Raw genomic sequence first — 57160 nt, 5'->3', positions numbered from 1 at the left:
GCAGCCGAGTTTGTTAAAACGATATATCCGGTAAGTTGTTGCTGTTTTGCTAAAGAGTAAGCGCAGGCAATTACTGCTGTTTCTTTGAAATAATCACTGCCAATATAACAAATATAAAGGTCGCATTCAGGAGCTTCATTTACACATGTTTGGAAAAAGGATGCCAGCTTTTCTTGACTTTGAATGGAATTTTTATAACTGATTTCACGGTCAAAAAAACGGAAAAGTTCATTTAATACAATTACTTCTTGAATTTGAAATGTAATGGGGTGCCAAATTGATTCTGCAACAGCTAAATCTTTTGCGATGCGGTCATCAGAAATATCGGCGCCGGGAGTAATACAAATACATATATTGACGTATGGATCCATAAGGAACACCTCAACTGAAAAAAAGTTCTTCCTATAATATATGTGGGGAAAAGATGTCATGTATGGATAAACGCCTTCTTTATTGAATATATAGATGACAAGTCGAAAAAATTTCATAGTTCTATAACGTAGTGTGATCATCTTTTTGATATAGTAAAGAAAAGGGGGAGAATATATGTATACATTAAAAATCGTTTCAGACAGAGAAGCTCTTTATCAATTTGCAAGTTATGTAAGAGTTGTACAAGGGGTGGAAGATGTATATGTAGAGGTGGGAGAACCTTTATATGAACATCCGTTAATGAAGTTTTATGTACATATTAAGCTGAAAGAAACATATGAGCAGCATAAAGCGTTACAGGAAATAGCAAGATTAGTAGAATTGGGGCGTTTTACATATGTCCATTATCGTAATGATGAAATTGAGGAAGCTTTTGAAGCTGTAAAATATGAAAGTTTTAAGAAATAAAGGTGAAAAAAAGGAGGCGAAAGCTTCTTTTTTTCTTTAAAATTACATGAACAAAAAGAGCAAAATTTTGTTATGATAAGGGAGGTTAGGGAAAGGGGAATTTACATATGGGGTATATTGAAGAGTTACGAAAAGTCGTTGGTACAAGGCCGCTTATTCTCGTAGGATCAGCAATTATTATATTAAACGATAATCAAGAAGTATTGCTTCAATATCGTTCAGATACATATGATTGGGGTGTACCTGGTGGGGCGATGGAACTGGGCGAAACGACAGAAGAAACTGCACGTAGAGAGTTATTTGAGGAAACGGGGTTAACTGCAAAAATAATGCAATTTCTTGGTGTTCTATCAGGAAAAGAAGTATATTTCCGTTATCCGAATGGCGATGAAATTTTCAATGTTATTCATCTGTATCAGGCACATCATGTGAGCGGGGAATTAAAGCTCGATCATGAAGGGTTAAAACTTCAATATTTTCCAGTAGATAAGTTGCCAAAATTGAATGAAACGACAGAGAAAATTTTACAAAAGTTTTTATATGCGCTGACAGAATAGAAGGTTAATTCCTTCTATTTTTATTATATTAAATATTTTGATTTTTTAGTATGTTTATAGTATGATAGTTATAGATATACATCTTATGGAATTTCACCTAAAAACTGACTAGGGTACATAAGAGAGGGGCAAGTGCAAAATGCATAATGTTGTTATTACAGCTGCAGTTCGTTCGCCAATTGGAACTTTTGGAGGAGCGCTAAAAAATGTAACGCCAGTAGAATTAGCTGTTCCTGTACTTCAGGAAGCTGTAAAACGAGGCGGGGTAGAACCACATGAAGTTGATGAAGTAATTTTAGGTCATTGTATTCAAAGAACTGATGAAGCAAATACGGCGAGAACAGCTGCATTAGCGGCAGGATTTCCTGACACAGTTACGGGATATACAATCCAACGTCAATGTTCTTCAGGTATGCAAGCAATTATGTCAGCTGCAATGCAAATCCAATTAGGTGTAAGTGATGTTGTTGTTGCAGGTGGGGTAGAAGCGATGAGTTCGAGCCCTTATGCATTGAAACAGCACCGCTGGGGACAACGTCTACAGCACGGAGAAATTCGTGATACGGTGTGGGAAGTGTTAGAAGATCCGATTCACCATATTATGATGGGTGAAACAGCGGAAAATTTAGTTAAACAATATGAAATTACAAGAGAGGAACAAGATGAAGTTGCTCTTCGCAGTCATACATTGGCACTGAAGGCAATCGAGTCTGGATACTTTGACGATCAAATTGTTCCTATTACAATAAAAGAGCGTAGAAAAGAAGTTGTATTTTCGAAGGATGAACATCCACGTGCAGATATTACAGCTGAAAAATTAGCTGGATTGAAGCCGGCGTTCCGTAAAGATGGATCAGTGACTGCTGGAAATGCATCTGGCCTTAATGACGGGAGTGCAGTTCTAGTATTAATGAGCGAAGAAAAAGCGAAAGAAAAAGGTTTACAACCGTTAGCTAGAATTGTTGGATATTCAGTAGCTGGAGTAGATCCAAAAATTATGGGTATTGGACCAGCACCAGCAATTCGTAAAGGTTTAGAAAAAGTAGATTGGTCATTGGAAGATGCAGATTTACTTGAAATTAATGAAGCTTTCGCGGCTCAATATTTAGCTGTAGAGAAAGAGTTAGGCTTAGACCGTGAAAAAGTGAACGTAAACGGTAGTGGCGTAGGACTTGGGCATCCAATTGGTTGTACAGGGGCTCGTATTACAGTAAGTTTAATTCACGAATTAAAAAGACGTGGGTTAGAAAAAGGAATTGCCTCTTTATGCGTCGGTGGCGGTATCGGGGTTGCCTTATTTATAGAAGCACTATAAAAAAGAAGCAGCTATTGCTGCTTCTTTTTTTACGACTCAAATAGATGATGGAATAATCGATCGCGATTTTCAAAGAAAAGTTTCGTCGTTTGGTAATGCTCAGTTTCTTCTAATGTGGATTCGTGAATTCCCTCTTGTGTTAAAGAATATATAGTGGATTCAGGATAAGCCATTAAAATAGGAGAATGCGTCGCGATAACAAATTGTGAACCTTGTTCAGCTAGTTCGTGCATTCGAATGAGCATGGAAAGTTGTCTCATTGGTGATAAAGCTGCCTCAGGCTCATCTAAAATGTATAAACCTTGTCCTGAAAAACGGTTCATAAATAATGAGAAGAATGATTCACCGTGTGATTGTTTGTGTAGTGAGATACCACCATAAGAGTTGATAACCGGATTCCCACGTGCTTCTCTATCAGCATCTATTTCATCAATATAAGAAGCAACGTTATAAAATGATTCAGCGCGAAGAAAGAAACCGTCGTTTGGTGTATTGAAACTTTTTGAAATTCGAAGGTATTCATGTAAAGATGAATGGGAATCGTTTGTGCTAAAGCGGAAGTTCTTCGTTCCACCTTCTGCATTAAAACCTAACGCAATTGCAATTCCTTCAAGTAATGTTGATTTACCTGTTCCGTTTTCTCCAATAATGAATGTTACATTTGGATGGAAATCTAGTGATTGTAATGTTCGAATAGCGGGTAAGCAGTAAGGATATGCGGAAAAACTAGGGATATTTTCTTTTTTTAATGTGACATTTTGTAAAAAGGGTACGTCAATCAATATATAAACCTCAATTCATAACGGATTTTGAATTTAAAAAGGCAGCAAATACAAGTGTTAATGACACCTGAATCCCTTCTTGTTTTCTGAATATTTTATGTGGATTATATCATTTAAACTATCATATTCCAATGTGAAAATAAATATTGCATGAAGATTCATTCTCTCGTTATGATATATGGTATTCTATTGAAAATGTGAGAAGGAGTTAAAGTATGCCGTTTACATTTGCACATCCAGCAGCAGTTCTTCCTTTTGCGAAAAAGCACTCTAAACATATTTCAGTAACGGCTCTTATATTAGGTAGTATGGCGCCTGACTTTGAATATTTTTTGCACTTTAGACCCTATGGTGTTATTGGCCATACATGGCTTGGGTTCTTATATTTAAATTTACCGCTTGTATTTCTAATCGCATACATATATCATTACATTTTAAAAAAGCCGTTTATAACGCATTTGCCTAAACCGTTTGCTGGTTATTATTCATATGCAATAGATGAGAGGTGGGGGCTACATACCTGGAAAGAATTCTTTGTATTTTGCTATTCTGCATTATTCGGTATGCTCACGCATGTCGTTTTGGATGCATTTACTCATAATACAGGCTATTTCGTTATGAAAATAGCATTGTTACAAATTGAATTACACAGTATTCCATTGTATAAATATATGCAACATGGGAGTACATGTGTTGGCTTATTATTGCTATTATACGTACTATGGAAGTATAAAGATGAAACAGGGAAAGATATGATTGTAGCTTTAGAAAAAAGAAAGTATTGGGTTTCGATAATCATTGTGACAGCTTTTATATTTATCGTGCATGCGTTCCTAGACCCCTATTTTCATATTTTCCAAATTGGAGGTATAATAGTATCTGGACTGACAAGTTCATTTTGTGGAATTGTCATTGTTTCTATAGTTTACAAAGCAAGGGACTAATTTTATATTCATGAATGATAGCGTTAGGAGAAATGAAATGATGAAAGCATGGAAAAGTATTTTTGTTTTATGTAGTTTTCTTCTTATGTTAAGTGGTTGCTTCCATCAAGAAGAAAAGAAAGCTGAACCGAAGAAGAAAGAATCTATTCCTGAAACGAAAGAATATGGTGGGCGTGAGCTGAAAAAAGTAGGACAAAAAGTGAAAGAAACAGGATGGGGTACTTTCAAGTTAGAGCAGATGCATTCTGTGAATCAAACATTTGAAGTAGCGCCAATGAAAATTCACGTACAAGATGTGAAAGTAATCTCTTTATCACAAATGAGTGAAAAGGCAAAAAATACATTGAAAGTATACACGGCACTAACTCCTGAAGAAGTAAAACGTAGATTAGGGGATAAAGTAAGCCAAGAAGATGCAGAATTATATGCATCGCTAAGTGGAACAGAGATTAGTAATACAATTCGTTACGTTGAGATTACATATAAAGTGGAGAATAGCGGAAATAAAAATATGCAATTTTTCTCTATGAATGATGTTATGATTAATGGTAAGCAACATTTTAAAGTAGCCACTCAAAACTTTTTATATGACGAAGATACGTTAGTTGGTACAAAAAATGTATCAAGAGAAGACTATAAGCCTGGTGAAATAAGAGATGGTATTATTGGTTTAATACTTGACGATGGAAAAGACAAGGTAAAGGATATTCAGTTTACAACTGATGATTTACTTGCAGGAGATTCAGAAACACAAGATGTTGTAAAAGAGCCACAAACGTTTAACATCTCACTAAAATAATGTAAGACAAAACAGTCAGCATACAAATATTATGCTGACTGTTTTTTTATTTCTTTTATGTATGAATCTACATTTTGAAAAGGCACCTTAATTTTAAACGCATCTTTTTGTTCATTAAATTGCTTTTCATTGTAGGGACCGAAACGTTTATTGTGCTTTACATCAATAATCCAATAATGTTCACTTTTTTTATTCGCAATTGCTGCGTCAGGGTTATTTGGATCTGATTTTTCCTCAGTTTGTTTTGCAATAATGTATTTATCATCCCAAGCAATGTCTGTAATTTTTGCAGGGATGTATTGTGTGGCATATACAGCATCTTGCGAGGGGAAAAGTTCAAATGCATTTCCAGAAGTACGTATGAGTTCGTATTCATCGTTAACCGTATAAGTTAAGTGACTTGTGTTTCCTGCACAACCAGTTAATAGGAAGGCGACGAATAGGATTATCCATTTTTTCAATATGGGAACCTCCTTTATAATGCTATTGTAACAAATTGTACAAGAAAAGTAAGAGAAACGCTAGTTTACAATGTTTTTTAGAAGTGGTACGATGAGACGGGTAAAGAAGGATATGAAGGAGTCGACATAAAATGAAGTTAAAGATGCATCGTCCAGCGCTTGTAATGAATCGCATAGGTGCTTCCCTAATTGACATGTTTTTAATCTCGGTTATGTATGGTGCAGTAGTAGCTATTATGACCGGAAACTATAGTGCTATGTTTAAGCGCTTTAATATAAGCTTAGGTGATTTTAGATATGATTTCGCAGTAGTTTTCATATTAATGGCGATATATTTTATTGTATTACCCTTTATTTGGAACGGTGTTACACTTGGCAAAAAGGTAACGAGAATAAAATTAATTTCATTGAAGAGTGAAAAGCTAACGTTGCAAACATTAATTATAAGATTTTTTGTAGTGTTATTACCGAACGTATTGCTATTAGGAATTCCATTAATATGTAACGTATATATGATGTTGTTCCGCAAAGACAATTGCGGTTTTCAGGACTTAATTACAAAGACGAAAATAATAAGTCTTGTATAATAAAATAAAAAAAGACCCTTTTATATATAAAAGGGTCTTTTTTTATTTTATAAGTATATTGTGAATATTTACAGTAAGGAAAAACTAAAATGTGTCATTTCTATTTATAATAGATTGAAAATTAAGATAATGGTATAATGATTAAAAATAATATCTTTATCTCACCATTTGGGGCTGATTAAAGTTTTACTTTATATAATAAGGGGGAAGTTGAGATGACAGGAGGTAGCATAATTTTTTGGGGCATTCTCATTTTTATCGGTCTAGTTCTTGATCAGCGTAAGAGTAAGAAAAAAGAAGGATAAAAAGTAAACGTTTACAAATCGAATGGCAATTTTTCTTGCTTGCAGAATAATCTCATAAAGGAGTATACTGAATGACGGTAAGACTTATAGAAGGGGTAATGAAAATGAAGCTTGCAGGAAAAGTTGCTATCGTAACTGGCGGTGGCATCGGTATTGGACGTAATACAGCTCTTTTGTTGGCTAAACAAGGCGCAAAAGTTATTGTGACGGACATTGATCAAGAGAGTGGACAAGCAACAGTGGAGGAAATTACGAATCTAGGCGGAGAAGCCCTTTTTGTATTCTATGATATGGAAAAGCAAGGAGATTGGCAACGCGTTATTAGCATTACTTTGAATGCATTCAGTCGCATTGACATGCTTTTTCAAAATGCTGGTTTATATAAAATAGATTCTATTTTTTCTCGCCAACAAGAGAACGATTCCAATGTACTTTGTATTAATGACGTTTGGATAGAGATAAAACAATTAACGTCATCTTTTATGAAACAGCAAGAAGAAGTGGTGCTTAGTGATTTACCGATTTTCGGTATTATTGGCACGAAAGGACAATCATTTCATACAGGAGAAGCCCTAGTATAATAATGAAAACCGCCCTCAATATATGTGGACGGTTTTTTATATGTGTATAGTAAAGATAAATTTTTTAGCGAATACGTTGTTCAGTTTGGTTATCAAAGAAATGCGCTTTATTCATATCAAATGCTAATTTAATTTGGTCACCAGGTGAAAACGTATGTCTTGCATCTACACGTGCCGCAAAATCTTGATTCCCAAGTTTCATATATAAAATGGATTCAGCACCTAATAACTCAGCGACTTCAATTTTTGTTGTGAAGGCAGTAGATTGTGAAGCTTCTAAAAATAGTAGTTCATCATGAATGTCCTCTGGACGAATACCTAAAACAATTTCCTTATTTACATAGCCTTGTTCACGTAGCATCTTCATTTTTCCTTCAGATACTTTAATTTTTATAGTATTGTCTATAACGAAATCGGTTTCAGTCAATTTACCACGGAAGAAGTTCATAGCTGGTGAGCCGATAAATCCACCCACGAAGATGTTTTCTGGTGTTTCATATACTTCTTTTGGAGTTCCAATTTGTTGGATTTTTCCATCCTTCATAACGACAAGACGCGAAGCCATAGTCATTGCTTCTGTTTGATCATGTGTTACATAAATTGTTGTTGTTCCAAGACGATGATGTAGCTTAGAAATTTCTGAGCGCATTGCAACACGGAGTTTAGCATCTAAGTTTGATAATGGTTCATCCATTAAGAAAACTTTTGCATCTCGAACGATTGCTCTACCTAACGCAACACGTTGGCGCTGTCCACCTGATAATGCTTTCGGTTTTCTATCTAAATATTGTTCAAGTCCTAAAATTTTTGCTGCATCTTTCACGCGACGATCGATTTCATCTTTTGGTATTTTTCGAAGTTTTAATCCAAATGCCATATTATCATATACACTCATATGTGGATAAAGAGCGTAGTTTTGGAATACCATAGCGATATCTCGATCTTTTGGAGGAACATCATTCATTAGTTTACCATCAATTGAAAACTCGCCTTTTGAAATATCTTCAAGTCCAGCTACCATTCGTAATGTTGTAGATTTTCCGCATCCAGAAGGACCGACAAATACAATAAATTCTTTATCTTGAATGTGTAAATTAAAATCAGTTACAGCTGTTACGTTATTATCATATATTTTATAAATGTTTTCTAATTTAAGTTCTGCCATGGTATTTCCCCCTAGAAATAATTATGCAAACGTTTTCTTTGAGTTCATTATAAACGAATAGATTCAAAAAATAAATAAAAAAATAAAACGTTTTCATTTATTGGAGATTTATTAGTGGTTTTCATATGTTTTCTTAGAAAAAGACAATAAAAATTGTAAGCGCTATTTTAAATTGAGATAGAATCTGTTATCATTCATTAATGAAAACGTTTGCGCCTTAAAAAAGAGAAAAATGAATGATGAATGAAATGGGGTAGCATAATGGAAAAACAATGGTGGAAAGAAAGTGTAGTATATCAAATTTATCCTCGTAGCTTTATGGATAGTAATGATGATGGTATAGGAGATCTTCAAGGGATTATTTCAAAGCTAGATTACTTAAAAGAGTTAGGGATTGATGTGATTTGGTTATCACCAGTCTATGAATCTCCAAATGATGATAATGGTTATGATATAAGCGATTATTGTAAAATTATGAACGAGTTCGGAACAATGGAAGATTGGGATGAGCTATTACATGAAATGCATGAACGTAATATGAAATTGATGATGGATTTAGTTGTTAATCATACATCTGATGAACATAATTGGTTTATTGAATCACGTAAATCAAAAGATAATAAATATAGAGATTACTATATATGGCGCCCTGGAAAAGAAGGAAAAGAACCGAACAACTGGGGAGCAGCGTTTAGTGGATCAGCATGGCAGTATGATGAAATGACAGATGAATATTATTTACATCTGTTTTCTAAAAAACAGCCAGATTTAAATTGGGATAATGAAAAGGTAAGACAAGATGTTTATGAAATGATGAAGTTTTGGTTAGAAAAAGGAATTGATGGTTTCCGTATGGATGTTATTAATTTTATTTCTAAAGAAGAGGGATTACCAGCTGTTGAAACAGAAGAAGAGGGGTATGTTTCAGGTCATAAGCATTTTATGAACGGTCCAAACATTCATAAATATTTACATGAAATGAATGAGGAAGTATTATCGCATTATGATATTATGACGGTTGGTGAAATGCCTGGTGTAACGACAGAAGAAGCGAAATTGTATACTGGAGAAGAACGAAAAGAATTGCAAATGGTATTCCAATTTGAACATATGGATTTAGATTCAGGAGAAGGTGGAAAGTGGGATGTAAAACCATGCTCACTTCTTACTTTAAAAGAGAATTTAACAAAGTGGCAAAAAGCATTAGAGCATACCGGATGGAATAGCCTTTATTGGAATAATCATGATCAGCCTCGCGTTGTATCTCGTTTTGGTAATGATGGAATGTATCGCATTGAATCAGCAAAAATGTTAGCGACAGTTCTTCATATGATGAAAGGAACGCCATATATTTATCAAGGAGAGGAAATCGGAATGACGAACGTCCGATTTGAGTCAATTGATGAATATCGAGATATTGAAACGTTAAATATGTATAAAGAAAAAGTGATAGACCATGGTGAAGATATAGAAAAAGTAATGGAATCTATTTATATAAAGGGTCGTGATAATGCTAGAACTCCGATGCAGTGGAATGATCAGGATCACGCTGGATTTACAAAAGGTGAACCTTGGATTACTGTAAATCCTAACTATAAAGAGATTAATGTGAAACAAGCAATCCAAGATGAAGGTTCAATTTTTTATTACTATAAGAAATTAATTGAACTACGCAAAAATAATGAAATAGTTGTGTATGGATCATATGATTTAATATTAAATAATGACCCTTCTATTTTTGCTTATGTAAGAACATATGGAGATGAAAAACTACTTGTCATTGCAAACTTTACTGCGGATGAAAGTGTATTTGAAATGCCTAAGGATATTAGTTATAGTGAATCAGAGTTATTTATACACAATTACGATGTAGAAATTGGATCGATAGATAACATTACATTACGTCCGTATGAAGCGATGGTATTCAAATTGAAATAAGAAAAATCCTTATGCCACCTTGGCATAAGGATTTTTTGGGTTACCATTTTAATATGGAGAATCCATATGGAGGAAGTGTAACTTGTAATACACTTGCTTCTGCTGAAAATTCTTCGTTTGTATAAATGTTAATTATTTTCTTACCAGTAACATGAAGAGGGAGTGAAACTGTAACTTCACTATTAGTAGGGTTTAAAACGAAAAAGATAGTTTCATCCTCATATGTTTTCGTATAAGAAATATAATTATGTTCATCATTTGCTTCGATGAATTGAAAAGTACCATGTCCTCCAAATGCTTTATGTTGTTTCCGTAATAAAATCAATGTTTGTATATGGGTAAATAATGCATGATCTTGTTCTTTAGTATCCCAAATCATACATTTACGGCAATCAGGGTCCATGCCGCCATCCATACCAATTTCATCTCCGTAATAAATACAAGGAGAGCCGATGAAAGAAAGATGGAATACATAGAGCAATTTCAACTTATTTTTATCTCCGTTGCATGTTGTTAAAATTCTTGGAGTATCATGGCTATCTAATAAATGAAATGCTGCTTCATTTACATTCATAGAGTAGGAATGTAGAGATTCTGTAATTTGCTTCATGAATTCACTTGCTTTAATGGAATCGTTAGCAAAGTAAGAAAGTAGAGCGTTTGTAACAGGATAGCTCATGACAGCATCAAATTGATCGCCTTGTAGCCACGGAAGGGCATCGTGCCAAATTTCTCCCAAAATATATACTTCAGGATTTAGTGTCTTTATTTCAGTTCGGAATTCTCTCCAAAAGTTGTGATCGACTTCATTGGCGACATCAAGGCGCCAGCCATCTATATTGAATTCTCGTACCCAATAACGTCCTACTTCAAGTAAGTATTCTTTTACATCTGGATGAGCTGTATTTAATTTAGGCATATACGGTGTAAAGGCGAAAGTATCATAATTTGGAAGTGGTTCGGTTATAATCGGAAATTCATGAATGTGGAACCACTCTTTATATGCGGACTTCTCACCATTCTCTAGTACGTCTTGAAATTTCTCGAAAAAGTATCCACTATGATTAAACACAGCATCGAGCATTACTTTTATACCGTGCTTATGACATTCTTCAACGAGCTCTTTAAAAGTTTCTTTCGTCCCAAATTGTGGGTCAATTTCCATATAGTCAATTGTGTCATATTTATGGTTTGAATGAGCTTTGAAAATAGGTGTGAAATATATTCCGGAAATGCCAAGCTTAACAAGGTAATCAAGGTTTTGAATAACACCAGAAAAATCTCCGCCGAAAAAATTAGTTGGAGTTGGATTCGCACTTCCCCAAGGAAGGGTGTTTTCTGGATTCAGCGTACTATCGCCATTAGCGAATCGCTCAGGGAAAATCTGATACCAAATGGTGTCTTTAATCCAAGATGGTGCTTTGAATACATCATCTGCATGAATAAATGGAAAACAGAAAAAGTTACCAACATCATCATTTGGAATGCTAGAAAAGAATCCTCGCTCTGCATAAATAAGAGTGTCTGTTTCAGATTTTAATTCAAACCCATAACGTAAGCGCTTAAATTTTGGTTCGATTGAAATGGACCAATAATCAAATAATGCAGTAGAACCTGTTTTTTTCATGGGTGTACTTGCTGATATCCATTTCCCGTCTTTCCATTCGTAAGGATCACCGTAAATAAGATTGGCGCTTTGAATATCATCTCTCTTAGTACGTACTCGGATGTGAATTGTTTGTTCATCATAAGCGTATGCATAATTATCTTTCGGCCTATGATAAATAGCTTCTTTAAACATATAGAAAATCCCCCTTCAATATCTCTATACATAGTATTCCCTTAAGTGTAATAATAAAGCCTATATTGCAAACGATTGCCTTTCTCGTAGCTTTAATATTGCTTATAAGAGTAGTATTCATTTCATATAAAGTCAATGTATAAAGAGTATAATGACATAATTTTTAAATTAATATTTGCAAAATGAATAAAAGAATGTATAATGATAGACAAATAGCGCAAACGTTTTCATAGATTGAGATATTGTTTGCGCTTCAATTAAACTATTAAATGCAAACGTTTTCAGTTACTGAGGTACATAGACAATTTAGGGAGGTTTTTGGGATGAAGAAAGCATTATCATTATTAACGGTTTCAGCATTATCTATTGGTATGTTATCTGCATGTGGACCGAAAGATTCAGGGAAAAAAGAGGAAAGTAAAGCGAAAAAAGACTATGATCTTCTTGTTTGGGAAGATGATAAAAAAGGTGTTGGTTTAGAACCAGCAGTGAAAAGCTTTGAGGAAAAATATAAAGTAAAAGTAAAAGTTGTTGAAATGCAAATGACAGATCAAGTGAAGAAGTTACGCCTTGATGGACCAGCGGGGACTGGACCAGATGTTGTAACATTGCCACACGATCAAATCGGAAATGCAGTAACAGAAGGTTTACTTTCTGAAGTGAAAGCAGATGATGCTGTAAAGAGTAAATTTACTAATTCATCAATAGAAGCACAGACATATAATGGAAAATTATATGGTTTACCAAAAGCAATTGAGACACCAGTCTTTATTTACAATAAAAAACTAATGCCAAAAGCGCCAGAAACGATGGACGAGCTGTTTAACTTCTCAAAAGAATTTACGAAAGATGGCAAGTACGGATTTTTAGCATTAGGAGATAACTTCTACTTTGCTAATGCATTCATGGCAGGTATGGGCGGTTATGTATTTGGTGAAAAAGATGGAAAGCCAAATGCAAGTGATGTTGGATTAAATAATAGCGGAGCAGTACAAGGTGCTGAATATCTTCAAAAATGGTACAAGGAAAAATTATTCCCAAAAGGTATTATCGGTGAATCAGGTGGGCCTGCTGCTGATGGACTATTCAATGAAGGAAAAGCAGCTTCTATCATGAATGGCCCATGGGCGTTCCAAGCAATGGAAAAGAACGGGATTGATTATGGCGTTGCTCCAATGCCGAAATTACCAAATGGTCAACCAATGAAAACGTTTGTTGGGGTTAAAGGATGGCATGTAACAAGTTTCTCTAAACAAAATGATTTAGCTACAAAATTCACTGAGTGGGTAACAAATGAAGAAAACGCAAAAATTCGATTTGAGAAAACAAAAGAAATTCCTCCAGTAAAATCAGTAATGGAAGATCCAATTATTAAAGATAACGAAGCTGCAAAAGCAGTTGCAACGCAATCTGAAAATGGAATTCCAATGCCAAACATTCCAGAAATGCAAGAAGTTTGGAAACCAGCTGGAGATGCGCTTCAATTAGTTGTTACAGATAAAGAGGCACCAAAAGCGGCGCTTGATAGTGCAGTGAAACAAATTAAAGGTAATATTGAGGCAAATCATAACAAGAAAAAATAAGGTGAAATTCGTGCCTCGAATATGAGAGGCACGAATTCTCTCCCTTCCATGTAGGAAGAAAAAAGGGGGAAGGAACATGCAAACATCTATGGAACCAGCAAATGGGTTAAACCATTCAAAGCATAGAAAAATGGCAACCATGTTATCAATCATTCCAGGCGTGGGCCAAATGTATAATAAACAATTTGTAAAAGGTCTTATTTTTCTAGTATTAACAGGTTCATTTATTGTAGCCTTTGCTGATTTATTAAATATGGGATTATGGGGTATTGTAACGCTTGGTACAGAAGTTCCACGTGACCATTCTGTCTTTCTATTAGTAGAAGGAATCTTGGCCCTTATCGTTATCGCTTTTGGGCTCGGCATATATGCATTTAACTTATACGATGCATACCAAAATGGAAAGAAACGTGATATCGGAACACCGTTAAATTCTGTAAAAGAGCAATACCGTAATTTGTTAGATCAAGGTTTTCCTTATTTAATGGTTTCACCAGGTTTTCTACTACTTATCTTTGTTGTCGTATTTCCAATCATCTTCGTAATTTTAATTGGATTTACAAACTATGATTTATATCATTCTCCTCCAGCAAAATTAGTAGATTGGGTGGGCTTTAAAAACTTTATTGATATTTTCACTTTACCGATGTGGAGAGAGACATTTGTAAGTGTATTCTCTTGGACTGTCATTTGGACATTCGTTGCAACAACATTACAAGTTGCGCTTGGTATTTTCTTAGCGATTATCGTAAATCAGCCCGGTATTAAAGGAAAGGCAATTATTCGAACAATCTTCATTTTACCGTGGGCGGTTCCAGCATTCGTATCTATTCTTGTTTTCTCTGGTATGTTTAATGAAACATTCGGAGCGATTAACAATCAAGTATTAGCTTTATTCGGAATTGAAAAGATTGCTTGGATGACAGATCCATTTTGGGCGAAGATTGCTTTAATTATGATTCAAACGTGGCTTGGGTTCCCGTTTATCTTTGCGATGACAACGGGTATACTGCAATCGATTCCGGGAGAATTATATGAAGCGGCTACAGTAGATGGAGCGACAGCTTGGCAACAGTTTCGTAAAATTACATTGCCACTTGTGTTATATGCAACAGCACCAATATTAATTACGCAATATACGTTTAACTTTAATAACTTTAGTATCATCTATCTATTTAACGGTGGAGGTCCTGCTGTAGCTGGACAAGACGCAGGTGGAACGGATATTTTAATTTCATGGATTTATAAGTTAACGATGACTTCAGCGCAGTACGGAAAAGCAGCAGCTCTTACAATGATATTATCGTTAATCGTTATTACAGTTGCGTTATGGCAATTTAAGAGAACAAAATCATTCCAAGAAGAGGATATGATGTAAATGAATATTAAAAGACAGAAGATGTTACGTCTCTCATTAAGTTATTTAGTTATTTTCGTAATGTGTGCCATCATTTTCTATCCGTTATTATGGATTATTGGCTCATCGTTTAATCCGGGTGATAGTTTATCTGGATCAAGTATTATTCCACAAAATGCAACGTTAGATCATTATCGTAAGTTATTAGATCTAGAGAATAGTAATTACTTACTATGGTATAAAAACACATTAAAAGTAAGTGTTTTAACGATGATTTTCTCAGTGTTAGCAATTAGCTTTACTGCTTATGCATTTTCGAGATATCGTTTTGTTGGAAGAAAAAATGGTTTATTAACATTTTTAATTCTGCAAATGATTCCAAACTTTGCAGCGTTAATTGCTTTATACGTATTAGCTCAATTAACAGGATTAATTGATACACACCTTGCATTAATTTTAATTTATGTAGGCGGGGCTATTCCGATGAATACATGGCTTATGAAAGGGTATTTTGATACGATTCCGAAAGAACTAGATGAATCAGCTCGAATGGATGGAGCAGGGCATTTTCGTATTTTTTGGCAAATCATTATGCCACTTGCAAAGCCAATCGTAGCGGTTGTAGCGTTATTTACTTTCATTGGTCCATTTACAGATTTCATTTTAGCGAGTATTATTTTGCGAACACCAGAAAATTATACTTTAGCAGTTGGATTATATGAAATGGTTGCGAAGAAATTCGGTAATGAATTTACAACGTTTGCAGCGGGTTCTGTGTTAATTGCGATCCCAATTTCAATTTTATTCCTATCACTACAAAAATACTTTATTTCTGGTTTAACAGCTGGAGGTACAAAAGGATGAAAAATGGGACATTACGTCCCATTTTTCTTTTCATCTCCCTATAAATAAGTTTATAGGGAGATGAAAAGAGATTTGACATCACATGTGAAAAGAAGTGAAATAAATAGTATATTATAGTATAGGAAAAAATAGCTATATCCCTTACAATACATGAAGAGGGAGAATAGGATTAGTTTTGCAAGATATAAGAAATGAAAGTTTATGACTTGCAATGAGTGCGAGATAAAATATATGAAAAATGGCAGAGAAATGAGAGGAGGGGGATTTTTATGACAGTTACAATTAAAGATGTGGCGAAGCAAGCGAATGTTGCACCATCAACAGTTTCTCGTGTAATTGCTGATAATCCAAGTATAAGTGAAAAGACAAAGCGCCGTGTTAGGAAAGTGATGAGTGAATTAGGGTATCATCCCAATTTAAATGCGAGAAATCTTGCGAACCAAACGACGAAAACACTTGGTCTTGTTATGCCAAGTTCTGCAAGTAAAGCTTTTCAAAATCCATTTTTCCCAGAAGTTATAAGAGGGATTAGTTCATTTGCACACGTAGAAGGTTATGCGCTTTACATGTCGACAGGTGAAACGGAAGAAGAAATTTTTAATGGTGTCGTAAAGATGGTACAAGGACGCCAAATTGGTGGCATTATTCTTTTATATTCAAGGGAGAATGATCGGATTATTCAATATTTACATGAACAAAATTTCCCGTTTGTTTTAATAGGAAAACCATATGATCGAAAAGATGAAATTACATATGTAGATAATGACAATTATACAGCTGCAAGAGAAGTGGCAGAATATTTAATTTCATTAGGGCATAAACAAATCGCGTTCATTGGTGGTGGATCAGATTTACTTGTAACGAGAGATCGTTTAGCTGGTATGAGTGATGCCTTGAAATTAGCAGACATTGTATTACCAAAAGAATATATTTTACATTTTGATTTTTCGAGGGAAAGTGGTCAACAAGCTGTTGAGGAATTAATGGGACTGCAGCAACCGCCAACGGCAATTATGGCAACGGATGACTTAATTGGACTTGGTGTGTTAAGTGCTCTTTCTAAAAAAGGATTTGTTGTACCGAAAGATGTTTCTATTGTAAGCTTTAATAATGCTTTATTATCGGAAATTGCGAGCCCTCCACTTTCGACAGTTGATGTGAATATTTATCAGCTAGGATATGAGGCGGCAAAAGCTTTAGTTGATAAAGTAGAGAATGCAGAATCCACTGCAAAGTGTATCATTATTCCTCATAAATTACTAAAACGTCAAACTTGTGATCATTATGCATAAAAAAGCTAAGAGTTTAACTCTTAGCTTTTTTCATTAGAAAGGCTTCTAATCGGTCGCAGCCTTCTTTTAAAGTTTCGATACTATACGCATAGGACAAGCGAAGGTAGCCTTCACCGTATTCAGAGAATGCTGTTCCAGGAACTACAGCTAGTCCCGCTTCTTTGACAAGATCAAGTGCAAAATCAAATGATGAAGATGTCAAATGACCAACATATGGGAATAAGTAAAATGCACCTGTTGGCTTTTCAACTGTTAATCCCATTTGAGTGAGTCTATTATATACGTAATCACGGCGTTTTTTATATTGGTGGCGCATCATTTTTGGTGCGTCTTTAGCTGCTGTTAATGCTTCAATTGCAGCGTATTGAGCGATTGAAGTAGCACACGTTACATTGTATTGATGAACTTTTAATATGTGTCCTGCTAAATAGCTTGGTGCAAATAAAAGTCCAACACGCCAGCCAGTCATAGAATGTGATTTAGATAAACCGTTAATGACAATTGTCTTTTCACGCATTTCTGGGAAATGTGCGATAGATGTATGCTTTTGTTCATATACAAGCTCACTATAAATTTCATCTGAAAGGACGAAAATATTTTTATCTTTTAAAACATCTACAATATCTTTTAGCTCTTCTGTGGATAAAGTTACACCAGTTGGATTAGAAGGATACGGTAGTACGATACATCTTGTTTTTTCTGTAATAGCATTTTTAAGCGCTTCAGCTGTTAAACGAAATCCAGTTTCACGAACATCTACAAAAATAGGCGTTGCACCGCATAATCGAATAATGGGTTCGTAACCTGGATAAATAGGAGCAGGTAAAATTACTTCTGTTCCTGGCTCTAAAATCGTTCGGAATGCAACATCAATTGCTTCGCTAGCACCGATTGTAACGATGGTTTCGTTTTCAGGTGAGTAATGTAAATCGTAGTTATCTTTTACGAAGTTACAAGCTGCCTTACGTAATTCTAGTAAACCAGCGTTATGTGTATAGCTTGTATAGTTTTCTGTAATAGCCCGTTTTGCCGCTTCTTTCACGAGAGAAGGTGTAGGGAAATCGGGTTGTCCAATTGTTAAAGAAATCAAATTATCATAGTTTTGAATCATGTTAGAGAATTGACGGATTCCAGAAATTTGGATATCCTTCACTCTAGGGTTAATGAATTGTTCCATTGTATCTCCCTTTCTTCCGTTTGAAAATTAAGTTCATTTTATCATATTTTCTATGATTACGCTTTGTATATGTTATTTAGAAAGAGAGAGAAAAGAGAAAAAAAGCCGCTATAAGCGACTTTTTAATATCCGTATTCCCAATCTATTTCATCTTCATTCCAGAGTACAGAGGATACCTTGCCAAGGTGAACAACTGATTCGTTCACAGCACATGTGCAGTTTTCTTCTCCCGCTTTATGCTGTAACTCTTCATATACTGATTTTTCAACATTTTCTAGAACAACCAAATTTTCTTCTTTTAAAACAAGCGTAGTACCCGCCATATTTATCTTCCTCCTACTAAAGTAATGATCACTTATTTGTAAACATAGATAGTATGGATTATATGCTGTATTTTGCTATAGTTGTCCGTCTAAAAAAGTATTTTTATATTTTCTTTGTAATCCGTATTCATTGTATACTGCACGAAGGAAATTTGGTACAGGGTTTACAATCATTTCGAAAATCTGTAACAATTATTATGAGTTGTTAACAAAGAATTAACAAATATGTTAAGAAAAATCAAAATTTTAAAACAAATACACCTATAAAATGATATAATCATATCAAAATACATATAGGGGATGAGAGGTTATGGAGCTTATCCGTGATTTATTGATTCAAATTGCCATCATAATTTTGCCACTATTTTTATATGAAGCGATTCGTTTAAATCGCTATCAAGAAATGCCTCCGAAGCCAAATCGTTACTTTATTATGTTTTTATCTAGCGTTACGCTCGTTCTCTCCATGACATACTCTATTTGTTTTGGCAATGTGTGTGGGTATAACTTTCACCCCATTCCAATTGTCAGTGGTTTTTTATATGGTGGGATTGTTGGTTTAATCCCAGCAGTTATTTTTGTTGCATACGAATGGTTACTAAAGGGAATGAGCTTTCTTCCAGTTTTAGAAGTAATATTTTTATTGATAGTTCCGCTATTTTTATCAAAGAAATGGTCTCTTTTTTCAAGGGATAAGAAATTAATTTTAGCATTTATGATTTCATCATTTTATGTGCTTGTTTCTTTAGTATTAGGCATGATTAATGTTCTTTTGGAAACAGGATTTACACCGTATATTTCGCAAATATATAGCGGATTTATATTTGCCTCGCTTATCATGGTCATGACAATGGTATTTCAGGTGTATTTAACTGAATATTTAAATGAAAATGCATTGCTACGTACAGAGATGCAAAAATCAGAAAAGCTTAATATTGTAAGTGAGTTAGCAGCAAGTGTGGCACATGAAGTTCGAAATCCACTAACTGTTGTTCGTGGATTTATCCAATTGCTAGAAAGTACGGAAGATGTGAAGAATAAGGATTATATGCGTCTCGTATTAGCTGAATTGGATCGGGCGGAACAAATTATTTCAGATTACTTAAATTTAGCAAGGCCGCAAATTGAGAAAAAAGAACACATTTGTTTATCAGCCCAATTAATAGAAATGACCACTCTCATGTCGTCATTTGCAGCGATGCAAGGTGTATATTTACAAGTTGAAATTTCAGAAAGTCTTTATACGATTGGTGATAAGACAAAATTGAAGCAAGCTATTATGAATGTTGTTAAAAATGGTATTGAAGCAATTCAAGGAAATAAAGGATATTTAAAAGTAACAGCTATTCAAAAAGACGAAACAATCATAATAAGAGTTAAAGATAGTGGTGTTGGTATGACGAATGAACAGTTAGCAAGGCTTGGGCAACCATATTATTCTTTAAAAGAAAAAGGGACAGGATTAGGACTTATGGTAACATTTAGTATTTTACAAGCGCATAATGGTACATTGGAATATAAGAGTGAAAGTGGAAAAGGCACTGAAGCAATTATTATATTACCAGCTGTACAAAATAAGGAATAAAAGTTACCGATGAAAGGTAACTTTTTATTTTATATTGTTTATTCATTTGTTTTTTCTTGTTTTGCTCGGCTAAATAAACTTTTAAATGATTGAAAGAAGCTTTGCTCTTTTGAGGCAGCAACCATTCTTTTTGTTTCTTGAATTTCTCGAATAACTTGCATAAGCTGTGCATCACGGTTACTGTCTTTATTATAAATTTGACTAACAAGTTTATTCATTTTTTCTTCCTGTTTGGATTCTCGTTTATACATATGATTCATTAATAAGTCCATCTTTTCTTTTTGCAGTGCATCTGTTTGAGCGGCGTGATCGACTAACTCTTGAAGCATTTTTTCTTGAGAGCCTTCTTTTACATAAACTTGTTGCATCAATTCGTCTAGTTTCTCATCCTTTAAACGATTTTGTGTAATTAAAGTAGAATTTTGATGAATAATTGCCTCATTTAATTGAGCTAGCATTTCAAGTTTTAACATGAACTCCTCAAAGTTACGCCCATCTTCTTTTTCTTTCGTTTGTATCTCTTGCTTATCTTGTATAACTGGTACAGGTGGGGCCTCTTTTTCTTTTAAAATAATCGGTATCGTTTCTGAAATATCTTCTTGTAATGTAGCAGCTCTTTCGTGTATAGATTTCAATAATTTTAAATCATCAAGTTTATAAATACGAGCATCAGCTGTTTTGGAAATCATATAACCATGTTCTTCCAACAGTTGACTATATTTGCGAACTATATGTTTTGGGATGCCTGTTTTATTCGTGACATCTTTCGTTTTATAGGTAGCTTCCATCATATTTCCTCCCCAAAAAGTATCGTATATATCATTTCAATCTTTTATGAGGACTTCCTTTGAAAAAGAATGTCGGAAGGCTATTAGTTTTCTACAGCATTAGTGAAAAAATGAAAATTTTTGGCGGAATGGCAAGGAATAACTAAAATAATGTCTGAAAACATATACAGGAGAAGTTTGTTATAATAACGGAGGAAAAGAAACTGGTAGAAACATGGAGGTATACATGAAGCAATTAAAAGGTATTATCATTTCAATTATCGCAATTCTGTCTATTTTAGTAGCAGTTTATGAAGTACTTGTGCCAGAGGAAACAAGTGTAAAGAAAACGAATACGTATGATCAAGTGTTAGAATTTCCGAAAGAACGTTATCCAGAGACAGGAAAACATATTACGGATGCTATAAAAGAAGGGCATTCAGAAGTTTGTACAATCGATCGTGGTGGTGCTGCAGATAGAAGGAAATTGTCGTTAGCACCATATCCATCAAAAAAAGGGTATGATCGTGATGAATGGCCAATGGCGATGTGCAAGGAAGGCGGAAAAGGAGCACATATTGAATATATAAGTCCAGCGGATAACCGCGGAGCAGGTTCTTGGGTAGGGAATAAGTTAGATAAATACCCAGATGGTACGCGAGTAAAATTTGAAGTGAAGTAGTAGTTGTATATTTCATAATGAAGGAGAAGGGGAACTATGGAGTTAACGATTTCTTATTCGCAATTAATGTTGATGAACTATGACGGTGAGCAGCCTTATGTAGATTGGACTGATGAAGATTTTGAAAGAGGTTATGCTAAGGCAGATGGAACTGTTATTTTTGAAGCACTTTCTGATTATACTTGTGAAGTGAAAGTGACCCCAGGGAAACATATTGAAAAAGAAGAAGTAGTTAGAACGATTACGGTTCCTTTTACAGTTGAAAATGAAAGTATCGTTATAACGAGTATTCTTTCTAATAAATTTCAAATACCTATTCCAAATGGTGAGTATACAGTTGTATTACAAGCAATTCCTCTTGAAGAGCCAACGGATGATGAATTATATAAAATACAATATGAATTCTTTTTTGAAAGTAAAGAATAAAAAATGGGTTATCCTGAGAAAAGGATAACCCATTTTTGTTATGCGTTTGTTTTTAAAAGGGAACGAGCATCTTTCGCTGCTTGCACCATATGTTCTAAAGCTGGAATAACTTCTTCTGTTCTTCTCGTTTTTAAACCACAATCAGGATTAATCCAGAAATATTTAGGATCACATACTTCTAAAGATTGTTCTACGATTTTATACATTTCATCTTTACTCGGTACACGTGGGCTATGAATATCATATACACCTAGGCCGATGCCTTTTTCATATGTTGTATGTTTTAATGTATCAATAAATTCTCCGTGACTTCTTGATGTTTCGATAGAAATTACATCTGCATCTAATGCGCGAATCGCGTCAACAATATCTTCGAAGTTACTGTAACACATATGAGTATGAATTTGTGTTTCATTTGCTACAGAAGAAGTTGCTAAAAGGAAGGATTGTACTGCCCATGTAATATAAGCATCCCAATCTTTTTCTTTTAGTGGCATTCCTTCACGAAGTGCGGGCTCATCGACTTGGATTACTCTAATTCCGGAAGATTCAAGTAGTTCAATTTCGTGACGAAGAGCTAGTGCAATTTGATACGAAACTTCTTTTCTTGGAATATCATTTCGAACGAAGGACCAATTTAAAATTGTAACAGGTCCGGTTAACATTCCTTTTACAACTTTCTCTGTTAAGCTTTGCGCATAAACTGTTTCCTTAATAGTCATGCCGTTAATAAAGGCTACATCACCATAAATAACAGGTGGTTTTACGCAGCGGGAACCGTATGATTGTACCCAACCGTTTTTAGTGAATGAGAAACCAGCAAGGCGCTCACCAAAATATTCGACCATGTCAGTTCTTTCAAATTCACCATGTACAAGGACATCAAGCCCAATTTCTTCTTGGTAACGAATCCATTTTTCTGTCTCTTTTTCAATAAATTGTTCATATTGTTCATTTGAAATAACACCGTTACGCCATTCTTTTCGCGTTTGACGAACTTCAGTTGTTTGCGGGAAGCTACCAATAGTCGTTGTTGGTAATAGCGGTAACTCTAGAGCAACTTGTTGTAATTCGTATCGTTTTTCAAATGGAAGAGGACGTGAAAAATCTTCTTCTTTTAGTGCTGTTCGTGCTGCTTTGACATCTTCTCGGTTACGTGCAGCAGATGAACGAATTGTATGATGTACGTTTCGATATGTTTCCAGCTCATTACTAATGCTTTCTGTACCTTGAGTGAGAGCGGAATGAATAAGAACTAATTCTTCTAATTTTTGATTTGCAAATGCTAACGCATCAAACAGCTCAGTCGATAAGTGAGTTTCTTCTGTTTTATCGATTGGTGTATGCAATAAGCTACAAGAAGGCTGAACGATGATATCTTTCGTTTGGACTTGTTTTTGTAACGTTGTAAATAACTCAAGAACTTCATCAAGGTCAGCTCTCCAAATGTTACGGCCATCTATACAACCGACAGCTAAAGTTTTATCAGCTGGGAATCCATATTTTGAAATAGCATTTAGATTACCTTCTTTACCATGAATGAAATCTAATCCAATACCGGATACCGGGAATGTAATAATTTCTTCATAGTTTTCTTCTACGCTATCAAAATATGTTTGTAAAAGAAGAGTCGCATTTGGAACTTCTTTACGAATAGCTTCATAAATTTCTTTTGCTTGTTGAACTTCTTTTTTAGTTAAAGAAGCGAAAATCGGTTCATCAACTTGAATGGCTGGTGCACCAGCTGCATGTAGTTCTGAAAGCAGTTGTACGTAAGGTGCAACTAACTGTTTTAAAATGGTAGGAAATTGTTCTTGTGTATAACCTTTAGCTAATTTTAAGAAAGTATATGGTCCTAAAATAACAGGCTTTCCATCTACTCCTAATTCTTGTTTTGCCTCTTCGTATAAGCGAAGTGGACGATTATCTTTTAAAGAAATTTGTAATCCCTCTTCATATTCAGGAACGATATAGTGATAGTTTGTGTTAAACCATTTTGTCATTTCGGAAGCTACGTGATCTTTAGAGCCACGCGCCATTGCGAAATATACATCAAGGTAAGATGTAAACTCAGAAAAACGTGATGGAATAAATCCTAGCATATAGGCAGTATCCAAAACGTGATCATAATATGTAAAGTCGCCAATTGGAATGAGTTCAATCCCTTTTTCTTGCTGTACTTTTACGTGTTGAAGGCGAATTTCTTTCATTGTTGTTAAAAATTGTTCTTCATCGATTTTATTGGACCAAAAAGCTTCCAATGTTTTTTTCCACTCTCGTTGTAGTCCGATACGTGGATAACCTAAGTTACTTGTTTGAATTGCCATTTTAAATTCCTCCCTAATTGAAAGTAAGCATTTCCGTTTACTAGGAAATACCTATAACAAAAAGTACAAAGACATAGAAAATAAGCCTTCCTTTTTGTTTTAACACCTCATCATCATCCGTGAATCTATCAGTGTTGTTAAAACAGGCAGGTCTCCTGACTTATGCTTCATATAATTTCTTTCACCTTCCCGTTTTCACAGTGGCACCAAAAAGAAATCTCAGCATTTACAGTGGCGGGACCGTGTTGGAGTTTCACCAAGCTTCCCTTTTAAACACGAAACGAAACTTTCGTGTACCTATTTTCCTTTTGAAAGGAATTTAACAAGCGATATGATATTGAAACAAATTTTAACATAATTTTTGGAATTTTGTCTACTGTTTTAAAATAAGAAAATTCTAAAGTTTTTATTTCTTAGTATTCTGACTTTTTATATTCTGGAGTAACTAATAATATTACAGTATGAAAAGAGAAATTGAGCTATGAAAGAAGTAGGGATGTCTTCTTTCATAGTTCAATCTTCATCTATAGCAACTTCTGAAAGTTGGCCTGCTATAGCATCTTTAAGGAGGGTGTTTAGCCATTGTAATTCAACTGTAATATGCTCAATTACACTTTGCAAAATATATAGTTGTGCACGTGGAACCTTTCCTTTATTACAATCATATATCGTTTGCATAGTATGTAAATATTGAAGAGTATCGTTTTTCTTTTTTTCTAAAATAGGAACTAATTCGTGATCATTGCTAAAGTGAGCGAAAGATAAGGCTGAATAAATAGGTTTATATATTTGGTTTTTGGCTTCGAATTGTTTTAATAGTAAAGTGTGGAATAGTTTTTTGCCTTCTTCTGTTATATGAAAAATCGTTTTGTCAGGTCGATTTGTGTCTCTAATTACATTTGTAATATGAATTGCCCCTTGCTTTTCTAATTGCTCGAAGGCGTAATAAAGTGATCCTTTAGCATATTTAATGTAACAATCCATTTGTCGTTCTTTCATAATATGCTGCACTTCATATGGATGTTTATCTCCTTCGAGTAGTAAGCCGAGAATGACTAATTTCATGCTCATGCTGTCTCAACTCCTGTATATAAAAACTTTATACATATTATAAACGGCATATCTTTTTTCATAAAGGGATATGCCGCTTCTTTTTTATATTAACTAACTTGCTTTTGTTTTTCTTTCTTTTTAGGGCCTGTAAAGAGGCGTTCATTTCCCATAAGTAAAATACAAATAATACTTAGTACAGCCGGGATGAGTGCCCAGAAGAATGTGTTCGCAATAGATGTAGCGAGAGCTTCCTTAATACCCGCTAATATTTCAGCAGGAATTTTTGCGGTAGCGCCTGGTGATAATAAGAAACTTGTGTCTCCGCCTTTTGGAGCTAATTTTGCTAGTTCAGGGGGGAATACAGAGTTTAGTTTATCTGTAAAAATATGATTTTGAATTGTACCAAAAATCGTTACACCAAGAGTCATACCGAGTGATCGGAAGAATGAGTTTGTTGATGTCGCCGAACCACGGTCCCGCATTTCCAACTTGTGAATAGAAGACATACTTAATACTGAGAATGAGAAACCAACACCAAGCCCAGCGAGAATCATAAATAGTGTTACGAGTAAACGAGGTGTGTCCATTGTTAAAGTACTTAATAAATAAATACCAAGAACGAAGAAGACACCAGATACCATCATAATGTTACGATAGCTTGTTCGAGAAGCTAATTGTCCTCCCGTTTGACTTCCAATTACAGAACCAACCATCATTGGTGTTAAAATTAATCCAGCATTAGAGGCGGAACCTCCAAGGACGCCTTGAATGAAGATTGGAATATAAACTGTACAGATAATGAAAGCGGCACCATAGAAAAAGGCAACTCCTTGACTAGCTGCGAATAAAGGTTTTTTAAATAGATGGAATGAAATAATAGGCTCGGTTGCTTTTCGTTCTACAAAGAAGAAAATAATAAGCGTAATAACTACTGTTGTAAATAAGCCAATAATTACAGTAGAATTCCAGGCATATTCCTTACCACCAAGTTCTAATGCGAACATTAAGCAAACGATACTTATGACAAGTGTAATAGCACCAGCCCAATCGATTTTTTGTTTTCTAAATTCTAGAGACTCACTGTAGTATTTAGTAATGAAGAAAAAGGAGATAAGTCCTAATGGAATATTGATATAGAAGACCCAATGCCAACTTATATAGTCTGTAATATAAGCACCTAATAAAGGACCGAATACACTAGATGTCCCGAAAACAGCACCGAATAGTCCTGTCATCTTCCCGCGTTTTTCTGGTGGGAAGATATCGTACATAATTGTGAAGGCGATAGGCATAAGGGCACCACCACCGATCCCTTGAATAGCTCTATAAATACTTAATTGCTCAATGCTTGAAGCTGTTCCGCAGAGCGCAGAACCGAATAAGAAAAGAATGAGGCCACCAATATAAAAACGTTTCCGCCCGTACATATCAGAAAGTTTCCCGAAGATAGGCATCCCTGCCATTGTTGCTACCATATAAGCTGATGTGACCCAAACAAACTTATCAAATCCTCCCAGGTCTCCAACGATTGTTGCCATTGCGGTTGCAACGATTGTATTATCCATTGCGGCCATTAATATACCAAGCAGTAAACCAGCAACAACAAATTTTGTCTTGTTGGCTTCTTTTTTTAATGGTTGAGTTTCCAAATATAACCCTCCTTTAGAAATAAGTAAACTATATTAAATTTTGAGTGCAGTGGATAAAAAATTTAAATGTATAGTTGATGTTAATTTCTTTTCCATAAGTGCACTTATATGCCATAAAGAATATTATAGTCAAATTTGACTATAAGGCAAATTTTTTCTTCCGTCAAAATATTCTTTCGTATGAGTAGAGAACGAGTGAGCCATACGAATATTGCTATGAAGGGAATGAAGTAAATTGTAAAAAAATTTCATAAAGAACACCTTCTGTTAATAGATGAAAAATGGTTTTTTCTTCATATTGTCGAATAGGATAAAAGGAAGAGAAATATTAAACATTGCTTGTAGCAAGCTTTAGGAATTTGGGGAATTCATTGTGTGTATGTTACATCTGAAATGAGGTGAATATATATTATGAAAATATGGGGACGAATTTCGGATACAGGAAAGTATTCAATACCGCTACAACCAGTATTGTGGATTGACGGATCGAAAAAGGAAAACGAATTTCCTCAAGTAGCCGTTACATTACAAATTGGTAGTATGTATACAGAACAATTTTCGTATGAATTGACCTACGATGTAAACGACATACTTATTATGAGAATTGAAGTGGAAAATAAAGGGGTAGAAATGATTTCGAGAGTTGTTGTAAGTCATATGATTCGAGATTACTTTGCTTATATTCCTAATTCTTTAAAAGTTGATAAGGGGATAAGTGAGTTTTTATTCCAGCTTGTTAGATGGCGAATTGATGATTTGTTACCGAATGAGAAGGTGGAACTACGTTGTAAAATAAAAGCTAATAAAGATAAAGCTCTTAAACAAACATTCTTTCAGGCTACATATACATTTCAAGATAAAGAGATATCATATGGCCCACTGCAAACAAATGAAGTTGTTGTGCGTCAATGATAAAAAGGAACCTGTACAAAAGGTTCCTTTTTTAGTGAAGGTTGTGTTTTTTGAGTATTTTCTTTTGCTCCATTCCTTTTTTTCCTACATAGTTATTTTTGTAGCCAAAGTATAGAATAAATAAAAATGAAACAACATTAACAATAGCGTCGATTTGATCGTTTGTAATAAAGTGTATCCCGAAAGAGGTAAATAATAATTTTAATGATAATAGAAAACCAGCTAGCAAACGCATAGCATCTGATAGATTCTCTTTTTGTAGCATATAGATTACTCCTTTCTATAAAAGTTATATATTATATATATGAAATAGAGTAGAAAAGGTATACAAGCTTAAGCAGAAATGTACATTGCATATGTACATTTTTTATTTTGTAGAAAAACATTATTGATATAGAAACATATATTGGTATAAAAGGGGGAACAGTATGAAACATAAAGGAAAAATTAGTGGATTATTGCTTGGCAATACTGTGGCAGTTACAGAATGGATTGCACTTCAGGATGTAATTGCAAAACTGGATTCACGATCATTTTATACCGTCTTTATTATTTATATATTGCAAATGATACTAAGTTATTATTTTGGACATTGGTACGATAAAAGAACAAACGAGCGTATGGGTATGGAAGTAGGAGGAATGGTAAGCAATGATTTTGTTGTTGATTTTTTTGGGAAAGTAGCTGCTTTATCTGAAAGAGATTCTCGTAATATTACAGTGTACATTCTTTCTGTAAAAGAATGGGAAGGGTTAAAAGACACGTTGCAAGAAAAAAAGTTGGGAGTGTTAGTACAAAAATTAGAGAGTACCATTGTAAAGACAATTCGGAAGGGCGATGTTGTTACAAAGTGGGATGAAAATAAGTACGTTATTGTAGCAATTGATAATGGTCATGAAACATCAACAATAACAAAACGATTAATGAAAAATATTGAAAGTGAAATAGAAGGTGATTTACTCAGTGTCACTCTTTTATTTGGAGCAGCTAGCTATCCAGTAGAAGGAAAAACGTTTGAAGAACTGTTGAGAAAGTCGCAAAATCAATTGTACCAGTATAGAAATTTGCAAGAAAATGAGTGAAGCTTTGATTTGAAGATATATGATAGGAAGATGTTTTATTTGTAACATTTTTTTGACTTTTATTACAAAAAACGCCACGTTTGTAATAAAAGTCTTTAAAAATATATGAAATAAGCATATAATTATGATGGTAGTGCCAATGCAATTTGCACAGTGTGTTTTATTTTAAAAGTGTAGAGGAAAGCAAGCTCTACACTTTTCCTTTTTAGGAAATGAAAAGAATATTTGTAAGTTGTTGCGAGATATCGATTGTACTGTGTAAAATGAACAAAGAGATTAATTGATAGAAAGCTGGAAAGGGAATGATAGACGTGAGAGCGGAGCGATCACCTTTTATCAGGTGAACTATTATAGTCTTATTAAGACTGAGGTGAAATTCCGTGGATATTAAAGTAATACATAGTGTGAACAGGCCTTAAAAAACACGAAGTAGTATACTTAAAAATGGATATGGAATTGCTAAATAATTCAAAAAGAATAATGTAATATCAAGTAATAATTTGTACAAACAATATTAATGATCTTCGTAAAAAAGATGCGAGTGTATAGAACAATTACATATTTTATAACTTTTTTATATTACACGATGGTCGTTTATAAGTAGGAGGAAGAGATGTTGAAATATAGTAAATTAGCAATTGTAACTACATTATCAATGATTTTATTAGCCGGTTGTTTCGGTCCGAAACCAGAAGAAGAATTATATGTAGCGTTTGAAAACGCTGCTAAACAAGAAAAAACAATGTTTGAAGATGCAAAAAAACTTGAGACTTTAGAGAAAGAAGGACAAGAATTATATAACCAGATTGTTCAAGAAGGAAAAGATAATAATCAAACTGTTAAAGAAAAACTGAATCAAGCAGTGAAAAATACAACTGAACGAGAAAAAGTGCTTACAAAAGAAAAAGAAGTTTTAAATAAAGCGCAAGAAGAAGTGAAGTCAGCTGATAAGTATGTGAAGAAAATTGAAGATAAGAAATTGAAAGATCAAGCTGATAAAGTGAAAAGTACGTATGAGAAACGCCACGATTCATTTAATAAAATGTATGACAGCTATAACAAATCTTTAAAACAAGAAAAAGAGTTATATACAATGTTACAAGATAAAGGTACTAAATTAAAAGATATTAGTGAAAAAGTAAAAGTAGTAAATCAATCTTATAAGGATATTGAGTCAGAAAAAGATAAATTTAATGAATTTACAAAGTCTTATAATACAGAAAAAGTAGCTTTTTATAAACAAGCAAATATTAAAATTAAAGAAGAGAAAAAATAAAACAGTTTGGCCTACACTTGGCCAAACTGTTTTATTTTTTTGTATAAGTACGACTATACCATGGAACAGGCTCACTTAATTTTTTTTCTTGTTTTAATGCTTCAGGACCAATATAATCTTGAAGTGTTTTTTTTGCTACTGTTAAAGATAAGGTTGTTTTCGGATTTCGATAGGAGGATTCAAGATGACCAAGATGCGGTAGAATTCGAAAATCTTCTTTCGTAGGAGGGATGTGGAAAAAATAATCGCCTAAACGTATAAGGACATCAGATTGTTGTTGGCTAAAACGTGGGTTTCTAGAAAAATGCAATCCTTCTTTAATTGCTTTTTTTTCAGCAATCAAACGTTCTAAAGCTGTCTTTTTTAACCAGTATAAATATTTAGGATTAGTAGCTGCTTTAGCATGACGATTCACAACGAAAATAGATTGAGCTAGTCGATTAATAGAATGTTGGTTTTGTAATTGAGATTGTGGTTGTGAAGGTTTCATATTGAATCTCCTTTCAATTTTTCATTATTATACCATAAATAAAATAGGTATTTATTATACGCAAAAAGTGATTGTATATATTTTCAATATTAAAGCAATATTGTTACAAAAAACAACTATTTTGTATAATAGTAATAGAATATGTTTTTGAAATTTGATAATGAAAGAGTGAGAAGTTTGAAAGAAATATTAAAACAACAGTATGCCATTATAGATATTGGATCTAATACAATGCGTTTAGTTATTTATGAAAAGCAAAATGGAGGTTTTTATAAAGAGATTGAAAATACGAAAGTTGTTGCTAGGTTAAGGAATTACTTAATTGATGGTGTATTGAATGCAGAGGGAATAGAAGTATTATTACAGACATTATTTCAATTTCAAGAAAGTACAAGATTCCATCAGTTGCATCATGTACTTTGTGTTGCAACAGCAACAATTAGACAGTCGGAGAATCAAGAGGAAATTAAAAAGCTTGTTGAAGGACAAACGGACTTTACTCTTAGAGTATTATCAGAGTATGAGGAAGCGCGTTACGGATACCTGGCGGTTATGAATTCTACATCGTTTTCAGAAGGAATAACGGTAGATATTGGTGGGGGAAGTACGGAAGTTACATACTTTAGAAATAGAGAGATTTTAGAGTACCATAGTTTTCCTTTTGGGGCACTTTCTTTAAAGCAACAATTTATTAAAGGTGATATTCCTACTAAAGATGAGTTAGAGGGAATGCAACAGTATTTAGAGTTTCAATTTCGAACGTTACCATGGTTAATCAATAAGAAATTGCCTCTTATTGCAATTGGTGGTAGTGCTAGGAACTTAGTAAAAATCCATCAAAATTTAATATGTTATCCTATAGCAGGATTACATTTATACAAGATGAAAGAAGAAGATGTTGAAAGTGTAAAAGAGGAATTGGAAAAATTGTCGTTCATAGAACTTCAGAAATTGGAAGGATTAGCAAAAGATCGAGCAGATACGATTATTCCAGCGGTTGAAGTATTTCATACACTTGTTCATGTTATAGAGGCACCGGCATTTGTATTGAGTAGAAAAGGGTTAAGAGAAGGTGTTTTCTATGAAGAGTTGACAAAAGATTTGGGGATTTCATATTATCCGAACGTAGTTGAAGAAAGTTTGCATTTACTATCACATGAATACGAAATGGACATGGAATTTGTTATTCAACTTATTAAACATGGAAGACTAATTTGCAAACAACTTGAGGAAATAGGGCTTATTTCTATGTCAGTAAAAGACTGGGAAGTGTTCCATCAAGCTGCGAAAGTATTTAATATAGGCAAATATATAGACGAAGAAGCAAGCCGTTTACATACGTTTTATTTATTAGCGAATAAGACAATTGATGGCATGATGCATAAAGATCGAGTAAGGCTAGCGCTTATTGCATCGTATAAATCAAAAATGTTATTTAAACAACATTTATCTCCATTTGAAGGTTGGTTTGATAAAAGCGAACAAAAAAAAATCCGCCTGTTAGGAGCTGTTTTACAATTTTCAGCTACTTTAAATGTAAGGCAACGATCGCTTATTGATACCATATCTATAACAGAAAGCGAAGAGGGATTAACGTTTAAAGTTTTATGTGAACAATCGGCATTAGCAGAAAAAGTACAAGCTGAAAAACAAAAAAAACAGTTAGAAAGAGTATTAAAAACGAATATTAATTTATTATTTGAACTAAAACATTAGGGTTGTACGGATGTCTTTACGAAAAATTTACACTTTGTAATATTGTAATTTGATAAAATGAAATTAACTAAATTATAGTAAAAAAGTTTCAAGGGGAAGTGTGAAGAGAATGGAATTATTGAAGGGGAATGCAGTAAATTTAAATGATACAGCTTATTACAATAATCGAGAGTTAAGTTGGTTAGCATTTAATGAACGTGTCTTACAAGAAGCGCAAGATGCAAATAATCCACTTTTGGAAAGATTGAAATTTATTAGTATTTTTAGTTCGAATTTAGATGAATTTTTTATGGTACGTGTAGCGGGATTAAAGGATCAAGTGAGTGCTGGATTTAATCAACCAGAAAATAAAGCTGGCTTAACACCGAAAAAGCAATTAAATAAAATTGCGATAAAAGCCCATGCACTAATGACAGTACAATATGATACATTTAAAAATTATGTATTACCAGCGCTTGAGTTAGAGGGAATTGAACGTTTAACATTCAATGATTTGACGAAAGAGCAGCGAGAATTTATAGAAGAGTATTTTGACGAGCAAATTTTTCCGGTGTTAACTCCTGTAGCTATTGATGCATATCGCCCATTTCCAATGTTATTAAACAAAAGTTTGAATTTGGCTACTCTTTTATATGATGAGAAGCAAGCAGAAGAAGAAAACAGGACGAAGTTAGGGATTGTGCAAGTTCCTTCATTACTTGAGCGCTTCATAATTTTACCGAGTGAAGGGCAAAAGCATAAATTTATTTTATTAGAAGACGTAATTAGTAGCTTTACTCATAAATTATTTACGGGATATACAGTATCATCTGTTACTCGTTTCCGTATTACACGCAATGCAGATTTAACGATTCATGAAGAAGGTGCGAGAGATTTATTAAAGGTAATTGAAAAAGAATTAAAAAAGCGTAAGTGGGGGGCTGCTGTACGTTTAGAAGTTGGGAAAGAACACATTGATGAAAGAGTATTAGCGTTATTATATGAGGTTCTGGAAGTAAAAGATGAAGATGTATATATAATGGATGGCCCATTAGATTTAACATGTTTGTTTTCTTTATATAAAAAACTAGCTCCTTTATATGAACATCTTGTATATCCAGCTCTTATTCCGCAACCGCCTCAAGATTTAGGTGATGAAGAAGATGTATTTGAAAAAGCAATTGAGCATGATATTTTATTACATCATCCTTTTGAATCATTTCAGCCGGTAGTTGATTTTGTCCGTGATGCGGCAGACGATCCGAATGTACTTGCGATTAAACAAACGTTATATCGTGTAAGTGGTGATTCACCGATTATTCAGGCGTTAAAGATAGCGGCTGAAAAGGGAAAACAAGTGACGGTATTAGTTGAATTAAAGGCAAGGTTTGATGAAGAAAACAATGTTCACTGGGCTAAAGAATTGGAACAGGCAGGCTGTCATGTTATTTACGGTGTCAGTCACTTGAAAACACATAGTAAAATTACGCTAGTTGTAAGGAGAAAAAACGGAAAAATCGAAAGGTTCGTACATCTCGGAACTGGGAACTATAATGATGCAACAGCGAAGTTATATACTGATTTTGGATATATTACATCAAGAAAAGATTTTGGGGTCGATGCAACCAATTTCTTTAATTATTTAAGTGGTTATACAACAAAGCCACATTTTCATCATTTATCGGTTGCTCCATTTGATATAAGAGAGCAATTTATGGATTTAATAGATGAAGAAATCCGTTATCATAGGCAATATGGAAATGGATATATTATCGCTAAGATGAATTCATTAACAGATAAACCGTTAATAAAAAAAATGTACGAAGCATCACAAGCTGGAGTAAAGGTAGAGCTCATTGTTCGAGGAACATGTTGCCTACGACCTGGTATTCCAAATGTAAGTGAAAATATTCGTGTAGTTAGTGTTGTTGGAAGATATTTAGAACATAGCCGTATTTATTATTTCCATCATAATGGGGAGGAGAAAATATATTTATCTTCAGCTGATTTGATGACGCGAAATATGGAGAAGCGAGTGGAAATATCTTTCCCGATATTAGATATTGAAATGAAGGCACGAATTAAGGCGATTTTACAGCTTACATTAGCTGATAATGTGAAAACACGTGAACAAAATAAAGATGGTGATTACTATTATGTTATTAATGGTAGTACAGAAGAAATTGATAGCCAAGTGAAGTTGTTTAAGATGGCGTATCAAAATACAGACGCTGAATAATGAAAAAAAGTAAAAACCTCTTATGTCCATAAGAGATTTTTACTTTTTTCTACTCATATGCTCCAACAATAGAAGGATGAGTAGAAACAATAGTTTTATTATAAGCGTGTAATGAGATGGCTCGTTGAGAGAATAATATTTGAAAGAATCGTTACTTTAACCTAGTAATAGTAGGGTTGCTGACATGGTCCACCGTAACAAGGATAAGGTGCTGGCGGCGGGAAAGGTGGTGGATAAGGTGGATAAAATGGTCGAGGGCCGAAAGCTAATGCTCCGCCGAGCAATCCACCAGCAATTCCAGCTAGAAAGGGAACGCCAAAAAACGGGAAGAAGCGTGAGTCGCCTACTGGACCAATAGGTGCTGAACGGACTGGAATTGGTTGATAATATGGATACATGAACATACCTCCTTTATTGGACTCACTTTTATCATATGGTAAACGAAACATGGATGAGCGCGTACAAGAAAGGATATGTAAGAAAATAGGCGAATTATTACGAATGTTGGAGTGTGAAAATTGTGATTTCAGGTTTTGACATGAAACGAAATGGGACACGTGTTCTTCCGAGGCCTCGATTGACATAGAGAGTTAAATCCTGCATCGTATAGAAGCCTTCAATATAGTCTTTGGCGAGTGATGGTGTAATAATAGCCCCTAAAAAAGGAATTTGTACTTGTCCGCCATGGCTATGACCAGAAAGTTGCAAGTTGATTGGATATTTGGAAATTTGCGGCGCGATATCTGGCTCGTGAACAAGAACGATGTTATAAGTATTTTGCCGTGCATGTTGTAATGTTTTCTCTATTTTTGGTTTGCCTAGTAGTATATCATCGAGACCGAAAATAGAAATTTCACTATTATCCATTAGACGAATTCTTTTTTTACTATTTAGCAATAGTTCAAATCCTGATTCACGCATGATGTGCTCATAGTATTCAGTTCCATATCCACCGTGATCATGGTTACCATAAATAGCGAATTTACCGAAGGGGGCTTGTATATTTTTTAAAATGGACGCGACAAAAGGAGTGTCAGTATACGTTTGATAATTATCAATGAGATCTCCGGTAAAAAGGACAATATCTGGATTTACAGCATTAATTTTAGAAACAACTTGAGATAAATGTTGAAGCGAGAAATAGTATCCGAGATGTAAATCGCTGAATTGAAGAATTTTCATACCATGAAAACTTTTTGGGATGAGTTGTGATTTTAATGTGTGCTGTGTAAAAGAAATGAAATGGGGTTCTATATATTTAGCATAGTAGTATCCGATGCCACTGGTTATAAATGAATAGAGACAAGTACGCATACCAATTTTTAAAAAATTTCTTCTTGTAATGTGCGTCATAAAAATATGAGTATACCTCAATGTTTTTATTCCATTTACAGGCTACTCAAATCTCCTTTCAGTTTATTTAAAAATATACTTTACATAATAAAAAATTAGTATAGATTACGAAAAAAATGAATAAAAAGAAAATTCTTTACATTAAAATATCAGAAAAGTTTAAAAATATAAAGATTTCTATTAAATAAAGTGATAAAATGAATGTGTATTCATTTTTTTGGAGGGGATGTATGTGAAAGAAAAGGTAGTTATTATAACAGGTGGATCGAGTGGAATGGGAAAAGGAATGGCGACTCGCTTTGCAAAAGAAGGGGCACGAGTTGTTATTACAGGACGTACAAAAGAAAAACTAGAGGAAACAAAGTTGGAAATTGAACAATTTCCAGGGCAAGTATTACCTGTACAAATGGATGTAAGAAATACGGATGACATTCAGAAAATGATTGAACAGATTGATGAGAAGTTTGGTCGAATTGATGTTTTAATAAATAATGCAGCTGGAAACTTTATTTGTCCAGCAGAAGATTTATCCGTGAATGGCTGGAATTCGGTCATTAATATTGTATTAAACGGTACATTTTACTGTAGCCATGCTGTCGGAAAATATTGGATTGAAAAAGGTATAAAAGGGAATATCATTAACATGGTAGCAACATATGCATGGGATGCAGGTCCAGGAGTTATTCATTCGGCTGCAGCAAAGGCAGGAGTATTAGCGATGACGAAGACGCTCGCTGTTGAGTGGGGACGTAAATATGGAATACGAGTTAACGCTATCGCTCCAGGACCAATTGAACGTACGGGCGGTGCTGATAAATTATGGATTTCAGAAGAAATGGCTAAGCGTACGATACAAAGTGTTCCGCTTGGAAGGCTGGGTACGCCAGAAGAAATCGCTGGTCTAGCTTATTATTTATGCTCAGATGAAGCTGCGTACATAAATGGAACTTGCATGACAATGGATGGAGGACAACATTTACATCAATATCCATTTTAAAAGGGATAAAAAAATGAATGTTTGATTCATTTTTTTACGGTTAAATGTGACGGAATTGTGACATATGAAAGAAAAGTGTTTACAAGAGGTCATATATACGTTATATTTAAGACCTCTTTTTTCTTCATAGTAGAATTGCTAATTCCCCTTAGCATTTTACCCCTCTAATCCCTTCAGGAAAACTGAAGGGATTTTTTATTATTTTTCCGTAAATATCATGTTATAATTTTTGAAAAGTAAAGGGAGGGAAGCACGTTGATAGATGCATTAGATGTAATGAGTAACTTGGATAAAGTCCTTCCTTATTATCAAGCTATTTTTAGTGCTGATGAGCATACTGTAATTGGATATGAAGTAGTAGGACGTATTCAAACAGAAGAGGGCATACAAAGTTTAGCTTCTTTCTTTCACGATGATTCGATTCCAAGTGAATTTCAACTGGAAGCGGATAATATTATAGTAGAAAAAGCTTTAAATCGTTATTTAGAAAGCGATCAAAAATTATTATTATTTATACATCGGAATGCTAATGTATTAATGAATGATGATGATGAAAGCTTGCTTCAACTTTTATTGAGGTACGAAGAACAAGGTTTAAATTTAAAACAAATTGTTTTAGAGATTACAGAGCATGAATGTAAAGAAGATATAGAGCAATTTAATCATTTGCTTATGTATTATCGTACATATGGTATTCAAATTTCGATTAATAAAGTCGGAACGGGTACAAGTAATTTAGAGCGTATTAGCGTGTTAGCACCTGATATTTTAAAAGTAGATTTAACGAACTTAAGGCAAACAGCACTTTTACAATCTTATCAAGATATTTTATATTCTTTATCATTACTTGCTAGAAGAATTGGTGCAACTTTATTATATGAAGAAATAGATGCTTTTTATCAACTGCAATATGCTTGGAAGAACGGCGGAAGATATTATCAAGGTAATTATTTAAAAGAATGTTTACCTGATTTTATTGAAACGAATGTTTTGAAAGAGCGACTAGGTAATGAATGTCATCAGTTTATTCAGCATGAAAAGAAGAAGTTACAAAAAATTTATAATTTAACAGAGATGTTACGCGATCGCATTGGCGATGTTTTATCAAAACAAAAAAAGAATGAAGATATAAATGATTGGTTATTACAATTTAGTCAAAGTGTATCACAGTGTAGTTTTCGTATATTTATTTGTAATGAAGATGGTTTCCAACAATCAGGAAATGTTATGAAAAAAGATGGAGAATGGATTGTGATGCCGGATTATTATATGAAGAACTGGAGCTGGCGCCCGTATTTTCTCGAGAATATAATGAAAATGCGTTTTGAGAATAAGGCGAGGCTTTCAGATTTATATGCAGATATTGAAACGGGAGAAATGGTACGAACATTTTCTTTCCCGATTGATGATGACAACTTTTTATTTATAGATTTATCTTATGAATATTTATATGAAGAAGATGTTTTATTTTAATGCACGAAGAGATTCGTGCATTTTTTGTTTGTTTTTATCATAAATTGGTAATAGTGAAAATGGTGATGAAAATGCTGTCTATCGTTGTAAAGATTTTACGAACGAAATCTGTCCTTTCTTTGCATAATCATTGTTACAATGAATACTACAAAGACAAGTTCTTTTAAAAGGAAGGTGAAAAAATGAGGAAATATGGAATATGGCTTGTTCTATTTGTATGTGTTGCCTTTCTAGTTGGTTATAGTGTTACGACTGTTTTAGGAAAAGAGGAAGTGGAAGTCGATCGGAAAGAAGTATTTACAACGATACAAAAAGGCTATGAAACCCAGTTTTCAATTCGTGGGAAGCATTTGCCGATGAATAAGATGATAGAGACGTTATCACCGTATTTTACAGATAATTTCCTTCAAGTATTTACAGATGAAAATAGCAGAAGTGATAAACAAAGTGGTGAATATTTACTTCCGGCAAAAGAAGCACCGTTTTCTTTTAATTCAGAAACGAAAATGTCGTATGATGAAGAACATAAAAATTTATATGTATATGAGCGGACAAAAAGTGGACAATATCAAATTGTAACATTGAAAAGGGATCAAGATAAATGGAAGTTAGCAGGATATCATGAAAGTCAGGAACTTTTAACTGAAATAAAAAGGTTGCAACAATTATAAAGTGAAACTTTTAATCAGTGGGTGGGAGTTTTACTACCTACAAATAGCGGGATAAGAATAGGAATAGGTATTTACCTATTCCTATTCTATATTGAGTAGTTGTTGTAACTTTTCAATTTGAAAACCTGCAACTACTTCGCCATCAATTACGACTGTTGGAGTTGAATAAGAATCATAGTCGTATAAAAGACGATTGCGAGCAGCAGCGTCTTTTTTTACGTCAAATTCTTCATATGCAACGTTATTATGCTTCAAAAATTCTTTTACAATAACACATGGCGGACAATCGGGTTGTGTATAAACCTCAATTTTTTTCATTGTAATTCCTCCTTTTTTCTGTTTTTTATTATATTCTTCCAGTATAAAAACCGCAATAATGAAGGAGAAATATGTTCTTTCTGTTTTTTCCTTCGCATTTCGACAAATTTTTAGTTGAGTTTCTGGCCAATAACCTTTATCCTAGAGTGTGGAACATTTTTTCTGTTATGACGGATAGAATGAGTATAGCTGTAAAACCTATTGGTAGGAAGATCAGAGAAAGGAGAGATTTCATGTCTCTACTCCAAGGAATTTTAACTCGACTTGTTAGTCTACAAGAACAAGCTGAAAGCGGTGAAGTAGCACAACGCTATTTTGAAGTGAACGGTGAGCGCAAATGTAGCGTGAAATTTTTCGATAAAAGTGAAATGTATGAGTTAGAAGTGTATCAACAAGGTGAAAAACCTCAAGTATATCAATTCGATAATATCGACATGGTTGCAATTGAGATTTACGATATCATTTCTTGATACATATAAAAAAGGTACTGCCACATGGCAGTACCTTTTTTAGTTCTATTACTTTCCAGCGTAATGTATAGAAGTTTTTTATTTTTCCTACAATGGTATTAAAATGAAAATTTAATCCGTGCAAGTTTGCTTATCCATGTGGATAATTAGTCTCGTCAACCGGGTGAATATGTGAAGCTAAACTTCTCACTATCGCTGGGTTTTGCAAATAGCGGGAGAAATATAACTAGGAGGTTATCGTATGGAACGTTTACCAGTTGTGATTTGTCCTAATTGTCAAAGTTCTGCTGAGATTATTCATGTATTAACGGCTCAATCTAATCAAAATGTAATTTATACGTGCCAAGTTTGTCACTTTGTAATTCGAAATATTGAAACGAATAAAGGATAGGAAGTTATAATTTTAGTTTTTGTCCCATACAATGAGAATACGAAAAGTCTGTCTAATTGAAAGGACGTGACTCTGTGGACGGTGCACATAAATTTTACAATGTTTCAGAGAGACATTTAAATTTTGATATGGTCTTTAACCGTATTTGTAGTTTCATTGAAAAGGATCCGCGAAATTTGTATCGATTATCCATTGGGACAGACTCGCAAGCGCATCAAAAGGATACGAGGTTTATTACAGCAATCCATATTCATCGTGTTGGAAAAGGTGCCTGGGGTTGTTTACACCATAAATCAGTAAAAGATAAGCCAGCGACCTTACGTGAGAAAATATATTTAGAAACGCAGTTTAGTCAAGAAATCGCATGTCTATTTACGCCTACTCATATACAAACAATATGGGAGTTATTGCATCCTTATGCTCAAGATGGGGCTGGATTCATAATGGAAATTCATTTAGACATTGGGAATGATGGCTTAACAAAAGAATTTATTTTAGATATGACAGAAAAAATTCGAGCGATGGGATTAACTGCAAAAATTAAGCCGGATGCTTATGCGGCGTTTAGCTATGCAAATCGATATACGAAATGATTTTTTTGTATGTGTACGATTGTTACATATCTTTAAATGAAAACTGAATATTACATCTATTAAATAGGTTGAATTTTTTATATAATAAGAGTAACGATGCGAGTGTAAGGAGAGGGGTATATGCAAAGGGAAGTTGTTTTAACGAAGGAAGAAGAAAGTTTACTACTAGATATTTTATTTCAGCAAAATTACGCAAGTGAAATTTTAGCTGTGGAACTTACAGATATTGAGAATGGTTTGAAACAGACAGATGTGATGCAATATAAAAAAATCACAAGGTTATTTTACAGATTAAAAAATAAAGGGTATTAAGCGCTACCGGAATGGTAGTCTTTTTTTTGTGCGGTATGCTAAAATAGCTGTGTGATTGTATTTTTATTGAAATAAATTTAGGACAAAATAATAATATGAAAACGCTGTCATAAAATGTGAATAGAGTTGTGAACATAAGCAGGAAAAAGGGAAAATGGGGGATGTAATATGATTAGTATTCCGAAAGACGAATTTCAACAAATTCTTGTGAAGGATTTAATGATTTCATCGGAAAAAGTAGCTCATGTCCAAATTGGAAATAGTTTAGAACATGCTTTACTCGTTCTTGTAAAATCTGGATATTCGGCGATACCTGTCTTAGATCCAATGTATAAACTACATGGTTTGATTAGTACTGCCATGATATTAGATGGTATGTTAGGATTAGAACGTATTGAGTTTGAAAGGCTCGATGATATGAAAGTAGAGCAGGTGATGAAAGAAGATATACCTGTTCTTAAATTAGACGATTCATTTGCAAAAGCTTTAGAAATGACAATTGATCATCCTTTTATTTGCGCTGTTAATGAAGAAGGCTATTTTGAGGGGATTTTAACACGTCGGGCTATTTTAAAATTGTTGAATAAGAAAGTAAGGCAACATAATCGATAAAGTGAAAAAAGTGACTTCATAGAAACGAAGAAGTCACTTTTTTTTCGTGCATATCACTTGTGTATGTATTATATTTAAAAAGACATAAAACATAAGGAAAGTTTGTGCTGGACAATTGTATTTTCTGAATGAAAGCATTCGGGTAAATTAAGGATGAAAAGCTTATTGAAATAAGGTGTATGGAAGCTAAGGAAAGAGGGAGAAAGTTGCAAATTGATGATTTTCAAATGATGGTTGTGTTAGCTCAGGAATCAAATATGAGAAAAGCGGCGGAACGTTTATTTGTTTCCCAACCTGCGCTGAGTCAACGATTACAATCTATGGAGAAACAATGGGGAATGAAGTTTTTTATTCGCTCACAAAAAGGATTGACAATTACACCTGAAGGGGAAAAAGTTGCAAATTATGCCAAAGAAATGTTGCAAAGGGAAGAAGATATAAAAAGTGAGCTGGCTGTTTTCAGAACGGAAACTCATGGAACGTTAAAAATAGCTGTTGCATCAGTTATTGGTCAATATTGGCTCCCTCCTGTTTTGAAAAAGTTTGTGCATAAATATCCTTCTGTAAAGATATCGCTGTTTACTGGATGGAGTAGTGAAGTGCAAAAGCAGTTTTATGAAGGAGACGTGCATGTTGCTATACTGAGGGGAACACAAGAATATAAAGGTCAGAAGCAACAATTATTTGAAGATGAACTGTATTTAGTTGATAAAGAAATAAAAGATATTTCGATGTTAAAAGAAACAAATAGGCCGTTCATTCAATTTAAAAGTGACTCGACTTATTATGGACAAATACAAAATTGGTGGTATGGTTTATTTTCTAATCCGCCTAAGCGAACGATTGTAGTTGACCAAATTGAAACATGTAAACAACTTGTTTTAAATGGTATAGGTTATGCCCTTTTACCTTCTACTGTTTTAAAGGAAGTACAGGAAAATATGTATAAAACACCTGTTCAACTGACGAGAGAAACATGGTTGTTAACAAGTGACTCGGCAAGGCAGTTGAAGCAAGTACAAGCATTTTTAGAAATTATAGAAGAAATTCAAAGGGGAAAATAAGATTATTATCTTGCTACTCGCTCTTTCGTTTGGTAGAGTAACATTATAAATGGATTTAGGAGGCAACAAGAATGAAAATGATGGACGCTAACGAAATTATTTCGTTTATTCAAAAAAGTGAAAAGAAAACTCCTGTAAAGGTATACATAAAAGGGGATTTAAAAGAAGTAACATTCCCTGAAACAGTACAAGCATTTGTGAATAAAAAATCAGGTGTATTATTCGGAGAATGGTCTGAAATTAAGACAATTCTTGATGAGAATAATAAGCACATCGTTGACTACGTTGTAGAAAACGATCGTCGTAATTCTGCAATCCCAATGCTTGATTTAAAAGGTATTAAAGCTCGCATCGAGCCAGGTGCTATTATTCGTGACCATGTTGAAATTGGTGACAACGCTGTAATTATGATGAATGCAACAATTAACATTGGTGCTGTAATTGGTGAAGGTTCTATGATCGACATGAACGCAGTACTTGGTGGACGTGCAACAGTCGGTAAAAACTGTCACGTAGGTGCAGGTGCTGTACTTGCAGGTGTTATTGAGCCACCTTCTGCAAAACCAGTTATCGTTGAAGATGATGTAGTAATCGGTGCAAATGTAGTTGTTTTAGAGGGTGTTACAGTAGGTAAAGGTGCAGTTGTAGCAGCGGGAGCTGTTGTAACAGAAGATGTGCCTCCATACACAGTTGTTGCAGGTACTCCAGCACGTGTAATTAAAGAAATTGATGAGAAGACAAAAGCAAAAACAGAAATTAAACAAGAGCTTCGTCAATTAAACCCAGAGAAATAAAAAGTAAAAAAAGCGTAAGAGCGTAAATGGGCTCTTACGCTTTTTATAGATAGAGGTGCAAAAATGACAGTAAGCAAATTTGTCCAAATTCGTAGAGATCTACATAGAATTCCAGAAATCGGATTTAAGGAATGGAAAACACAACAGTATATTTTAGATTATATAGGAACACTTTCTCATGAATTTGTGGAAGTGAAGACATGGAAAACGGGTGTAATCGTTAAAGTAAATGGAAAAAATCCCGAAAAAATAATAGGTTATCGTGCAGATATAGACGGTTTACCAATTACAGAGGAAACTGGATACGAGTTTGCTTCTATTCATGAAGGAATGATGCATGCATGTGGCCATGATGTACATACAACAATCGGTTTAGGCCTTCTAACGAAAGCTGTGAGCGAAAGAATAGATGATGACCTTGTATTTCTATTCCAGCCAGCAGAAGAAGGACCAGGCGGTGCTCTTCCTATGTTAGAAAGTGAAGAGTTAAAAGAATGGAAACCAAATATAATTCTTGGTCTTCATATTGCACCAGAATACGCTGTGGGGACAATTGCAACGAAAGAAGGACTGTTATTTGCCAACACTTCAGAATTATATATTGATTTAAAAGGGAAAGGTGGCCATGCTGCCTATCCACATACTGCAAATGACATGATTGTTGCAGCGAGTCATCTTGTTACACAGCTTCAATCCGTTATTAGTCGCAATGTAAATCCTCTTGATAGTGCAGTAATTACAATCGGGAAAATTACTGGTGGTACGGTTCAAAATATTATTGCAGAAAAATCTCGTTTAGAAGGAACGATTCGAACATTATCAGTGGAATCAATGAAGCGTGTGAAAAGCAGAATTGAGTCAATTGTTGCAGGTATCGAAGCTTCTTTCCAGTGTGAGGCGATTATAGATTACGGAGCAATGTATCATCAAGTATATAACCATGAAGAGTTAACGAGAGAGTTTATGGAATTTGTACATAAACAAACTGATATGAATGTTATTACATGTACTGAGGCAATGACGGGTGAAGATTTTGGTTATATGCTTCGAGAAATCCCTGGATTTATGTTTTGGCTTGGAGTAAATTCAGAATATGGTTTACATCATGCAAAATTAAAACCAGACGAAGAAGTGATTGAAAAGGCAATTACATTTTTAAGCCAATATGTAAAGTGGAAAGGGAATAGAAAATAAAACTTCCACTTTCTTGAAGGTTCCAAAAAACTTTTTGTTCTGAGGTGTAAGTAACGCTCGTATAGATTGATTTTAGACATTGACATACAAATGGAAGAATTAAAGTTAATTGTACTGTTTTAATAATGAGCAGGGGGGTTAGCCACTGCTCATTATTAATTATTTGACTAACTTATATATGTTTACTTTTAGTATGAAAAGTGTGTAAAATCAATGTGAAACATAGAAAAAAGGGTGGGGAATTACGTGCAAATTAGCAGTGCGATTTTATGTTTCGTCTTATATGCGTACGTTATTATTGCGGCGGTTTATTTTGGGATAAGTTTTTATGCCTATCGTCTAGTAGATAATAATGAATATGACGAAACATACAAATGGGTGAAGAGATATTTATCACCTGTACTAGAAATTATGAATGGGTTTGTGCTCTTTTTATTTATTGGATTAATTGCTTTTTCAACGAGTTTAGTAGGGAATAAAACTACGTTATTTGTATTGGGTATCATTATTTTTATGTTGTTAGGAATAAGGATTGGTAATACGGTCTTTTGGAATGAAAGAAAAGTAGATGGTTGGACGGGAATGTTAATTCCGTGCATGTTAGCTGCAATCGTGACAAATATAGAGCATGAATATTATCAATTACATTTTTGGCTTATTATCGTTTTAACAATTCTTTCTGTTTTGTATATAAGCACAGTAGTACTAACATATATTGCACATGAAAAAGGAGATGTTAAAGGCACTCGTTTCTTTAGAGGACGGGCATTATTTTGGAGTGTGCCGACGATGGTAGTTATCGCGCTTATTGCGATATTAGTAAATGGATATCAATTTTCTAATTGGCAACTATTTTTAGAAAATTGGTGGATCTTTATCTTTTCGTTTATTGCTTTTTTAGGTGCAACGCATTATTTATTCCATCAACATCATTACATATGGGCGTTGTTATTTGCATTCACACAGCTTCTATTTGCCTTTTTTGGTCAAGAAACATTATTATTCGTTTTTGAAACATTTAGTTCTTTTGGAAATATATTTGTATTTGCTATGCTACTTGTTGGTATCGCTTTTTACTTGCAACAATATTTTTATATACAAAAACAAAAATAAGAGCTAATTACAGTTTTTGTGACGCATATAAAGTGTGTTACACTGAAAATAAATAGTACTTGAAGTTATTGGAGGAATTCCCGTGGGTGAGAAAGAAAAAGAATTTGCTGTCATTGGACTTGGTCGCTTTGGTGGAAGTATTTGCCGAGAACTAGCTCAATTAGGAATGGAAGTAATGGCAATCGATTCAGATGAGGATAAAATTAATGAATTTGCAAATATAGCTTCGCATGCTGTAATTGCAGATTCAACAGATGAGATGGTATTAAAAAGCCTTGGTATTCGAAATTTTGATCACGTAGTCGTTGCTATTGGAGATAATTTAAATTCAAGTATTTTAACGACTTTGATTTTGAAAGAGTTGGGTGTAAAAAATATTACTGTAAAAGCTCAAAATGATTATCATGAAAAAGTGTTAAGTAAAATAGGTGCAGATCATATTGTGCATCCAGAACGTGATATGGGGAAAAGGATTGCTAATAATATTGCATCAAGCAATGTGCTAGACTACCTTGAGCTTTCAGATGAGCATAGTATTGTAGAGATTATTGCGAATAAAAAAATTGATGGGCACTCTTTAATTGAATTAGATATTCGTGCGAAGTTTGGATTGAATATTGTAGCAATTAAACGAGGCAAAGAAGTTATCGTATCCCCTCGAGCTACGGAGAATATTCAAGCAGGAGATATATTAATTGTCATTGGTCATGACGATGAAGTGGATCGATTTAAACACTTTTTAAGATAAGAGAAAAGAAAAGGACAATGCCTTCATGGCATTGTCCTTTTCTTATATTTCCATAATGATTGGTAAAATCATTGGACGGCGTTTCGTTTTCTCATATAGGAATGGAGCTAATGTGTCTGTAATTTCATTTTTAATTTCAGACCATTGTGTTGTTTTACGCTCCATTACTTTTTCTAAATGAGTTGTAATTAATGTTTGTGCATCATTGATTAAATCGCTACTTTCACGCATGTAAACGAAACCGCGTGAGATGATATCAGGTCCTGCTGCAACTTTAAATTCTTTCATATCAATGCTTACAACTACAATTACAAGTCCTTCTTCAGAAAGGATACGACGATCGCGTAATACGATATTGCCAATATCTCCAATACCGTTTCCATCAATGTAGACCGAACCAGATGGGATTTTTCCAGCTACGCTAGCTTCATCCGAACGTAAAGCAAGAACATCGCCATTATCCATAATGAAGCAATTTTCTTCAGGGATGCCACAATCATTTGCTATGTTCATGTGCATACGCTGCATACGATATTCACCATGAATTGGCATGAAGTACTTCGGTTTAATTAGACGTAACATTAACTTTTGTTCTTCTTGTCCACCGTGTCCACTTGTATGGATATTTGAAAGTTTCCCATGAATTACATCAGCGCCAGCGCGGTACAACATGTTAATTGTACGACTTACGCTAATTGTATTTCCTGGAATTGGTGAAGAAGAGAAAACAACTGTATCTCCAGGAATAATTTGAATTTGGCGGTGTGTACCGTTTGCAATACGTGAAAGTGCTGCCATCGGTTCACCTTGACTACCTGTACATAAAATAACAACTTTATTAGCTGGTAAGCGGTTTAGTTGAGATGCATCTATGAATGTATCTTTCGGGCAACGAATATAACCAAGGTTTTGTCCAATTTCAATCGCTGCTTCCATACTTCGACCAAACACAGCTACTTTACGGTTGTTTTCAACAGCAGCTTCAACAACTTGTTGTAAGCGGTGAATATTTGATGCAAAGGTTGCGAATATAATCCGTCCTTCTACTTTACGGAAAATGTCTTGAATGCTATCACCAACGCGACGCTCAGACATAGTAAAGTTTGGAACTTCACTGTTCGTACTATCAGATAATAGACATAGTACGCCATCTTTACCGATTTCAGCCATTTTTGTTAAATCAGCTGGTTCACCAACTGGTGTGAAGTCAAATTTGAAGTCACCTGTATGAACGACTTGACCTTGAGGTGTTTTCACAACAACGCCGTACGAATCTGGAATACTGTGAGTTGTACGGAAGAAGGATACAGACGTTTTTTTGAATTTAATAACGTCATCTTCTTGAATCTCGTAAAGTTTTGCTTTACGAAGTAAGCCGTGTTCTTCTAGTTTGTTTTTGATGAGTGCAATTGCTAATTTTCCGCCGTAAATTGGAATGTTCACTTGACGTAATAGGTAAGGGATTCCGCCGATATGATCTTCGTGACCATGTGTAATGAATAACCCTTTAATTTTATCTTCGTTTCGCACAAAATAAGTGTAGTCTGGTATTACATAATCGATTCCGAGAAGTTCGTCCTCTGGAAATTTAATTCCAGCATCAATTATAATAATTTCATCTTGAAATTGAACAGCGTATGTATTTTTACCGATTTCACCAAGCCCACCGAGAGCAAATACAGCAACTTGGTCGTTTTTTAGAAATTTCATATCGCTATACGATTTCCGCTAATGTTAAATCAGCGTTTTCTTTTTCATATTCAAGATGAGCGCCAGTAACAGACTGAACAAACTCGATATTATATGCGAACTTATTTAATTTTGTACGAACATCCTTTTCAGACGTAGCCTCTAAATATAAAACTTTTGTATTTTCACGTACTGGAACCTCAGTTAATTTTTCTTGATAAAATACTTTAAAAATCATTTGGAAAACCTCTCCTTGTCTATGTTTTGCATTATCTGTTACTTATTATAAAGCAAACAGTCACGATTTTCATGTTTTTTCGAATGAGAATGAAGAAAAAGCCCGAAATGGGCACAATTTAAGCGACTGTCTTTTTACGGACTAGACCATTTAAATAACGCTTGAGCTTTTTCTTCAGCTTCTTCAGCATGATTACTCCTTCCTTTCCTTATTTTAAACATGCCTATTACTAGTGAAAACTCTATCTCTGATATAAGAGATAGGACAAAAGTGAATGGTGAATCTTGTCCTTTCCCATATAGTGAAAGTTATTCTATAGTAACGATTAGTAGCCGTTAGTTATAGGTATAGTATGAGGAAGAATGGAAAAGAAAATTCATACGAACAAGTATCCACATGTTTTACTAATATATATATGCAAAGTTTACAAATAAGGTCAGAAAGGGAACGCTTTCTTCACAGATGTTTAATATGTTATACTTTTTTTTAGAATTTGAAAAGTGATATTCAAAATAGGAATATAGAGTGCCAGAAAGGATTTTGACAAATGAATGATAAAATTGTCTTTTTTGATATTGATGGAACATTATTAGATCATGATAAAAAAATTCCGCAATCTACACGAGATGCAGTAAAACAGTTACAAGAAAAAGGTGTACATGTAGCAATTGCGACAGGGCGCGCGCCATTTATGTTCGAAGATATTCGTAAGGAACTTGATATACATAATTATGTTAGTTTTAATGGACAATATGTTGTCTTTGAAGATGAGGTAATATTTAATAATCCGTTACATCCAGATGCTTTACATAAGTTTACTCAGTTTGCAAAACAAGAAGGATATCCACTTGTATATCTTGACCATCAAGATATGAGAGCATCAGTGGAATATCATGATTATGTGAAAGAAGGCTTTGGAAGCTTAAACTTTGAGCATCCAGCATATGAGCCTAATTTTTATGAGGAACGTAATATTTATCAAACACTACTTTTTTGTGAAGTAAATGAAGAGGAAAAGTTTATTAATCATTATCCAGATTTTCATTTTATTCGTTGGCATGCATATTCAATGGATATCATTCCGAATGGTGGTTCTAAGGCAAAAGGAATTGAGAAATACATTGAAAAGTTAGGTTTTAATCGTGATCAAGTGTATGCATTTGGAGATGGCTTAAATGATTTAGAAATGATCGAAGCCGTTGGCACAGGTATTGTGATGGGAAATGGCCATGAAGACTTGAAAAAACTTGCAAATCATGTGACAAAGGATGTTAATGAAGACGGTATATATCATGGACTAAAGTGGGCTGGATTGCTATAAGTGAATATGGAACCCATTTCATAATAAAAAGGCGGAAGATTAACTTCCGCCTTTTTATTATTATCGCTCTAGAGGTTTGGAATCATCAGGAGCGGCAAAAGGATTTTCTTTATTGATATGGTCATAGAACATAACGCCATTTAAATGGTCAATCTCGTGCTGAAATACGATTGCTGGTAAACCTTTTAAACGTAATTTTACTTCTTCTCCGTTAATAGAAGTTGCTTTTACTGTAATTCTTGTATAACGAGGAACATAACCAGGTACTTCGCGGTCTACAGATAGACAGCCTTCACCACCCTGTAAATATGTACGTTCAACAGAATGGCTAATGATTTTTGGATTGAATAATGCATGGCTATATAATGTACCATCCGCATCGGTTACATGAACTGCAATCATTTTTTTTGAAACACCGATTTGCGGAGCCGCTAATCCGATTCCAGGGCGTAAACTATATTTTTCAGCCATTTCAGGATCTTGGCTATTTATTACGAATTCAATCATTTCTTTTAAGGTAGTTGTATCTTCTTCGCTTGCCGGTAAGGACACCTCTTCTGCAACGTTGCGCAAAATAGGATCTCCTTCGCGAATAACATCTTTCATTGTAAGCATATGTAATCTCTCCTTTCCTCTTTAGTCTACCAAAGGAGATGGAAAAAGTCATCGGCAAGAAAGGGAAGGCATTTTGGAAATCGTTCTATTATAGAGTAGTTATGTATGTGGTAAACAGAAAAAGACGGCAAAGCCGTCTTTTTCTTTCCATAGTTGTTTCGTTTTACAATTAGCGAATGCAAGCAGCACCAACGATAATTAAAAGAATAAACAACACAACGATTAAGGCGAAGCCGCGTCCAGACCCGCCACAAGAACCGCCATAACCGTAGGAAGGATATGAACAAGTTGGATAGCAATATGAGTATCCGTACATGAGATGACCTCCTTTATCATTTCCCGCTAATACTGCGGTTACTATAATGTATGGAAGAGAGGGTAGAAATGTATAGGTATTTACCTAAAAAAGGAAGAGTAGTTTGTATATTTTTGTTACGAAGAGAGAAAAACTAAAGAGAATTAAATCGTTTACATATTATTCTAAGAGAAAAAATAAGTGAAAAAGGGAATAATATAACAGTAGGTCAATGCTTACTAATACAGATGTAAAAAATAAAAACACGTTTGTGTAGTAGAAACCTGCATATTATTTATAAAAAAACGTATTCAAAGTAATTGACATCGTAATTAGAATAGTTGTAAACTAAAAAACGTGATCAAGATTGTATTAATATGTTTCTGAAAAAACATTAGTACAGATTGTTAGGTACACAAAATTATTCTCAACCGACATACAAACATGTTGGTTTACATCGTTGCGCTTTTTAAACTGGAAAATAGCCAGTGAAAGCGTTTCAGAATATGGTTCAAGAGAGGAAGAGGTGAACGGAATGGGTACTAAAACAAAAAAGACCCTATTTAATGTTGATGAGCAAATGAAAGCTATCGCAGCTCAATTTGAAACATTACAAATTTTAAATGAAAACGGTGAAGTTGTGAATGAAGCAGCTATGCCTGAATTATCTGATGATCAATTAAAAGAATTAATGCGTCGTATGGTGTATACTCGCGTATTAGATCAACGTTCTATTTCTTTAAACCGTCAAGGACGTTTAGGTTTCTACGCACCTACAGCTGGACAAGAAGCTTCTCAATTAGCAAGTCATTTCGCACTTGAAGCAGAAGACTTCATCTTACCAGGATACCGTGATGTACCACAATTAGTATGGCACGGATTACCATTATACCAAGCATTCTTATTCTCTCGTGGACACTTCATGGGTAACCAAATGCCTGAGAATGTAAATGCATTAGCTCCACAGATCATTATCGGTGCGCAAATCATCCAAACTGCTGGTGTTGCGTTAGGTATGAAACTACGTGGTAAAAAATCTGTTGCAATTACTTACACTGGTGACGGTGGTGCTTCACAAGGTGACTTCTACGAAGGTATGAACTTTGCAGGTGCATTCAAAGCTCCAGCAATCTTCGTTGTTCAAAACAACCGTTATGCAATCTCTACTCCAGTAGAAAAGCAATCTGCAGCTAAAACTGTAGCACAAAAAGCAGTAGCAGCAGGTATTTACGGAATTCAAGTAGACGGTATGGATCCATTAGCTGTATACGCAGCAACTGCTTTCGCTCGTGAGCGCGCAGTAAATGGCGAAGGCCCTACTTTAATCGAGACTTTAACATTCCGTTACGGTCCACATACAATGGCTGGTGATGACCCAACTCGTTACCGTACAAAAGATATCGAAAACGAATGGGAACAAAAAGACCCAATCGTACGCTTCCGTAAGTTCTTAGAAGCTAAAGGCCTATGGTCTCAAGAAGTTGAAGAGACAGTAATCGAAGAAGCAAAAGAAGATATCAAACAAGCAATTGCTAAGGCTGACCAAGCTCCAAAACAAAAAGTAACTGATTTAATGGAAATCATGTACGAAAAAATGCCTTACAACTTAGCTGAACAATATGAAATCTACAAAGAAAAGGAGTCGAAGTAAGCCATGGCTCAAATGACAATGATTCAAGCAATCACTGATGCTTTACGCGTTGAAATGAAAAATGACCCTAACGTACTTGTATTTGGTGAAGACGTTGGTGTAAACGGCGGTGTATTCCGTGCTACTGAAGGTTTACAAGCTGAATTTGGTGAAGATCGTGTAATGGATACTCCACTTGCAGAGTCTGGTATTGGTGGACTTGCAGTTGGTCTTGCACTTGAAGGATTCCGTCCAGTTCCAGAAATCCAATTCTTCGGTTTCGTTTATGAAGTAATGGATTCAATTTCTGGTCAATTAGCTCGTATGCGTTACCGTTCTGGTGGACGTTGGACTGCTCCAGTAACAGTTCGTTCTCCATTCGGTGGTGGTGTTCATACTCCTGAACTTCATGCTGATAGCTTAGAAGGATTAGTGGCTCAACAACCTGGTCTAAAAGTTGTTATTCCATCTACTCCATACGATGCTAAAGGTCTTTTAATCTCTGCGATTCGTGACAACGATCCAGTTATCTACTTAGAGCATATGAAATTGTACCGTTCATTCCGTCAAGAGGTACCAGAAGGTGATTACACAATTGATTTAGGTAAAGCTGATATCAAACGTGAAGGTACAGATGTATCTGTTATCGCTTACGGTGCTATGGTTCACGCTGCATTAAAAGCTGCTGAAGAACTTGAAAAAGAAGGTATCTCTTTAGAGGTTGTTGACTTACGTACAGTTCAACCATTAGATATCGAAACAATCATCGCTTCTGTTGAAAAAACAGGTCGCGTAGTTGTAGTTCAAGAAGCTCAAAAACAAGCTGGTATTGCAGCTAACGTTGTAGCGGAAATTAACGACCGTGCAATCTTAAACTTAGAAGCTCCAGTTGTACGTGTTGCAGCTGCTGATACAGTATTCCCATTCTCTCAAGCAGAGAGCGTATGGTTACCAAACCACAAAGATATTGTTGAAGCTGTAAACAAAGTAATGAACTTCTAATTTTTAGCTTTTCATGTGCAAAAGAAATCAGCACATGCTGGTTTCTTTTGTACATATTCCATAATAATGAAATGAATCAGGGGGCTGAATTCCGTGGCATTTGAATTTAAACTACCAGATATCGGTGAAGGTATCCACGAAGGTGAAATCGTAAAATGGTTTATTAAACCAGGCGATGAAGTAAACGAAGACGATGTACTTCTTGAAGTACAAAATGATAAAGCAGTAGTAGAAATCCCTTCTCCTGTTAAAGGTAAAGTACTTGAAGTACTTGTAGAAGAAGGAACAGTTGCAATCGTAGGAGATACATTAATTAAATTTGATGCTCCTGGATACGAAAACCTTAAATTTAAAGGTGACGATCATGATGAAGCTCCAAAAGCTGAAGAAGCAGCAGTAGAAGCTCCAGCAGCGGAAGCTACTCCAGCAGCAACTGCAGAAGTAGTAAATGAGCGCGTAATCGCTATGCCATCTGTTCGTAAATACGCTCGTGAAAAAGGTGTAGACATTCATAAAGTAGCTGGTACTGGTAAGAATGGCCGTATCGTAAAAGCTGACATCGATGCATTTGCAAATGGTGGACAAACTGTAGCAGCAACTGAGGCTCCAGCAGCAGTAGAAGCTACTCCAGCAGCAGCGAAAGAAGAAGCACCAAAAGCACAACCAATCCCAGCTGGTGAATATCCAGAAACTCGTGAGAAAATGAGTGGTATCCGTAAAGCGATTGCGAAAGCAATGGTTAACTCTAAACACACAGCTCCTCACGTAACATTAATGGACGAAGTAGATGTAACAGAACTTGTTGCTCACCGTAAGAAGTTCAAAGCAGTAGCAGCTGACAAAGGTATTAAATTAACTTACCTTCCGTACGTTGTTAAAGCTTTAACATCTGCATTACGTGAATACCCAATGTTAAACACTTCTTTAGACGATGCATCTCAAGAAGTAGTTCATAAACATTACTTCAATATCGGTATCGCAGCTGATACAGACAAAGGTCTATTAGTACCAGTTGTTAAAGATACAGATCGTAAGTCTATCTTCACAATCTCTAACGAGATCAATGATCTTGCTGGTAAAGCACGTGAAGGTCGTCTAGCTCCAGCTGAAATGAAAGGTGCTTCTTGCACAATTACAAACATTGGTTCTGCAGGTGGACAATGGTTCACTCCAGTTATCAACCACCCAGAAGTAGCAATCCTTGGTATCGGCCGTATCGCTGAAAAACCAGTTGTGAAAAACGGTGAGATCGTTGCAGCTCCAGTATTAGCATTATCTCTAAGCTTTGACCATCGTTTAATTGACGGTGCAACTGCTCAAAAAGCGTTAAACCAAATTAAACGTCTATTGAATGACCCACAATTATTAGTAATGGAGGCGTAATAACAATGGTAGTAGGAGATTTCCCAATTGAATTAGATACAGTCGTTGTTGGTGCAGGTCCTGGTGGATACGTTGCGGCAATTCGTGCAGCACAATTAGGTCAAAAGGTAGCAATCATTGAAAAAGCTAACCTTGGTGGCGTATGCTTAAACGTTGGATGTATTCCTTCAAAAGCGTTAATCAATGCAGGTCATCGTTATGAGAATGCAATGCATTCTGATGACATGGGTATTACTGCAGAAAACGTAAAAGTTGACTTTACAAAAGTTCAAGAATGGAAAAACGGCGTAGTTAAGAAATTAACTGGCGGTGTTGAAGGCCTTCTTAAAGGTAACAAAGTTGAAATCATTCGCGGTGAAGCTTACTTCGTAGATGCTAATACATTACGCGTTATGACTGAAGATGCAGCTCAAACTTATACGTTTAAAAATGCTGTTCTTGCAACTGGTTCTACACCAATCGAAATTCCAGGATTCAAATACTCTAAACGTGTTATCAACTCTACAGGTGCTTTAAGCTTACCTGAAATTCCTAAAAAACTTGTTGTAATCGGCGGCGGTTACATCGGTATGGAATTAGGTACTGCATATGCTAACTTCGGTACAGAAGTTACTGTAGTAGAAGCTGGCGACGAAATCTTAGCTGGTTTCGAAAAAGCTATGAGCTCTGTTGTTAAACGTGCTCTACAGAAAAAAGGTAACGTAAATATCCATACAAAAGCTATGGCTAAAGGCGTTGAAGAAACAGAAACTGGCGTAAAAGTTAGCTTTGAAGTTAAAGGTGAAATCCAAACTGTAGAAGCAGATTACGTATTAGTAACTGTAGGTCGTCGTCCAAACACTCAAGAAATCGGTCTTGAGCAGGTTGGAGTTAAAATGACTGACCGCGGCATCATCGAAATCGATGAGCAATGTCGTACAAATGTACCAAACATCTATGCAATCGGTGATATCGTTCCTGGACCACCATTAGCTCACAAAGCTTCTTACGAAGGTAAAGTAGCTGTAGAAGCAATTAGTGGCCATGCATCAGCTATCGATTACATCGGAATTCCTGCAGTATGCTTCACTGATCCAGAATTAGCATCTGTTGGTTACACTAAAAAACAAGCTGAAGAAGCTGGAATGACTGTAACTGTATCTAAGTTCCCATTCGCTGCTAACGGTCGTGCATTATCATTAAACAGCACTGACGGTTTCTTACAACTTGTAACACGTAAAGAAGATGGTCTTCTTGTAGGTGCTCAAGTTGCAGGTGCAGGTGCTTCTGATATTATCTCTGAGATTGGTTTAGCTATCGAAGCTGGAATGACAGCTGAAGATATCGCTCAAACAATCCATGCTCACCCAACATTAGGTGAAATCACAATGGAAGCAGCTGAAGTTGCTCTTGGAATGCCAATTCACATTGTAAAATAATTTAAGTAATGTAAATAGCCCTTCTCTTATTATAAGAGAGGGGCTATTTTTATTTTCATCAAATGACTTGCAAGGTCTTTAAACGTACTTGTCGAATGAATATATAATACTTTAACAAATGATTCCGGCTTAACTTACTTCAAAGGTAATATATATCATCCTATAATATGTAATTGATTCAAACGTACCCCCATATATTAATAAAATAGAGCATGTCAAAGGAGAAGGTTCCATGAAAATATTACATGTTATATTTTATCATTTACTACTATGGAGTGGCTTTTCCACTGTATTAACATTATCGAATGGTGATAAGTTTCATTATAAAGTTATTCTTTTTTTCGTATTTCTATATTTAGCCTATGTAATAGCATATTTTGTATTGCACGTAAGAAAGCAAGCTTTATTTCTTACATGTTCGAATTGTATATTATTTTTAATCATATTATCTATTTTTTAAATTAGCGTTTATAAAAATACATTGTTCTTCCATTAAATAATTGTAACTCTCCTTCTAATTTCTTCGCTAAAAAACGGCAAAATTCATTTGCTTTCCCTTTGTCACCAAATGTTGCATTAGGTGGTAAAGAAACTTGGATGAAAGATTGTTCA

Annotated in this window: 61 protein-coding genes and 1 riboswitch (2 of these 62 cut by a window edge); of the genes, 40 read left to right on the top strand and 21 right to left on the bottom strand. The window is 34.7% G+C overall.

Annotation, left to right across the window (positions count from 1 at the left end):
- On the bottom strand, positions 1-371 hold the 5' portion of the coding sequence (locus tag ACTL4X_RS20395) for an ImmA/IrrE family metallo-endopeptidase (RefSeq protein ID WP_000371608.1). 247 nt of this gene lie to the left of the window's left edge; only the first 371 of its 618 coding nucleotides appear in the window; it begins with the start codon at positions 369-371; its stop codon lies off the left edge, out of view.
- 175 nt (positions 372-546) lie between these two features.
- Here ACTL4X_RS20395 and ACTL4X_RS20390 point away from each other — a divergent pair, with 175 nt between their 5' ends.
- The 3 genes from ACTL4X_RS20390 (at position 547) to ACTL4X_RS20380 (ending at position 2712) form a co-directional block, all read left to right on the top strand.
- Positions 547-840, top strand: coding sequence for a DUF3928 family protein (locus ACTL4X_RS20390; protein WP_000288330.1), 294 nt, complete (start codon positions 547-549; stop codon positions 838-840).
- 107 nt (positions 841-947) lie between these two features.
- Entirely contained in the window at positions 948-1397 is a 450-nt protein-coding gene (locus ACTL4X_RS20385; protein ID WP_000540529.1) for an NUDIX hydrolase, read from the top strand.
- 139 nt (positions 1398-1536) lie between these two features.
- Positions 1537-2712 (top strand): acetyl-CoA C-acetyltransferase, encoded by a 1176-nt coding sequence (locus ACTL4X_RS20380; protein ID WP_000552081.1) that lies wholly within the window; start codon positions 1537-1539, stop codon positions 2710-2712.
- A 29-nt stretch (positions 2713-2741) separates the two neighbouring features.
- Here ACTL4X_RS20380 and ACTL4X_RS20375 read toward each other — a convergent pair whose 3' ends face one another.
- Positions 2742-3494 (bottom strand): AAA family ATPase, encoded by a 753-nt coding sequence (locus tag ACTL4X_RS20375; protein ID WP_000568006.1) that lies wholly within the window; start codon positions 3492-3494, stop codon positions 2742-2744.
- Between the two features lie 215 nt (positions 3495-3709).
- On the opposite strand from ACTL4X_RS20375, the gene ACTL4X_RS20370 reads away from it, so the two are divergent.
- Together ACTL4X_RS20370 and ACTL4X_RS20365 are read left to right on the top strand one after the other, a co-directional pair.
- A complete protein-coding gene (locus tag ACTL4X_RS20370) occupies positions 3710-4438 on the top strand; it encodes a DUF4184 family protein (protein WP_001116851.1) in 729 nt (242 codons plus the stop codon).
- 37 nt (positions 4439-4475) lie between these two features.
- Positions 4476-5237, top strand: coding sequence for a hypothetical protein (locus tag ACTL4X_RS20365; protein WP_000973899.1), 762 nt, complete (start codon positions 4476-4478; stop codon positions 5235-5237).
- 29 nt (positions 5238-5266) lie between these two features.
- Here ACTL4X_RS20365 and ACTL4X_RS20360 read toward each other — a convergent pair whose 3' ends face one another.
- The gene (locus ACTL4X_RS20360; RefSeq protein WP_000758789.1) at positions 5267-5698 is read right to left on the bottom strand and encodes a DUF3997 domain-containing protein; all 432 of its coding nucleotides are present in this window, start codon (positions 5696-5698) and stop codon (positions 5267-5269) included.
- A gap of 131 nt (positions 5699-5829) precedes the next feature.
- Here ACTL4X_RS20360 and ACTL4X_RS20355 point away from each other — a divergent pair, with 131 nt between their 5' ends.
- The 3 genes from ACTL4X_RS20355 to ACTL4X_RS20345 all read left to right on the top strand — a co-directional run bounded on the left by ACTL4X_RS20355 (position 5830) and on the right by ACTL4X_RS20345 (position 7171).
- Positions 5830-6285, top strand: a complete 456-nt coding sequence (locus ACTL4X_RS20355) for an RDD family protein (RefSeq protein ID WP_000769080.1) — start codon at positions 5830-5832, stop codon at positions 6283-6285.
- Positions 6286-6500: 215 nt separating this feature from the next.
- A complete protein-coding gene (locus ACTL4X_RS20350; RefSeq protein ID WP_000145638.1) occupies positions 6501-6590 on the top strand; it encodes a hypothetical protein in 90 nt (29 codons plus the stop codon).
- A gap of 71 nt (positions 6591-6661) precedes the next feature.
- Positions 6662-7171, top strand: a complete 510-nt coding sequence (locus tag ACTL4X_RS20345) for an SDR family NAD(P)-dependent oxidoreductase (protein WP_000218412.1) — start codon at positions 6662-6664, stop codon at positions 7169-7171.
- Between the two features lie 64 nt (positions 7172-7235).
- On the opposite strand, the gene ACTL4X_RS20340 is transcribed toward ACTL4X_RS20345, so the two are convergent.
- A complete protein-coding gene (locus ACTL4X_RS20340; RefSeq protein WP_000818931.1) occupies positions 7236-8336 on the bottom strand; it encodes an ABC transporter ATP-binding protein in 1101 nt (366 codons plus the stop codon).
- 261 nt (positions 8337-8597) lie between these two features.
- On the opposite strand from ACTL4X_RS20340, the gene malL reads away from it, so the two are divergent.
- Positions 8598-10274 carry an oligo-1,6-glucosidase gene (gene malL, locus ACTL4X_RS20335; protein WP_078386112.1) on the top strand — a complete coding sequence of 559 codons (1677 nt, stop codon included), beginning with the start codon at positions 8598-8600 and terminating at the stop codon, positions 10272-10274.
- 40 nt (positions 10275-10314) lie between these two features.
- On the opposite strand, the gene ACTL4X_RS20330 is transcribed toward malL, so the two are convergent.
- Positions 10315-12075, bottom strand: a complete 1761-nt coding sequence (locus tag ACTL4X_RS20330; RefSeq protein ID WP_078386113.1) for an alpha-glycosidase — start codon at positions 12073-12075, stop codon at positions 10315-10317.
- A gap of 323 nt (positions 12076-12398) precedes the next feature.
- Between ACTL4X_RS20330 and ACTL4X_RS20325 the strand changes: the two genes are divergently transcribed.
- From ACTL4X_RS20325 to malR, 4 genes are all read left to right on the top strand, one after another.
- Positions 12399-13658, top strand: coding sequence for an extracellular solute-binding protein (locus ACTL4X_RS20325; protein ID WP_000709923.1), 1260 nt, complete (start codon positions 12399-12401; stop codon positions 13656-13658).
- Between the two features lie 76 nt (positions 13659-13734).
- Positions 13735-15036: a maltosaccharide ABC transporter permease MalC gene (gene malC / locus ACTL4X_RS20320; RefSeq protein WP_001194993.1), complete on the top strand. Its 1302-nt coding sequence runs from the start codon at positions 13735-13737 to the stop codon at positions 15034-15036.
- Complete coding sequence (gene malD / locus ACTL4X_RS20315; RefSeq protein WP_001022608.1) at positions 15037-15879, top strand: maltosaccharide ABC transporter permease MalD; 843 nt, start codon at positions 15037-15039, stop codon at positions 15877-15879.
- 269 nt (positions 15880-16148) lie between these two features.
- A complete protein-coding gene (malR, locus tag ACTL4X_RS20310; protein ID WP_000219053.1) occupies positions 16149-17171 on the top strand; it encodes a maltose operon transcriptional repressor MalR in 1023 nt (340 codons plus the stop codon).
- A gap of 13 nt (positions 17172-17184) precedes the next feature.
- Here the strand turns inward: malR and ACTL4X_RS20305 are convergent, their stop codons facing one another.
- Entirely contained in the window at positions 17185-18348 is a 1164-nt protein-coding gene (locus ACTL4X_RS20305) for an aminotransferase A (protein ID WP_000434578.1), read from the bottom strand.
- A 122-nt stretch (positions 18349-18470) separates the two neighbouring features.
- Positions 18471-18671: a hypothetical protein gene (locus tag ACTL4X_RS20300; protein ID WP_000929280.1), complete on the bottom strand. Its 201-nt coding sequence runs from the start codon at positions 18669-18671 to the stop codon at positions 18471-18473.
- Between the two features lie 310 nt (positions 18672-18981).
- Between ACTL4X_RS20300 and kinB the strand changes: the two genes are divergently transcribed.
- The gene (gene kinB, locus ACTL4X_RS20295) at positions 18982-20256 is read left to right on the top strand and encodes a sporulation sensor histidine kinase KinB (protein WP_000420370.1); all 1275 of its coding nucleotides are present in this window, start codon (positions 18982-18984) and stop codon (positions 20254-20256) included.
- A gap of 38 nt (positions 20257-20294) precedes the next feature.
- On the opposite strand, the gene ACTL4X_RS20290 is transcribed toward kinB, so the two are convergent.
- Positions 20295-21044 (bottom strand): DUF3967 domain-containing protein, encoded by a 750-nt coding sequence (locus tag ACTL4X_RS20290; RefSeq protein WP_000388471.1) that lies wholly within the window; start codon positions 21042-21044, stop codon positions 20295-20297.
- A 226-nt stretch (positions 21045-21270) separates the two neighbouring features.
- Between ACTL4X_RS20290 and nucA the strand changes: the two genes are divergently transcribed.
- Together nucA and comJ are read left to right on the top strand one after the other, a co-directional pair.
- The gene (gene nucA / locus ACTL4X_RS20285; protein WP_000811494.1) at positions 21271-21705 is read left to right on the top strand and encodes a DNA-entry nuclease; all 435 of its coding nucleotides are present in this window, start codon (positions 21271-21273) and stop codon (positions 21703-21705) included.
- Between the two features lie 36 nt (positions 21706-21741).
- Positions 21742-22131 carry a competence protein ComJ gene (gene comJ, locus ACTL4X_RS20280; protein ID WP_000424030.1) on the top strand — a complete coding sequence of 130 codons (390 nt, stop codon included), beginning with the start codon at positions 21742-21744 and terminating at the stop codon, positions 22129-22131.
- Positions 22132-22169: 38 nt separating this feature from the next.
- Here the strand turns inward: comJ and metE are convergent, their stop codons facing one another.
- The 3 genes from metE to ACTL4X_RS20265 all read right to left on the bottom strand — a co-directional run bounded on the left by metE (position 22170) and on the right by ACTL4X_RS20265 (position 27160).
- Positions 22170-24458, bottom strand: coding sequence for a 5-methyltetrahydropteroyltriglutamate--homocysteine S-methyltransferase (gene metE, locus ACTL4X_RS20275; protein WP_001007608.1), 2289 nt, complete (start codon positions 24456-24458; stop codon positions 22170-22172).
- Positions 24459-24586: 128 nt separating this feature from the next.
- A riboswitch (cobalamin riboswitch) is annotated at positions 24587-24774 on the bottom strand.
- Between the two features lie 197 nt (positions 24775-24971).
- Positions 24972-25529, bottom strand: coding sequence for a PadR family transcriptional regulator (locus ACTL4X_RS20270; RefSeq protein ID WP_000062061.1), 558 nt, complete (start codon positions 25527-25529; stop codon positions 24972-24974).
- 89 nt (positions 25530-25618) lie between these two features.
- A complete protein-coding gene (locus tag ACTL4X_RS20265) occupies positions 25619-27160 on the bottom strand; it encodes an MDR family MFS transporter (protein ID WP_000449912.1) in 1542 nt (513 codons plus the stop codon).
- Positions 27161-27571: 411 nt separating this feature from the next.
- On the opposite strand from ACTL4X_RS20265, the gene ACTL4X_RS20260 reads away from it, so the two are divergent.
- Positions 27572-28072: a hypothetical protein gene (locus ACTL4X_RS20260; RefSeq protein WP_000708120.1), complete on the top strand. Its 501-nt coding sequence runs from the start codon at positions 27572-27574 to the stop codon at positions 28070-28072.
- A 31-nt stretch (positions 28073-28103) separates the two neighbouring features.
- On the opposite strand, the gene ACTL4X_RS20255 is transcribed toward ACTL4X_RS20260, so the two are convergent.
- Positions 28104-28337, bottom strand: coding sequence for an SPP1 phage holin family protein (locus ACTL4X_RS20255; protein WP_000939448.1), 234 nt, complete (start codon positions 28335-28337; stop codon positions 28104-28106).
- A 163-nt stretch (positions 28338-28500) separates the two neighbouring features.
- Between ACTL4X_RS20255 and ACTL4X_RS20250 the strand changes: the two genes are divergently transcribed.
- Both ACTL4X_RS20250 and ACTL4X_RS20245 read left to right on the top strand, forming a co-directional pair.
- Positions 28501-29154, top strand: coding sequence for a diguanylate cyclase domain-containing protein (locus tag ACTL4X_RS20250; protein WP_033696418.1), 654 nt, complete (start codon positions 28501-28503; stop codon positions 29152-29154).
- A 613-nt stretch (positions 29155-29767) separates the two neighbouring features.
- A complete protein-coding gene (locus tag ACTL4X_RS20245) occupies positions 29768-30430 on the top strand; it encodes a YkyA family protein (RefSeq protein ID WP_000922498.1) in 663 nt (220 codons plus the stop codon).
- Positions 30431-30461: 31 nt separating this feature from the next.
- Here ACTL4X_RS20245 and ACTL4X_RS20240 read toward each other — a convergent pair whose 3' ends face one another.
- Positions 30462-30920: a YkyB family protein gene (locus ACTL4X_RS20240; RefSeq protein WP_000804864.1), complete on the bottom strand. Its 459-nt coding sequence runs from the start codon at positions 30918-30920 to the stop codon at positions 30462-30464.
- A 141-nt stretch (positions 30921-31061) separates the two neighbouring features.
- On the opposite strand from ACTL4X_RS20240, the gene ACTL4X_RS20235 reads away from it, so the two are divergent.
- Together ACTL4X_RS20235 and ACTL4X_RS20230 are read left to right on the top strand one after the other, a co-directional pair.
- A complete protein-coding gene (locus ACTL4X_RS20235) occupies positions 31062-32636 on the top strand; it encodes a Ppx/GppA family phosphatase (RefSeq protein ID WP_441394946.1) in 1575 nt (524 codons plus the stop codon).
- A 109-nt stretch (positions 32637-32745) separates the two neighbouring features.
- On the top strand, positions 32746-34854 hold the full coding sequence (locus ACTL4X_RS20230; protein WP_000421680.1) for a polyphosphate kinase: 2109 nt from the start codon (positions 32746-32748) through the stop codon (positions 34852-34854).
- A 161-nt stretch (positions 34855-35015) separates the two neighbouring features.
- Here the strand turns inward: ACTL4X_RS20230 and ACTL4X_RS20225 are convergent, their stop codons facing one another.
- Positions 35016-35252 (bottom strand): hypothetical protein, encoded by a 237-nt coding sequence (locus ACTL4X_RS20225; protein WP_000283738.1) that lies wholly within the window; start codon positions 35250-35252, stop codon positions 35016-35018.
- A gap of 97 nt (positions 35253-35349) precedes the next feature.
- Entirely contained in the window at positions 35350-36207 is an 858-nt protein-coding gene (locus tag ACTL4X_RS20220) for a metallophosphoesterase (protein WP_002026257.1), read from the bottom strand.
- A 232-nt stretch (positions 36208-36439) separates the two neighbouring features.
- On the opposite strand from ACTL4X_RS20220, the gene fadH reads away from it, so the two are divergent.
- The 3 genes from fadH (at position 36440) to ACTL4X_RS20205 (ending at position 39348) form a co-directional block, all read left to right on the top strand.
- Positions 36440-37204 carry a 2,4-dienoyl-CoA reductase gene (gene fadH, locus ACTL4X_RS20215; RefSeq protein WP_000660913.1) on the top strand — a complete coding sequence of 255 codons (765 nt, stop codon included), beginning with the start codon at positions 36440-36442 and terminating at the stop codon, positions 37202-37204.
- A gap of 255 nt (positions 37205-37459) precedes the next feature.
- A complete protein-coding gene (locus ACTL4X_RS20210) occupies positions 37460-38677 on the top strand; it encodes an EAL domain-containing protein (RefSeq protein WP_000564306.1) in 1218 nt (405 codons plus the stop codon).
- A 182-nt stretch (positions 38678-38859) separates the two neighbouring features.
- The gene (locus tag ACTL4X_RS20205; protein ID WP_001233804.1) at positions 38860-39348 is read left to right on the top strand and encodes a DUF3993 domain-containing protein; all 489 of its coding nucleotides are present in this window, start codon (positions 38860-38862) and stop codon (positions 39346-39348) included.
- Between the two features lie 81 nt (positions 39349-39429).
- On the opposite strand, the gene ACTL4X_RS20200 is transcribed toward ACTL4X_RS20205, so the two are convergent.
- Positions 39430-39666 carry a glutaredoxin family protein gene (locus ACTL4X_RS20200; RefSeq protein WP_000717875.1) on the bottom strand — a complete coding sequence of 79 codons (237 nt, stop codon included), beginning with the start codon at positions 39664-39666 and terminating at the stop codon, positions 39430-39432.
- A 233-nt stretch (positions 39667-39899) separates the two neighbouring features.
- Between ACTL4X_RS20200 and ACTL4X_RS20195 the strand changes: the two genes are divergently transcribed.
- From ACTL4X_RS20195 to ACTL4X_RS20150, 10 genes are all read left to right on the top strand, one after another.
- Positions 39900-40136, top strand: a complete 237-nt coding sequence (locus tag ACTL4X_RS20195) for a YkuJ family protein (RefSeq protein WP_000055151.1) — start codon at positions 39900-39902, stop codon at positions 40134-40136.
- 241 nt (positions 40137-40377) lie between these two features.
- Positions 40378-40527, top strand: coding sequence for a hypothetical protein (locus tag ACTL4X_RS20190; protein WP_000440540.1), 150 nt, complete (start codon positions 40378-40380; stop codon positions 40525-40527).
- 74 nt (positions 40528-40601) lie between these two features.
- Positions 40602-41120: a ribonuclease H-like YkuK family protein gene (locus ACTL4X_RS20185; protein ID WP_000348488.1), complete on the top strand. Its 519-nt coding sequence runs from the start codon at positions 40602-40604 to the stop codon at positions 41118-41120.
- A gap of 120 nt (positions 41121-41240) precedes the next feature.
- Positions 41241-41432, top strand: coding sequence for an antirepressor AbbA (gene abbA / locus ACTL4X_RS20180; RefSeq protein WP_001188692.1), 192 nt, complete (start codon positions 41241-41243; stop codon positions 41430-41432).
- A gap of 168 nt (positions 41433-41600) precedes the next feature.
- A complete protein-coding gene (cbpB, locus tag ACTL4X_RS20175; RefSeq protein WP_000623579.1) occupies positions 41601-42044 on the top strand; it encodes a cyclic-di-AMP-binding protein CbpB in 444 nt (147 codons plus the stop codon).
- Positions 42045-42223: 179 nt separating this feature from the next.
- Positions 42224-43108 carry a LysR family transcriptional regulator gene (locus ACTL4X_RS20170; protein WP_002026259.1) on the top strand — a complete coding sequence of 295 codons (885 nt, stop codon included), beginning with the start codon at positions 42224-42226 and terminating at the stop codon, positions 43106-43108.
- Positions 43109-43179: 71 nt separating this feature from the next.
- A complete protein-coding gene (gene dapD / locus ACTL4X_RS20165) occupies positions 43180-43902 on the top strand; it encodes a 2,3,4,5-tetrahydropyridine-2,6-dicarboxylate N-acetyltransferase (RefSeq protein ID WP_000783241.1) in 723 nt (240 codons plus the stop codon).
- 63 nt (positions 43903-43965) lie between these two features.
- Complete coding sequence (locus ACTL4X_RS20160; RefSeq protein WP_000218672.1) at positions 43966-45096, top strand: N-acetyldiaminopimelate deacetylase; 1131 nt, start codon at positions 43966-43968, stop codon at positions 45094-45096.
- Positions 45097-45342: 246 nt separating this feature from the next.
- Complete coding sequence (locus ACTL4X_RS20155; RefSeq protein ID WP_001167324.1) at positions 45343-46209, top strand: cytochrome c oxidase assembly protein; 867 nt, start codon at positions 45343-45345, stop codon at positions 46207-46209.
- Positions 46210-46291: 82 nt separating this feature from the next.
- Positions 46292-46957, top strand: coding sequence for a potassium channel family protein (locus ACTL4X_RS20150; protein ID WP_000504032.1), 666 nt, complete (start codon positions 46292-46294; stop codon positions 46955-46957).
- A gap of 42 nt (positions 46958-46999) precedes the next feature.
- Here the strand turns inward: ACTL4X_RS20150 and rnjA are convergent, their stop codons facing one another.
- Both rnjA and ACTL4X_RS20140 read right to left on the bottom strand, forming a co-directional pair.
- On the bottom strand, positions 47000-48667 hold the full coding sequence (gene rnjA / locus ACTL4X_RS20145) for a ribonuclease J1 (RefSeq protein WP_000670377.1): 1668 nt from the start codon (positions 48665-48667) through the stop codon (positions 47000-47002).
- Positions 48668-48671: 4 nt separating this feature from the next.
- Positions 48672-48884, bottom strand: coding sequence for a DNA-dependent RNA polymerase subunit epsilon (locus ACTL4X_RS20140; RefSeq protein ID WP_000576435.1), 213 nt, complete (start codon positions 48882-48884; stop codon positions 48672-48674).
- Positions 48885-49431: 547 nt separating this feature from the next.
- On the opposite strand from ACTL4X_RS20140, the gene ACTL4X_RS20135 reads away from it, so the two are divergent.
- Entirely contained in the window at positions 49432-50205 is a 774-nt protein-coding gene (locus tag ACTL4X_RS20135) for a Cof-type HAD-IIB family hydrolase (RefSeq protein ID WP_000998268.1), read from the top strand.
- Between the two features lie 60 nt (positions 50206-50265).
- Here ACTL4X_RS20135 and def read toward each other — a convergent pair whose 3' ends face one another.
- Together def and ACTL4X_RS20125 are read right to left on the bottom strand one after the other, a co-directional pair.
- Positions 50266-50820 (bottom strand): peptide deformylase, encoded by a 555-nt coding sequence (gene def / locus ACTL4X_RS20130; protein WP_000957048.1) that lies wholly within the window; start codon positions 50818-50820, stop codon positions 50266-50268.
- Positions 50821-50989: 169 nt separating this feature from the next.
- A complete protein-coding gene (locus tag ACTL4X_RS20125; RefSeq protein ID WP_000274562.1) occupies positions 50990-51136 on the bottom strand; it encodes a YjcZ family sporulation protein in 147 nt (48 codons plus the stop codon).
- Positions 51137-51650: 514 nt separating this feature from the next.
- Between ACTL4X_RS20125 and pdhA the strand changes: the two genes are divergently transcribed.
- The 5 genes from pdhA to ACTL4X_RS20100 all read left to right on the top strand — a co-directional run bounded on the left by pdhA (position 51651) and on the right by ACTL4X_RS20100 (position 57008).
- Positions 51651-52766: a pyruvate dehydrogenase E1 component subunit alpha gene (gene pdhA, locus ACTL4X_RS20120; RefSeq protein WP_000536895.1), complete on the top strand. Its 1116-nt coding sequence runs from the start codon at positions 51651-51653 to the stop codon at positions 52764-52766.
- A 3-nt stretch (positions 52767-52769) separates the two neighbouring features.
- Positions 52770-53747 (top strand): pyruvate dehydrogenase complex E1 component subunit beta, encoded by a 978-nt coding sequence (gene pdhB, locus ACTL4X_RS20115; protein ID WP_000068168.1) that lies wholly within the window; start codon positions 52770-52772, stop codon positions 53745-53747.
- Positions 53748-53840: 93 nt separating this feature from the next.
- On the top strand, positions 53841-55130 hold the full coding sequence (pdhC, locus tag ACTL4X_RS20110; protein WP_000863419.1) for a pyruvate dehydrogenase complex dihydrolipoyllysine-residue acetyltransferase: 1290 nt from the start codon (positions 53841-53843) through the stop codon (positions 55128-55130).
- A gap of 5 nt (positions 55131-55135) precedes the next feature.
- Positions 55136-56548, top strand: a complete 1413-nt coding sequence (lpdA, locus tag ACTL4X_RS20105) for a dihydrolipoyl dehydrogenase (RefSeq protein WP_000260104.1) — start codon at positions 55136-55138, stop codon at positions 56546-56548.
- A gap of 232 nt (positions 56549-56780) precedes the next feature.
- Positions 56781-57008 carry a hypothetical protein gene (locus ACTL4X_RS20100; RefSeq protein WP_000697469.1) on the top strand — a complete coding sequence of 76 codons (228 nt, stop codon included), beginning with the start codon at positions 56781-56783 and terminating at the stop codon, positions 57006-57008.
- 1 nt (position 57009) lies between these two features.
- Here the strand turns inward: ACTL4X_RS20100 and ACTL4X_RS20095 are convergent, their stop codons facing one another.
- A protein-coding gene (locus tag ACTL4X_RS20095; RefSeq protein ID WP_001163291.1) for a DUF1885 family protein crosses the window boundary here: on the bottom strand, positions 57010-57160 show its 3' portion. 242 nt of this gene lie beyond the right edge of the window; the window shows 151 of its 393 coding nt (coding positions 243-393); the start codon falls outside the window, past its right edge; its stop codon occupies positions 57010-57012.

This window comes from Bacillus sp. RE35, assembly GCF_052146655.1.
GTDB classification, from domain to species: Bacteria; Bacillota; Bacilli; order Bacillales; family Bacillaceae_G; genus Bacillus_A; species Bacillus_A cereus.
This window is presented reverse-complemented; position numbering and strand designations above follow the sequence as displayed.

What these genes read in the sequence shown, in the direction of transcription:
- ACTL4X_RS20390 (WP_000288330.1), top strand. Translation starts at nt 547, where the DNA reads ATGTATACATTAAAAATCGTTTCAGACAGAGAAGCTCTTTATCAATTT.
- ACTL4X_RS20385 (WP_000540529.1), top strand. Translation starts at nt 948, where the DNA reads ATGGGGTATATTGAAGAGTTACGAAAAGTCGTTGGTACAAGGCCGCTT.
- ACTL4X_RS20380 (WP_000552081.1), top strand. Translation starts at nt 1,537, where the DNA reads ATGCATAATGTTGTTATTACAGCTGCAGTTCGTTCGCCAATTGGAACT.
- ACTL4X_RS20370 (WP_001116851.1), top strand. Translation starts at nt 3,710, where the DNA reads ATGCCGTTTACATTTGCACATCCAGCAGCAGTTCTTCCTTTTGCGAAA.
- ACTL4X_RS20365 (WP_000973899.1), top strand. Translation starts at nt 4,476, where the DNA reads ATGATGAAAGCATGGAAAAGTATTTTTGTTTTATGTAGTTTTCTTCTT.
- ACTL4X_RS20355 (WP_000769080.1), top strand. Translation starts at nt 5,830, where the DNA reads ATGAAGTTAAAGATGCATCGTCCAGCGCTTGTAATGAATCGCATAGGT.
- ACTL4X_RS20350 (WP_000145638.1), top strand. Translation starts at nt 6,501, where the DNA reads ATGACAGGAGGTAGCATAATTTTTTGGGGCATTCTCATTTTTATCGGT.
- ACTL4X_RS20345 (WP_000218412.1), top strand. Translation starts at nt 6,662, where the DNA reads ATGACGGTAAGACTTATAGAAGGGGTAATGAAAATGAAGCTTGCAGGA.
- ACTL4X_RS20340 (WP_000818931.1), bottom strand. Translation starts at nt 8,336, where the DNA reads ATGGCAGAACTTAAATTAGAAAACATTTATAAAATATATGATAATAAC.
- malL (WP_078386112.1), top strand. Translation starts at nt 8,598, where the DNA reads ATGGAAAAACAATGGTGGAAAGAAAGTGTAGTATATCAAATTTATCCT.
- ACTL4X_RS20330 (WP_078386113.1), bottom strand. Translation starts at nt 12,075, where the DNA reads ATGTTTAAAGAAGCTATTTATCATAGGCCGAAAGATAATTATGCATAC.
- ACTL4X_RS20325 (WP_000709923.1), top strand. Translation starts at nt 12,399, where the DNA reads ATGAAGAAAGCATTATCATTATTAACGGTTTCAGCATTATCTATTGGT.
- malC (WP_001194993.1), top strand. Translation starts at nt 13,735, where the DNA reads ATGCAAACATCTATGGAACCAGCAAATGGGTTAAACCATTCAAAGCAT.
- malD (WP_001022608.1), top strand. Translation starts at nt 15,037, where the DNA reads ATGAATATTAAAAGACAGAAGATGTTACGTCTCTCATTAAGTTATTTA.
- malR (WP_000219053.1), top strand. Translation starts at nt 16,149, where the DNA reads ATGACAGTTACAATTAAAGATGTGGCGAAGCAAGCGAATGTTGCACCA.
- ACTL4X_RS20305 (WP_000434578.1), bottom strand. Translation starts at nt 18,348, where the DNA reads ATGGAACAATTCATTAACCCTAGAGTGAAGGATATCCAAATTTCTGGA.
- ACTL4X_RS20300 (WP_000929280.1), bottom strand. Translation starts at nt 18,671, where the DNA reads ATGGCGGGTACTACGCTTGTTTTAAAAGAAGAAAATTTGGTTGTTCTA.
- kinB (WP_000420370.1), top strand. Translation starts at nt 18,982, where the DNA reads ATGGAGCTTATCCGTGATTTATTGATTCAAATTGCCATCATAATTTTG.
- ACTL4X_RS20290 (WP_000388471.1), bottom strand. Translation starts at nt 21,044, where the DNA reads ATGGAAGCTACCTATAAAACGAAAGATGTCACGAATAAAACAGGCATC.
- nucA (WP_000811494.1), top strand. Translation starts at nt 21,271, where the DNA reads ATGAAGCAATTAAAAGGTATTATCATTTCAATTATCGCAATTCTGTCT.
- comJ (WP_000424030.1), top strand. Translation starts at nt 21,742, where the DNA reads ATGGAGTTAACGATTTCTTATTCGCAATTAATGTTGATGAACTATGAC.
- metE (WP_001007608.1), bottom strand. Translation starts at nt 24,458, where the DNA reads ATGGCAATTCAAACAAGTAACTTAGGTTATCCACGTATCGGACTACAA.
- ACTL4X_RS20270 (WP_000062061.1), bottom strand. Translation starts at nt 25,529, where the DNA reads ATGAGCATGAAATTAGTCATTCTCGGCTTACTACTCGAAGGAGATAAA.
- ACTL4X_RS20260 (WP_000708120.1), top strand. Translation starts at nt 27,572, where the DNA reads ATGAAAATATGGGGACGAATTTCGGATACAGGAAAGTATTCAATACCG.
- ACTL4X_RS20255 (WP_000939448.1), bottom strand. Translation starts at nt 28,337, where the DNA reads ATGCTACAAAAAGAGAATCTATCAGATGCTATGCGTTTGCTAGCTGGT.
- ACTL4X_RS20250 (WP_033696418.1), top strand. Translation starts at nt 28,501, where the DNA reads ATGAAACATAAAGGAAAAATTAGTGGATTATTGCTTGGCAATACTGTG.
- ACTL4X_RS20245 (WP_000922498.1), top strand. Translation starts at nt 29,768, where the DNA reads ATGTTGAAATATAGTAAATTAGCAATTGTAACTACATTATCAATGATT.
- ACTL4X_RS20240 (WP_000804864.1), bottom strand. Translation starts at nt 30,920, where the DNA reads ATGAAACCTTCACAACCACAATCTCAATTACAAAACCAACATTCTATT.
- ACTL4X_RS20235 (WP_441394946.1), top strand. Translation starts at nt 31,062, where the DNA reads ATGTTTTTGAAATTTGATAATGAAAGAGTGAGAAGTTTGAAAGAAATA.
- ACTL4X_RS20230 (WP_000421680.1), top strand. Translation starts at nt 32,746, where the DNA reads ATGGAATTATTGAAGGGGAATGCAGTAAATTTAAATGATACAGCTTAT.
- ACTL4X_RS20225 (WP_000283738.1), bottom strand. Translation starts at nt 35,252, where the DNA reads ATGTATCCATATTATCAACCAATTCCAGTCCGTTCAGCACCTATTGGT.
- ACTL4X_RS20220 (WP_002026257.1), bottom strand. Translation starts at nt 36,207, where the DNA reads ATGACGCACATTACAAGAAGAAATTTTTTAAAAATTGGTATGCGTACT.
- ACTL4X_RS20205 (WP_001233804.1), top strand. Translation starts at nt 38,860, where the DNA reads ATGAGGAAATATGGAATATGGCTTGTTCTATTTGTATGTGTTGCCTTT.
- ACTL4X_RS20200 (WP_000717875.1), bottom strand. Translation starts at nt 39,666, where the DNA reads ATGAAAAAAATTGAGGTTTATACACAACCCGATTGTCCGCCATGTGTT.
- ACTL4X_RS20195 (WP_000055151.1), top strand. Translation starts at nt 39,900, where the DNA reads ATGTCTCTACTCCAAGGAATTTTAACTCGACTTGTTAGTCTACAAGAA.
- ACTL4X_RS20190 (WP_000440540.1), top strand. Translation starts at nt 40,378, where the DNA reads ATGGAACGTTTACCAGTTGTGATTTGTCCTAATTGTCAAAGTTCTGCT.
- abbA (WP_001188692.1), top strand. Translation starts at nt 41,241, where the DNA reads ATGCAAAGGGAAGTTGTTTTAACGAAGGAAGAAGAAAGTTTACTACTA.
- cbpB (WP_000623579.1), top strand. Translation starts at nt 41,601, where the DNA reads ATGATTAGTATTCCGAAAGACGAATTTCAACAAATTCTTGTGAAGGAT.
- ACTL4X_RS20170 (WP_002026259.1), top strand. Translation starts at nt 42,224, where the DNA reads ATGGAAGCTAAGGAAAGAGGGAGAAAGTTGCAAATTGATGATTTTCAA.
- dapD (WP_000783241.1), top strand. Translation starts at nt 43,180, where the DNA reads ATGAAAATGATGGACGCTAACGAAATTATTTCGTTTATTCAAAAAAGT.
- ACTL4X_RS20160 (WP_000218672.1), top strand. Translation starts at nt 43,966, where the DNA reads ATGACAGTAAGCAAATTTGTCCAAATTCGTAGAGATCTACATAGAATT.
- rnjA (WP_000670377.1), bottom strand. Translation starts at nt 48,667, where the DNA reads ATGAAATTTCTAAAAAACGACCAAGTTGCTGTATTTGCTCTCGGTGGG.
- ACTL4X_RS20140 (WP_000576435.1), bottom strand. Translation starts at nt 48,884, where the DNA reads ATGATTTTTAAAGTATTTTATCAAGAAAAATTAACTGAGGTTCCAGTA.
- ACTL4X_RS20135 (WP_000998268.1), top strand. Translation starts at nt 49,432, where the DNA reads ATGAATGATAAAATTGTCTTTTTTGATATTGATGGAACATTATTAGAT.
- def (WP_000957048.1), bottom strand. Translation starts at nt 50,820, where the DNA reads ATGCTTACAATGAAAGATGTTATTCGCGAAGGAGATCCTATTTTGCGC.
- ACTL4X_RS20125 (WP_000274562.1), bottom strand. Translation starts at nt 51,136, where the DNA reads ATGTACGGATACTCATATTGCTATCCAACTTGTTCATATCCTTCCTAC.
- pdhA (WP_000536895.1), top strand. Translation starts at nt 51,651, where the DNA reads ATGGGTACTAAAACAAAAAAGACCCTATTTAATGTTGATGAGCAAATG.
- pdhB (WP_000068168.1), top strand. Translation starts at nt 52,770, where the DNA reads ATGGCTCAAATGACAATGATTCAAGCAATCACTGATGCTTTACGCGTT.
- lpdA (WP_000260104.1), top strand. Translation starts at nt 55,136, where the DNA reads ATGGTAGTAGGAGATTTCCCAATTGAATTAGATACAGTCGTTGTTGGT.
- ACTL4X_RS20100 (WP_000697469.1), top strand. Translation starts at nt 56,781, where the DNA reads ATGAAAATATTACATGTTATATTTTATCATTTACTACTATGGAGTGGC.